Annotated in this window: 53 protein-coding genes, 1 tRNA gene and 1 pseudogene (1 of these 55 cut by a window edge); 45 read left to right on the top strand and 10 right to left on the bottom strand. The window is 70.8% G+C overall.

Features of this window, described 5'->3' with window-relative positions; genetic code table 11:
* Positions 1-208 precede the first annotated feature (208 nt).
* On the bottom strand, positions 209-697 hold the full coding sequence (locus AB0K03_RS17340; RefSeq protein WP_364685452.1) for a hypothetical protein: 489 nt from the start codon (positions 695-697) through the stop codon (positions 209-211).
* Positions 698-840: 143 nt separating this feature from the next.
* On the opposite strand from AB0K03_RS17340, the gene AB0K03_RS17335 reads away from it, so the two are divergent.
* The 28 genes and pseudogenes from AB0K03_RS17335 to AB0K03_RS17200 all read left to right on the top strand — a co-directional run bounded on the left by AB0K03_RS17335 (position 841) and on the right by AB0K03_RS17200 (position 21,952).
* Positions 841-1,104: a helix-turn-helix transcriptional regulator gene (locus AB0K03_RS17335; protein ID WP_364685449.1), complete on the top strand. Its 264-nt coding sequence runs from the start codon at positions 841-843 to the stop codon at positions 1,102-1,104.
* The gene (locus AB0K03_RS17330) at positions 1,104-1,379 is read left to right on the top strand and encodes a hypothetical protein (RefSeq protein WP_364685446.1); all 276 of its coding nucleotides are present in this window, start codon (positions 1,104-1,106) and stop codon (positions 1,377-1,379) included. Before AB0K03_RS17335 ends, AB0K03_RS17330 begins: the two co-directional genes overlap by 1 nt.
* 76 nt (positions 1,380-1,455) lie before the next feature.
* Positions 1,456-2,259 carry a hypothetical protein gene (locus AB0K03_RS17325; RefSeq protein WP_364685443.1) on the top strand — a complete coding sequence of 268 codons (804 nt, stop codon included), beginning with the start codon at positions 1,456-1,458 and terminating at the stop codon, positions 2,257-2,259.
* Complete coding sequence (locus AB0K03_RS17320) at positions 2,256-2,528, top strand: hypothetical protein (RefSeq protein WP_364685440.1); 273 nt, start codon at positions 2,256-2,258, stop codon at positions 2,526-2,528. The genes AB0K03_RS17325 and AB0K03_RS17320 overlap by 4 nt, the downstream gene beginning before the upstream one ends.
* 80 nt (positions 2,529-2,608) lie before the next feature.
* A pseudogene (locus AB0K03_RS17315) lies at positions 2,609-3,163 on the top strand (sigma-70 family RNA polymerase sigma factor); the annotation flags it as partial.
* Positions 3,160-3,540 carry a hypothetical protein gene (locus AB0K03_RS17310; protein ID WP_364685437.1) on the top strand — a complete coding sequence of 127 codons (381 nt, stop codon included), beginning with the start codon at positions 3,160-3,162 and terminating at the stop codon, positions 3,538-3,540. The pseudogene AB0K03_RS17315 and the gene AB0K03_RS17310, both read left to right, overlap by 4 nt.
* The gene (locus tag AB0K03_RS17305) at positions 3,537-4,478 is read left to right on the top strand and encodes a hypothetical protein (protein ID WP_364685434.1); all 942 of its coding nucleotides are present in this window, start codon (positions 3,537-3,539) and stop codon (positions 4,476-4,478) included. Before AB0K03_RS17310 ends, AB0K03_RS17305 begins: the two co-directional genes overlap by 4 nt.
* Entirely contained in the window at positions 4,475-4,720 is a 246-nt protein-coding gene (locus tag AB0K03_RS17300) for a DUF6011 domain-containing protein (RefSeq protein WP_364685431.1), read from the top strand. The genes AB0K03_RS17305 and AB0K03_RS17300 overlap by 4 nt, the downstream gene beginning before the upstream one ends.
* Positions 4,717-4,956, top strand: coding sequence for a hypothetical protein (locus AB0K03_RS17295; protein ID WP_364685428.1), 240 nt, complete (start codon positions 4,717-4,719; stop codon positions 4,954-4,956). The genes AB0K03_RS17300 and AB0K03_RS17295 overlap by 4 nt, the downstream gene beginning before the upstream one ends.
* A complete protein-coding gene (locus AB0K03_RS17290) occupies positions 4,956-5,270 on the top strand; it encodes a hypothetical protein (RefSeq protein ID WP_364685425.1) in 315 nt (104 codons plus the stop codon). The genes AB0K03_RS17295 and AB0K03_RS17290 overlap by 1 nt, the downstream gene beginning before the upstream one ends.
* Positions 5,270-5,587, top strand: coding sequence for a hypothetical protein (locus AB0K03_RS17285; protein ID WP_364685422.1), 318 nt, complete (start codon positions 5,270-5,272; stop codon positions 5,585-5,587). Before AB0K03_RS17290 ends, AB0K03_RS17285 begins: the two co-directional genes overlap by 1 nt.
* Positions 5,584-5,868 (top strand): hypothetical protein, encoded by a 285-nt coding sequence (locus AB0K03_RS17280; protein WP_364685419.1) that lies wholly within the window; start codon positions 5,584-5,586, stop codon positions 5,866-5,868. Before AB0K03_RS17285 ends, AB0K03_RS17280 begins: the two co-directional genes overlap by 4 nt.
* Positions 5,865-6,221 (top strand): hypothetical protein, encoded by a 357-nt coding sequence (locus AB0K03_RS17275; protein WP_364685416.1) that lies wholly within the window; start codon positions 5,865-5,867, stop codon positions 6,219-6,221. The genes AB0K03_RS17280 and AB0K03_RS17275 overlap by 4 nt, the downstream gene beginning before the upstream one ends.
* Positions 6,222-6,224: 3 nt before the next feature.
* Complete coding sequence (locus AB0K03_RS17270; RefSeq protein WP_364685413.1) at positions 6,225-6,848, top strand: DUF7701 domain-containing protein; 624 nt, start codon at positions 6,225-6,227, stop codon at positions 6,846-6,848.
* Positions 6,845-7,543: a hypothetical protein gene (locus AB0K03_RS17265; protein WP_364685410.1), complete on the top strand. Its 699-nt coding sequence runs from the start codon at positions 6,845-6,847 to the stop codon at positions 7,541-7,543. Before AB0K03_RS17270 ends, AB0K03_RS17265 begins: the two co-directional genes overlap by 4 nt.
* Positions 7,540-8,037, top strand: a complete 498-nt coding sequence (locus AB0K03_RS17260; protein ID WP_364685408.1) for an HIT domain-containing protein — start codon at positions 7,540-7,542, stop codon at positions 8,035-8,037. The genes AB0K03_RS17265 and AB0K03_RS17260 overlap by 4 nt, the downstream gene beginning before the upstream one ends.
* The gene (locus AB0K03_RS17255) at positions 8,030-8,449 is read left to right on the top strand and encodes a hypothetical protein (RefSeq protein ID WP_364685405.1); all 420 of its coding nucleotides are present in this window, start codon (positions 8,030-8,032) and stop codon (positions 8,447-8,449) included. Before AB0K03_RS17260 ends, AB0K03_RS17255 begins: the two co-directional genes overlap by 8 nt.
* 210 nt (positions 8,450-8,659) lie before the next feature.
* Entirely contained in the window at positions 8,660-8,896 is a 237-nt protein-coding gene (locus AB0K03_RS17250) for a hypothetical protein (protein ID WP_364685402.1), read from the top strand.
* A gap of 138 nt (positions 8,897-9,034) precedes the next feature.
* Positions 9,035-10,174: a hypothetical protein gene (locus tag AB0K03_RS17245; RefSeq protein WP_364685399.1), complete on the top strand. Its 1,140-nt coding sequence runs from the start codon at positions 9,035-9,037 to the stop codon at positions 10,172-10,174.
* A complete protein-coding gene (locus tag AB0K03_RS17240; protein WP_364685396.1) occupies positions 10,171-11,292 on the top strand; it encodes a hypothetical protein in 1,122 nt (373 codons plus the stop codon). Before AB0K03_RS17245 ends, AB0K03_RS17240 begins: the two co-directional genes overlap by 4 nt.
* 565 nt (positions 11,293-11,857) lie before the next feature.
* Positions 11,858-12,367 (top strand): helix-turn-helix transcriptional regulator, encoded by a 510-nt coding sequence (locus AB0K03_RS17235; protein ID WP_364685394.1) that lies wholly within the window; start codon positions 11,858-11,860, stop codon positions 12,365-12,367.
* Positions 12,345-13,961 carry a terminase large subunit domain-containing protein gene (locus AB0K03_RS17230; RefSeq protein WP_364685391.1) on the top strand — a complete coding sequence of 539 codons (1,617 nt, stop codon included), beginning with the start codon at positions 12,345-12,347 and terminating at the stop codon, positions 13,959-13,961. The genes AB0K03_RS17235 and AB0K03_RS17230 overlap by 23 nt, the downstream gene beginning before the upstream one ends.
* A 17-nt stretch (positions 13,962-13,978) precedes the next feature.
* Positions 13,979-14,194: a hypothetical protein gene (locus AB0K03_RS17225; protein ID WP_364685388.1), complete on the top strand. Its 216-nt coding sequence runs from the start codon at positions 13,979-13,981 to the stop codon at positions 14,192-14,194.
* Positions 14,191-15,351 (top strand): phage portal protein, encoded by a 1,161-nt coding sequence (locus AB0K03_RS17220; protein WP_364685385.1) that lies wholly within the window; start codon positions 14,191-14,193, stop codon positions 15,349-15,351. The genes AB0K03_RS17225 and AB0K03_RS17220 overlap by 4 nt, the downstream gene beginning before the upstream one ends.
* Positions 15,348-16,946: an HK97 family phage prohead protease gene (locus AB0K03_RS17215; RefSeq protein ID WP_364685383.1), complete on the top strand. Its 1,599-nt coding sequence runs from the start codon at positions 15,348-15,350 to the stop codon at positions 16,944-16,946. The genes AB0K03_RS17220 and AB0K03_RS17215 overlap by 4 nt, the downstream gene beginning before the upstream one ends.
* A 152-nt stretch (positions 16,947-17,098) precedes the next feature.
* Entirely contained in the window at positions 17,099-18,493 is a 1,395-nt protein-coding gene (locus AB0K03_RS17210; protein ID WP_364685380.1) for a hypothetical protein, read from the top strand.
* A gap of 80 nt (positions 18,494-18,573) precedes the next feature.
* Positions 18,574-18,984: a hypothetical protein gene (locus tag AB0K03_RS17205; protein WP_364685377.1), complete on the top strand. Its 411-nt coding sequence runs from the start codon at positions 18,574-18,576 to the stop codon at positions 18,982-18,984.
* A 436-nt stretch (positions 18,985-19,420) separates the two neighbouring features.
* The gene (locus AB0K03_RS17200; RefSeq protein WP_364685374.1) at positions 19,421-21,952 is read left to right on the top strand and encodes a hypothetical protein; all 2,532 of its coding nucleotides are present in this window, start codon (positions 19,421-19,423) and stop codon (positions 21,950-21,952) included.
* Here AB0K03_RS17200 and AB0K03_RS17195 read toward each other — a convergent pair.
* Positions 21,942-23,414: a hypothetical protein gene (locus tag AB0K03_RS17195; RefSeq protein ID WP_364685371.1), complete on the bottom strand. Its 1,473-nt coding sequence runs from the start codon at positions 23,412-23,414 to the stop codon at positions 21,942-21,944. The genes AB0K03_RS17200 and AB0K03_RS17195 overlap by 11 nt on opposite strands.
* A gap of 181 nt (positions 23,415-23,595) precedes the next feature.
* Here AB0K03_RS17195 and AB0K03_RS17190 point away from each other — a divergent pair, with 181 nt between their 5' ends.
* From AB0K03_RS17190 to AB0K03_RS17115, 16 genes are all read left to right on the top strand, one after another.
* A complete protein-coding gene (locus AB0K03_RS17190; protein ID WP_364685368.1) occupies positions 23,596-24,213 on the top strand; it encodes a head-tail connector protein in 618 nt (205 codons plus the stop codon).
* 10 nt (positions 24,214-24,223) lie between these two features.
* On the top strand, positions 24,224-24,541 hold the full coding sequence (locus AB0K03_RS17185; protein ID WP_364685365.1) for a hypothetical protein: 318 nt from the start codon (positions 24,224-24,226) through the stop codon (positions 24,539-24,541).
* Positions 24,542-24,548: 7 nt separating this feature from the next.
* Positions 24,549-24,959 (top strand): hypothetical protein, encoded by a 411-nt coding sequence (locus AB0K03_RS17180; RefSeq protein WP_364685362.1) that lies wholly within the window; start codon positions 24,549-24,551, stop codon positions 24,957-24,959.
* A gap of 5 nt (positions 24,960-24,964) precedes the next feature.
* Positions 24,965-25,732 carry a hypothetical protein gene (locus tag AB0K03_RS17175; protein WP_364685360.1) on the top strand — a complete coding sequence of 256 codons (768 nt, stop codon included), beginning with the start codon at positions 24,965-24,967 and terminating at the stop codon, positions 25,730-25,732.
* 19 nt (positions 25,733-25,751) lie between these two features.
* Positions 25,752-26,162: a hypothetical protein gene (locus AB0K03_RS17170; RefSeq protein WP_364685357.1), complete on the top strand. Its 411-nt coding sequence runs from the start codon at positions 25,752-25,754 to the stop codon at positions 26,160-26,162.
* Between the two features lie 326 nt (positions 26,163-26,488).
* On the top strand, positions 26,489-26,860 hold the full coding sequence (locus tag AB0K03_RS17165; RefSeq protein ID WP_364685354.1) for an HNH endonuclease: 372 nt from the start codon (positions 26,489-26,491) through the stop codon (positions 26,858-26,860).
* A gap of 13 nt (positions 26,861-26,873) precedes the next feature.
* Entirely contained in the window at positions 26,874-27,353 is a 480-nt protein-coding gene (locus tag AB0K03_RS17160) for a hypothetical protein (RefSeq protein WP_364685351.1), read from the top strand.
* Between the two features lie 3 nt (positions 27,354-27,356).
* The gene (locus tag AB0K03_RS17155; protein WP_364685348.1) at positions 27,357-28,037 is read left to right on the top strand and encodes a hypothetical protein; all 681 of its coding nucleotides are present in this window, start codon (positions 27,357-27,359) and stop codon (positions 28,035-28,037) included.
* Positions 28,038-28,190: 153 nt separating this feature from the next.
* Positions 28,191-30,875, top strand: coding sequence for a hypothetical protein (locus AB0K03_RS17150; RefSeq protein WP_364685345.1), 2,685 nt, complete (start codon positions 28,191-28,193; stop codon positions 30,873-30,875).
* A gap of 291 nt (positions 30,876-31,166) precedes the next feature.
* On the top strand, positions 31,167-33,587 hold the full coding sequence (locus tag AB0K03_RS17145; RefSeq protein WP_364685342.1) for a hypothetical protein: 2,421 nt from the start codon (positions 31,167-31,169) through the stop codon (positions 33,585-33,587).
* Positions 33,588-33,597: 10 nt separating this feature from the next.
* On the top strand, positions 33,598-34,125 hold the full coding sequence (locus AB0K03_RS17140) for a hypothetical protein (protein WP_364685340.1): 528 nt from the start codon (positions 33,598-33,600) through the stop codon (positions 34,123-34,125).
* Between the two features lie 24 nt (positions 34,126-34,149).
* A complete protein-coding gene (locus tag AB0K03_RS17135; protein WP_364685337.1) occupies positions 34,150-35,157 on the top strand; it encodes a peptidoglycan recognition family protein in 1,008 nt (335 codons plus the stop codon).
* Positions 35,154-35,423, top strand: a complete 270-nt coding sequence (locus AB0K03_RS17130; RefSeq protein WP_364685334.1) for a hypothetical protein — start codon at positions 35,154-35,156, stop codon at positions 35,421-35,423. The genes AB0K03_RS17135 and AB0K03_RS17130 overlap by 4 nt, the downstream gene beginning before the upstream one ends.
* Positions 35,424-35,434: 11 nt before the next feature.
* Positions 35,435-35,692, top strand: coding sequence for a hypothetical protein (locus tag AB0K03_RS17125; protein ID WP_364685331.1), 258 nt, complete (start codon positions 35,435-35,437; stop codon positions 35,690-35,692).
* 10 nt (positions 35,693-35,702) lie between these two features.
* Entirely contained in the window at positions 35,703-36,035 is a 333-nt protein-coding gene (locus AB0K03_RS17120) for a hypothetical protein (protein ID WP_364685328.1), read from the top strand.
* Positions 36,036-36,051: 16 nt separating this feature from the next.
* Positions 36,052-36,603, top strand: coding sequence for a hypothetical protein (locus AB0K03_RS17115; protein WP_364685325.1), 552 nt, complete (start codon positions 36,052-36,054; stop codon positions 36,601-36,603).
* A 61-nt stretch (positions 36,604-36,664) separates the two neighbouring features.
* On the opposite strand, the gene AB0K03_RS17110 is transcribed toward AB0K03_RS17115, so the two are convergent.
* Together AB0K03_RS17110 and AB0K03_RS17105 are read right to left on the bottom strand one after the other, a co-directional pair.
* Positions 36,665-37,057 carry an MmpS family transport accessory protein gene (locus AB0K03_RS17110; RefSeq protein ID WP_364685322.1) on the bottom strand — a complete coding sequence of 131 codons (393 nt, stop codon included), beginning with the start codon at positions 37,055-37,057 and terminating at the stop codon, positions 36,665-36,667.
* Between the two features lie 119 nt (positions 37,058-37,176).
* Positions 37,177-37,422: a hypothetical protein gene (locus AB0K03_RS17105; protein WP_364685319.1), complete on the bottom strand. Its 246-nt coding sequence runs from the start codon at positions 37,420-37,422 to the stop codon at positions 37,177-37,179.
* A 214-nt stretch (positions 37,423-37,636) separates the two neighbouring features.
* On the opposite strand from AB0K03_RS17105, the gene AB0K03_RS17100 reads away from it, so the two are divergent.
* The gene (locus tag AB0K03_RS17100) at positions 37,637-37,873 is read left to right on the top strand and encodes a winged helix-turn-helix domain-containing protein (RefSeq protein ID WP_364685482.1); all 237 of its coding nucleotides are present in this window, start codon (positions 37,637-37,639) and stop codon (positions 37,871-37,873) included.
* On the opposite strand, the gene AB0K03_RS17095 is transcribed toward AB0K03_RS17100, so the two are convergent.
* From AB0K03_RS17095 to AB0K03_RS17070, 6 genes are all read right to left on the bottom strand, one after another.
* The gene (locus AB0K03_RS17095; protein WP_364685316.1) at positions 37,837-38,109 is read right to left on the bottom strand and encodes a hypothetical protein; all 273 of its coding nucleotides are present in this window, start codon (positions 38,107-38,109) and stop codon (positions 37,837-37,839) included. The two genes, AB0K03_RS17100 and AB0K03_RS17095, sit on opposite strands and share 37 nt — an antisense overlap.
* Before the next feature lie 300 nt (positions 38,110-38,409).
* Positions 38,410-39,354 (bottom strand): tyrosine-type recombinase/integrase, encoded by a 945-nt coding sequence (locus AB0K03_RS17090; protein WP_364685313.1) that lies wholly within the window; start codon positions 39,352-39,354, stop codon positions 38,410-38,412.
* 169 nt (positions 39,355-39,523) lie between these two features.
* A tRNA-Val gene (locus AB0K03_RS17085) sits at positions 39,524-39,598 on the bottom strand.
* A 23-nt stretch (positions 39,599-39,621) separates the two neighbouring features.
* The gene (locus AB0K03_RS17080; RefSeq protein WP_364685311.1) at positions 39,622-40,098 is read right to left on the bottom strand and encodes a peroxiredoxin; all 477 of its coding nucleotides are present in this window, start codon (positions 40,096-40,098) and stop codon (positions 39,622-39,624) included.
* 204 nt (positions 40,099-40,302) lie between these two features.
* Positions 40,303-40,734, bottom strand: coding sequence for a DUF3052 domain-containing protein (locus tag AB0K03_RS17075; protein WP_364685309.1), 432 nt, complete (start codon positions 40,732-40,734; stop codon positions 40,303-40,305).
* A 171-nt stretch (positions 40,735-40,905) separates the two neighbouring features.
* Positions 40,906-41,691: the 3' end of a thiamine pyrophosphate-dependent enzyme gene (locus AB0K03_RS17070; RefSeq protein ID WP_364685306.1), read on the bottom strand. Its footprint extends 1,575 nt past the window's final position; the window shows 786 of its 2,361 coding nt (coding positions 1,576-2,361); the start codon falls outside the window, past its right edge; it ends in the stop codon at positions 40,906-40,908.

Here is a 41,691-nt window from a genome sequence, read left to right as displayed (position 1 = left end):
CCACCGGCCGCCCACCCGGACCAGCACCCACCAAGCAAAAAACCCGAACCTACAAAACGTAGGCTCGGGCTATTCCGATGTCCTGAGACATCACAGTGGTGGGCGCGGCAGGTTTCGAACCTGCGACCCCTCGCTTGTAAGCAGAAGACGCCCTAGCGTCGTGCTCTCAATACTGCTGACCTGCGCACCGCTGACCTGCGCTTCTGCATCAAACGCCTAAGCGAGGAGTCGCCGGATCGTCCTCCCGGGCGGCTCCTCGCTGCTGCTCCTCATAGAGGTCAATCAGCGCGTTCGCGATCCGGATCTTGTCGGCCGGCGCCAGCGGCAACCGCTTGATCCGCTCGATTTCCTCGGCGAGACCCGCAGGCGCAGGTTGACCCGCCGGCCGCGGCTCGCGCGGCTCGCGTACCTCCTGAACCATGGCCGCGACGGCCGCGTCGGACGCCTCGAGACCCGCAGCCGCGAGCGCCTCGGCCGGGTCGACTTCGACCGCGAGCGCCATCGCGACGACGGTCCTCGCCGTGCTCCGTACGGGCGTCGGCTCGCCGTCGCGCCACGCGATGCCGGTCACGACCTGCTTCCACCGAGTGCCGCTGATGCCGGCCCGCATCGCGGCCTGGCGGGCGCTGATGTGCAGCACCTTCTCCCGCGCGTGCTCGAGCAGTTCCCCGAGCGGGGTCAACACCTGGTCAGGCATGCCGCCAGCCTAATGCACGGTTCACACCGGTTCACATGAATGAATCGTGAGGATCAATGTATGGCACGGCAGGTTGACACGATGTGATGCTGGTTTACGGAAGTTCTTGTAAACCGGTATCAACCATGGTTATGGTTCACGCCATGACCGAACACGCCAACGGTCGGCCCCCACGCCGTCGCCAGCCGAATCCGCTGGATCCGGCCAAGATCAGGCGGCGCCGCATCGCGAAGGGCCTGTCCCTCTCGGCAGCCGCTGCCGCTGCCGGCATCACCAAGGGCGCGCTCAGCCTGATCGAGAACGGCCACCGCGGCGGCACCATGCGGACCGTCGTCGCGATCGCCTCGGCGCTCGAGTGCGAGATCACCGACCTCATGCCGGACGCCCCGCGATCGGCGGCGCGCTGATGCCGACGACGAACCTGCCTGCCTCGCAGCGGTCGCTGATTGCGTCCGTCGCTGCGAACACGCGCTGGTCCCGGGTCAACTCCCCGGAGGCGCGCCGCGCTGCGACTGCGGCCGCTTCGGCGGCTCGCCGCTCGAAGTGGGAGAAGCAGGCGGACCCGGACGGTGTCCTGCCGCCCGAGGAGCTCGAGGCGGCGGTGAGCCGGCTCAAGTCGGCGCACTTCAGCCGCATGGCGCTGCGCTCTGCGCAGGCACGGGCGGGCCGTAAGGCCTCCTGAAAGACCGCGGCCCACGACCGTCTGCACCGGTCGTGGGCCCGGAACCCGCATCCAACCCCAAGAAAGGCCAGGTCCCGTGTCTACCGTACCGAACCGCCCCGACCCCGGGGACCCGAGCAACACCGCGATGACCTTCTCGGAAGCCCGCGCTGCCGGGCTCTTCGGCCCGGCCACCGGCGGAACGCCGCCGCGTCCGACCGTGGACGTCAGCCGATTGGACTCGGAGAGTCAGGAGCTGCTGGTCGAGATTATGCGCGAGCGGCTGGCCAAGACGGACGCCCAGCTCGACCGCCTGCAGGCCGACCGGGCCCACCTCGTCGACTGGCTCGCCGAGCATGACCCGGCGTCCGCTCCGGCCGCACCGCCGCGCATGGCCGCTCAGCCCTCGTGGATTGCCGCTGGCCTGCAGCGCATGGCGGCCGGCCTGAACGAGGCGCTGCTGTTCGCTGCCCCGGCGCGCGCCGAGGAGCCGATGACGCGCGCGGCGCTGTTCATGCTGATTGCTCGGGCGATCGCGGCTGGCGCGCCGGCGCCGAAGAGCGTCGAGTTCGAGATGCGCAGTCACGGCCCGGAGCTCGAGCTCACGTGCGGGGACAACGACCGTACGGGCGTGAGCCTGTTCGGCGCGCTGTTCAAGCTGCCGCTGCCTCGCGAGTCGGGATGGATCCGCCGCCGCGGTGCACAGCAGGTCCGCTCCTTCGGCGCTTCCTCGGTGCGGGTCAACCCGGCCGACGAGCGCGACCCGGGCGAGCCGACCGGTCCGCGGCTGTTCCACGGCTGGGTCGTGGCTGTGCACTGCCTCGTCGACGCCGAGCCGCAGCCCGACACCGCCGTCGGTGTGGCTCAGGTCGCGCCGGCCCCCAGCGAGGTGAAGTGGTGACCACGCCGAGCCCGATGTCCCAGCTGCTGGGTCTGCTGTTCTTCGTCGTCATGGTCGCCGCGGCGATCGTCACCCACCGCATCGTCCGCCGGGCCCGGTACCGCAACCGCCGGGCGGCCGCGCACGAGTGGGCATCGGACCGGCGCTGGCTGCGTACGCTGCGCCACCCGGTGCCGGAGGCGGGTGATCCGTGGCTGACCGGCCCGATCCCGATACCGCCGGCCACCGCCCGGCCGATGCCCGCGCCGGCGTCTGGAGACGCGGCATGACCGCGGCGACGGCCGCCCGGGCGGTGCCGGCGCAGGCGGGCGCCCCGTCGGCCGAGGACCTGTCCGGCGCGCTCGCCTCGTACGCGCTGGTGCAGCGCGCCCAGGCCGGCGACAACGACGCCATGGCGGACATCTACCGGCGCTACCAGCCGATCGTGTTCCGGTTCGTGCGCCGCAAGGTCAGCTCGCACCAGCTGGCCGAGGACCTCACACACGACACGTTCGTGCGGGCGCTGCGCCGGCTGAACAACTTCGCCTGGCGCGGCACGGATGTCGGCGCGTGGCTGGTCACGATCGCCCGCAACCTCGTCGCGGACCACTTCAAGTCCGGGCAGAACCAGCGCGAGACGCTCACCTGCGACGTGTACGGCTCGGACGCCGAGGACCGCTCCCCGGAAGGCGCTCCGGACAAGGCCGTCATCGACTACCTGACCAGCCAGGCGCTGATGACGGCCCTGCTGGACCTCAACGAGGAGCAGCGCGAGGTTCTGGTGCTGCGCTTCCTCAAGGGCCTGCCCATCGCGGAGACCGCCCGGGTGATGGGCAAGAACGACAGCGCGATCAAGGCGCTGCAGTACCGCGCGGTCCGCTCCCTGGCCCGGGTCCTGCCGGGCGGCTGGGACGGTGCCTGGTGAAGGCCGTCCTGGACTACGTGGCGTGGCTGGTGTGCCACCTGGTCGCCGCACTGTTCTTCACGATCGCCGGCCTCGCGGCCGGCCTGGTCGTGACCCTGTGGCTGCTCGACCTCGAAGGGCTGCTGTATGAGGTCGGCCCGATCTGCGGGGTCGTCATCACCGCGGCGGTCGCGCTGGGTGTCCTGCTGATGCCGCGGGAGCTGGCCGAGATCCGCGCCGCCCCGCCGGATCCGGACGACCTGCTCCGCCCGTTCGACCCGCACGACCCGCTCGAGCGGCTGTGGCGGGCGCAGTCCTACCTGCCGCCGCACGAGCACTACGTCCGTCCCGCGGTCCCGCCCGCGCCCCACCAGAACCCGGAGGGCCACATCTCATGACCGAGCCGAACCTCAAAATCACGCTCGACTTCACCGGCGTCGATCAGCCGGCGCTCCGTGCGGCGTTCCGTAAGGCGATCCGCGACCACGCGGTCACCGTTCTGTCGCCAGCGGACCCGTCGCCAATCGCCGTGCCGGGCGTGCCCCGGATCGGTCTGTCGGCGAAGGCCTCGGAGTACAAGACCTGGCACGACGACAAGCTGCCCGGCGCCGACTTCGGCCGCGTCTTCAGCGCGCCCGGTGAGGGCTTGCCGTCCTGGTCGTCGCTGGCGGTGAAGGGCCTGACCGCGCGCGGCATCAACGTGTGGGCGTCCGCGAAGGACCGCGCCTCCGCCGTCTCCTACACCCGCATGTTCGACGGCATCCCCGCCGGCGTCGACCTGACGTTCACCCACCACCACGAGCCGATCGCCGACGGCGTCGACCCGGACGACTACCTCGCCGAGTACAAGCTCATCCGCGAGGTCGCCGACGACCACCCGAACCGCGATCGGATCCACATCTTCCCCGTCCTCGAGGCGCACGCCATGCGCTTCAAGGACCTCGACTGGCGCTCGTACACCGCGGTGGACAACCGCACCGGCGCCCAGTACGCCGACGGGATCGCGTTCGACTCGTACTGGCGCGAGGACCTCGACTACGAGGCCCCCGAGTCCCTGATCGGCATGCCAGTGCTCGCCGCCAGCGAGTTCGGGTACGGCCGCTGGCGCCTGGCCGAGCTCGGCGCCACCACCACCCGCAAGGGCCGCGCGCTGTGGTTCCGCGAGGTCGTCGACGCCGCCGGCGCCGCGGGCTGCGAAGCGATCGGCCTGTGGTGCTCCCGCAAGACCATCAAGGTCAAGGGCAAGCCCGTCGAGCTGGACTACCGGCCCGTCGACGAGCAGACCCTCGCCGCCTGGCGCGCCCTGCTCGACCTCAACCAGCAGCGGCCGGCATGACCGCCCAGCCCGTCGACGAGCCGGTGCACTGCACGGTGTGCGGGGCCAAGCTCCGCACACCGGAGTCCCGCCGCCGCGGCCGCGGCCGGGTCTGCGACGAGAAGGTCAACCCGCTCGCGGGCCGGGATCACTCGCCGTTGCGCCTCAACGTCGGCACCCCGCTGCGCCAGCCGGCCGCCACCGCGGCGTCGGCCGGCCACGACGGCCCGAACCTGCTCGACGAGCTGGACGGCGACCGGTGACCGCGCCACGCCGGGCGAGCCGCGTGCACCCGCACCAGTTCGTCGTCGACGCCGAGACCCCGGCCGACCACCGCGGCCGCCACCGGTGCAGCACGTGCGGCCTGATGGGCGAACCCGGCGACTCGCATCACCCGGCCGCACCGCCGCTGCCCCGGGCCCGGCCGCTGTCCGCCGACGTCGCCGCGGCCGCCGCGGCCCGCGAGGCCGCGATCCTCGGAGAAAGGACCGACGACTGATGCCGATCAGCCTCGAACCGGCCCAGATCCAGCTGCTCAAGGCCGTCGACGAGGGCCGCGTCGCCCGGCACCGCTGGTCGCTGCCCAAGGGCCCGGAGAACGGCCGGGACCTGATGCAGCAGCCCGGCGACCCGCTGCACCCGAACCGCCGCGTGCAGAACCAGATCGCCGCGCTGCGCCGGCTGCAGCTCGTCGAGCTCGTCCGCGGTGACAAGACCGACCAGACCTGGCCGTGGCGGCTCACCGACGCTGGCCGGGCCGTCCTCGAGGACCTGCGCGAGCAGGCCGAGACCGCACGAGAGGAAACCGCCTGATGGCCGTCACCGAGGCCGACCCGGACCAGCCCGGACCGTTCGGCAAGGGCCGCACGTTCGAGGCCGTCGTCGAGAGCCCGTCCAAGGGGACGGTCAAGGTCGACGGCCACGACCTCGCCGCCGTCATCCGCGGCTTCGACTTCAGCACCCACGTCGGCGAGTTCCCGCGCGTCGTGCTCGACCTGGCCGTGCACGACGGAACCCGCATCGCGGCCCAGAACGTCGAGGTCGTCATGACTGCCCGTACGCACGAACTGCTCGTCGCCGCGGGCTGGACCCCGCCGACCCTGGCCGGGCCCGCGAGCGAGCAGCAGTGAAGGGCGCGGCGGCGTTCCTCGGCTCCGGCGTGATGGTCGTCTTCCCGATCCCGGGCGACGACATCGACCGCGACGCCCTGATCGCCGCCGCGCTGCCCGGCCTGGAGGACATCGCCGCCCGCGCCGGCGGCACCTGCCTCGGCCCGTCCACGTGGCGGGTCATCAACGACGCCGCCGAGCTCGACGGATGGGACCACTGGCCCGGCGCCCTGCTGGTCGCCACCGCGCCCGCGAGCACCGTCCTGCCCGGCCTCCGACACCGCGAAAGAAGAACCGCATGAGCCACAGCACGAAGATGAAGGCCACGCTGCCCAAGGACCGCGACTTCAACGGCATGCACCAGGTCCGCGAGCGGCTGCTCAAGGACCCGATGGCCGAGCACGTCGCGATCGTCGTCCTGGACTGCGTCCGGATCACCGACGACATCGACGACCTGGTCCGCACCCCGACCGTACGGATCAAGCGGATCGAGCCGATCGTCGACGCCGACCGCGCGGCCGAGCTGCTCGCCGAGGCCGTCCAGCTGGCCGAGGCGCGAATCGCGAAGCCCCAGCCGCTGCTCGACTCGCAGGAGGCCTCCGGCCTGCGCAACGGCACCGGCCTGCGCCTGGCGTCGAGCAGCGAAAGAGGCTGACCCGTGCGAATCCAAGATCAGAACTATGTTCAGCCCGTCATTCGGCACCTGAACGAGCTGCTGCCCGGCTGCGACAGCAACCTGCTCAACCTCTACGCGCTACTCGCTATGACTCGCGGGGTGAACACCAGCCTGGAAGACGTCCACGACGCCTGGTCCATCTGGCGCAACCCCGACGCCCCGCGGCACCGCTCCCTGATCCCCTTCGAGGAGCTGACCGTCGAGGTTCAGGAGCTGGACCGCAAGTACATGGACGCCATCCGCACCGCGGCGGTGGCCGAGCACGAGCGCCGGCAATCGCGGTCGGCCACCTCCCGGCCAGCCGCGACTGCCGCCCCGCTCATCCTGGAGCGCGTCCGCACCGACGACGGCGCGTACCGCGTCTTCGAGCCCAAGGGCGTCGGCACCGGGTCGGTCACCTACGACCCGGTGATCGGCGAGCATGGCTACCTCGAGGTCAGTGCCCCGCTCTCCCAGGACTTCAACGAGGACGCCGAGGAGCGTCTCCTCCGCACCGTCCTGCAGCTGCGCGGCGACGACGGGGTGTTCGAGCGCCTGGAGTACGTGTACCAGCGCCAGGCCGAGAGGGCTTTCCGTCCGAGCCTCTCGAAGGACGGTGCCGAGTGATCATCGACGTGGACATCAGCCCGAAGGCGCTGCGCGAGACGCTGTGCATCGCGCAGGCGCGCATCGGCAACTCCGGCCTGGACGAGCACCGGCAGGCGAGCGACATCGCCCACCTCCAGGCGCTCATCGACGAGTGCGACCGACACCGGCCGCTCGGCCCGAACGGCAAGCACGCCGACCTTCACACGCCCACCTGCGGCTGCGAAGACGTCCCGGCATGCCGCCGGTGCGGGTCGCCGCGGTGGGTTCCCGTGTCACTGGACCAGGGCTTCACCCGGCGGCGGCAGTGCGTGCCCTGTGGGCTGATCTGGCCGGGCGTGATCAAGGACGAGACGACTAGCGCGCCAAATCCCCCGGAGGCGCACCGTGGATTAACTGATCACCTCTCCCAGCTCAAGGCCATGTCTCCGGACCAGCTGCGGGCTGACATCCGCCGCTGGCAGGACGAGATCAAGACCTGGCGGACCCGGGCCGGGCTGACCGACGACCACCCCAACATCAGCCGTCGCCTCGCCCGCATCCGGATCGCGCAGCGGTTGCTCGACGACGGCGGCGCCTGCCCGCCCGAGGGGTGCCCTACGGGCTTCTGCGTCGGCGCGGACGACTGCCAGCGGGAGTACGACAGCGACGGCGACCCGATCTATCCGGATCAGGACGACGCGGATTCTGGTTCGAATTCGGAGTCAGGCCGATGACCGACTGCGTGTTCTGCAAGATCGTCACCGGCGACGCGCCGGCCGAGTTCGTCGGCCAATGGGCGGACACCGTCGCCATCCGGCCGCTCAACCCGGTCACGCCGGGGCACACGCTGGTGCTCCCGACGACGCACGTCCGCGACGCTGGCGAGGACCCCGACGTCACCGCCACTGTCATGCGTCGCGTGGCCCGTCTCAGCCGAGCCATCCTGCCGGCCGACTTCAACATCATCACCTCGGCCGGGTCGTCGGCTACGCAGACGGTGTTTCACCTGCACGTCCACCTGGTGCCACGTGTGCCGGGCGATGGACTGGCCCTGCCGTGGACGGCCCAGCAGGCGGCAGAGGTCGCCACGAAGCCCGCGATGACCTGCGCGTGGTGCCCTGTCCCGAGCGCTCCGGACCCACGCTCGCACCCCGGAGGGAAGCGCAGCCACCTGCCCATCACGGCTTCCAGCCCGAAGGTAAGCGAGGTCGGTGGTCCCGATGCGTAGCTGGATCCCGGCCACCCTCCTGGTCTACGCCGCGGCGTGCACCGGCTGGTTCTGGCATATCGCCCAGGACCACGGCACCCCGTCTTGGGCTCGCGTGCCGGTCGGGATGCTCGTCCTGATCGGACTCATCGCCCTGCTCTACCGACGCCTCGAAGACGGCATCTGGCCGGCGCCGGACCTGAGCGGAATCCGGATCGTGCCACCACCTCGGGTGGCGCGCTGGTGCATCGTCGCCGTGTCGACCTACCCGGCCGGCGGGGAGCAGGTCATCGGCCGGTACCGCTCGCACCGGGTCGCTGCGTGGATCGCCGGGTGGCTGCCCAAGCGGACTGGCGTACGCCTCGAAGTCCGGGCTTCTGACGAATCATCGAGGACTACCGAGACGTCAGCGTCGGAGGTGTCTCGTGGCTAGCGGAGTGCCGCCGCTGGACGTGTCGGTGCGGGATCACCGGTGGGACTGCCGGTCCTGCGCGTATCGGCATCTGCCGGGTACGGCGTGCCCGTCGCCGGGCCGGTGGTTGGCGTCGGGCGCCGCGGTGGTTGCGCCGCGGCCGGCGAAGGAGGAGTCGTGACGTCGCCGCGGCACCGTACGGAGTACCGGACTCGCTCTGATCGTCGTCTGGTGCGCCGGCCGGACCGCGGTGTGCCGCAGCGCGACAACGTGGACCGGATCGCGAACGGTGTGCGCGTCGAGGGCGCCGGGGTGCACGCGCGGCGGGATGACGACGGTCGGGCGGCGTGCGGCTCGCTGGACGACGTTCCGCGTCACCTGCTGATCCGGACCACGCGCGACGTGACGTGTCTGCAGCCGGCGTGCCTGCTGGAGGCGCGCTGGCGTGCGGGCCCGGACGGCCCCTAGACCTCGCTGACCTGAAGACCGTACGAAGCCACGCCTGAGAACGGCCCGGCCACCCGAGAGATGGGTGTGCCGGGCCGCGTTCGCATATGGAGCCACATCAGTGTTGATCAATAAAGACGATCATGGGGGTGTCGTCTGATGCCGTACTTCCTCGAGACCGACACGTTCCACGACGAGCCGGTGTGGGAGGTCCTGGCCGGCGGCGTCGCCGATCTGGTCGACCAGCTCCAAGCCGCGTACGTCCGCCTCAAGTCGAAGGCGTCGCACCTGCTGTCCGACGGCTACCTCACCGAGGGCGCCGCCCTGGCGATGTGCCGCGGCCGCCGGAAGACCCTCGAGAAGCTCTGCACGCCGGTGCTCGAGCAGAAGCCGCTGCTGCACCGCCAGGGCGACGAGTGCGAGTGCCTCGGCGACACCTGGGTCGCCGGGTACGCCTACAAGATCCACAACTTCCTCAAGCGCAACCCCTCCAAGCGCGAGTACAACCGCAACCGCGCCCAGAAAGCCGACCTGCGCGACGCCCGCCTCAAGGCCATGGTCTACCGCCGCGACGGCGGCTGCTGCCGCTACTGCGGCTCCGGACCCCTCTCAGCGAAGGCCGTCCGGTCGAAGGACCGCCGCAAGGTCCTGCACTTCGACCACGTCGACCCGGACAAGCCGGCCACCCCCGACGGCGGCAACTTCGTCACCTGCTGCGCCCGCTGCAACGAGACCAAGGGCAAGCGCACCCCGTACGAGGCCGACATGGTCCTGCTCGACCCACCCACCGCCGAGCAGGCCACGGCCATGCTCGCCCAGGCCATGCAGCTGCACGACACCCCGCCCGCCGGCCGCACCGCGGGCGCTCCGGATCAGCCACCGACCACCGCCCGATCGGCGACGAACCACGAAAACACCGCCCAGATCACCGATCGCGATCAAAAACCGATCACTGATCCCGTCGCTGATCCGATCACCGATCGACATCACGATCCGATCGCCGATCCGACACCACCGGTCCACCCGACGCCGACCACACCAGCCACCGATCACCGGCCCGCACAGCCCGCCGAACCATCCGGGCTGGGTCGGGGCGGGACACCCGATCTGATCCCGCCGGCAGCCCGCTACCAGCCCCAGCCGGACCGCCTCCCGGAAGAGCCCGACGTCTACACCCGCCGCTCCCGCCTCGCCACACCCACCGCTGCCGCTGAGCTGAGCTGGCCACCACGCTGGCCCGCCGGATCCGTACCCGCCACCCCACACCACGCCGAGCACCACACCGGGGGAACACCATGACCGCCCACCAGCAGCCCGACCGCACACCAGCCGTCGTCTTCACCATCGAGCAGATCCACCTCACCCTCGACCGGCTCCGCGAATCCTGGGAGTGGCTGCTCGAGCTCGCCGAACCCGGCCGGGCCGCGCCGGCCGCCTCGCCCGCACTGACCGACGACCAGGCCGAGCGCCTCGAAGCCGTCGGCCACTCCGACCGCGCGTACCGGGCCTACAACCTGCGCCACGGCATGTCCGCCCTCCCGCCCTCGCCCGCGGCCGCCCGGATCGCCATCATCGACGCCCAAGCCCACGCGGGCGCCGCGATTATGGACGCCGTGCACCTCGTCGCCGCGGCGGCCGACTCCGTCTACGTCGGCGGCCGCCCCGACCAGGCCGCCACCGTCCGTACCGCGCTCGCCTGGCTCGACGGTCCCGCCCTGGACGACGTCCGCGACGACCGGGTCGCGGCCGCCGTCGACCAGCTGCTGCAGCGCGCCGACCGCACGGCCCGCCAGGCCGCCGCGTGCACCGACGACGAGGTCGAGCCGCTCGTCGACCCGCGCACCCGCCGGGCACCGCGCTGCCCGGCATGCGGCCGGCGGTCCCTGCAGCGCGAGCGCTCGACCGGCCGGACCGCGATCCGCTGCGTCTCGCAGCAGTGCCGCTGCACCGGCGACGGCGCTCCCGGCATCCCGGAGTGCGGCTGCCGCCGTGAGGAGAAGCGTCCGGGCAAGCCGCACGTCTGGCCGCCCGTCGACGAGCCCGAGCTGTGGGCCGCCATCAACGCGACGCCCGAGCCGGAGCGGCCCGCGGTGGGCCGGGGCGCGGCCGGGCACGGCGGGTGGCAGAGCCGGGACATGGCCGGCCAGCACCGCCGCCGCTGGTGGACGACCGAGCAGGCCGCCGACCAGCTGGACGTCGACCCGGCCCGGATCCGCGACTGGGTACGCCGGGCGAAGACCGCCGGCCACGTCACCGGCGCCGCCCCGCAGGCCTGCCCGGCCTGCCTGCAGAGGAAGGCCTTCCCGCACGTCGACGCCCCGAAGCGGGTCGGCGCCCGGGCCGCCTACCTCGCCGATCAGCTGCTCGAGGCCGAGGCGTACACGGCGACATCCCGCCGCGGAAAGGCGCGTGCTTGACACCGGGCGTCAAGTCACGCACGCTTGTGTCAGCGCCAGAGGTGCATCCGCAGGGAGGCCACCATGGTTCGCTGATCGGCTACCTTGCCTGTCGCCCGGGATCGGCTCCGGGGCTCAGCCTCAGTACTTCGGTGCTGGGGCTGAGTGCGTGTAGGGGTCGGCCATGAGCCAGTACACCGAAGACGGCAGGGCGTACCGCCTGGTGCGTAAGGAGTTCCTCGAGGACAACCCGAAGTGCTGGATCTGCCACCACGCTGGGGCTAACCAGATTGACCACAAGATCCCACGCTCGAAGCGCTATGGGCGCATGGAGACGTGGAACTGGAGGCCTGCCCACGGCCCGCCTGGCTGTCCTACCTGTGGCCAGTGCTGCAACCAGGTGCGTGGCACCAAGGACGTCGACACGAGGGCATGGGTGTCCTCGCCGGACTGGTGAACGTGGATGCAAACAGGCCCATGACCTGCGGTTTTTAGTGCTGGAGGTCCGGACGGCCCCGCGCCCAGCCGATCTTTTTTTCTCCCCGGGAGGCCCCCGGAAGCCGCGTTTGAGCAGGTGGAGCAGCCGGTGAGCGACACGATCACTCCGGCGATCAGCGCCGAGATCGCCGCTGCTCGCCAGCGTCACGGCGGCACCCGCGACGACGTCGCGGCCGCGGCCCGCACCGCCGGGGCCCCGCCGACGTTCACCGCGCCGGCGCTGCGCAACCTGGAGTCCGGGCGCCGCTCCCCGACCGTCGACGAGCTGCTGTGGCTGGCCACCGCGCTGGACGTGCCGGTGCGCCAGCTGCTCGGCGAGCACGCGCACCTGTTCGGCCACGACGTCTACCTGCCGCCGGAGTGCGGGAACGTCGAGAACGCGACGAGGACGGCCGTCGACGAGCTCGGCGACATGCTGACCGGGCGGCAGCGCGCGCTCGCGGAGGTGGCGTACGCCCTGGCGGCCGAGCTGGACGGCGAGGGCGAGAAGCGGCAGCCGGCCCAGCTGGCCAAGACGATCACCGAGACGCTCGCGGCGATCTGGGAGCTGCAGCCGCCGCTCGATGAGGACGACGATGACGACCTCGGCGCCGAGTAGGCCGGTCGAGATCCAGCCGGTCACCCTGCGGCCCGGGATGTCGCCGGAGGAGATCTATGCCGCGTACGGGCTGACGTGCCCGCCCCGGGTTGGCACGCTGCGCAACCCGGCGCGCAAGACGTACGGTCCGGCGGCCGCGCGGATCGCCGCTCGGCTGGGTCAGCCGTTCATGCCGTGGCAGCGGTACTCCGTTGACGTCGCCCTCGAGGTCGATGACGACAGCGGCAGCCTGGTCTACCGCGACGTGACGCTGCTGGTGCCGCGCCAGTCCGGCAAGACCACGCTGTGCCTCGGTGTGAAGGCGCACCGGGCGCTCGCCATGGGCAAGGAGGCGCAGCGTCACAAGCCGGCCCAGGGGCGCCGTCAGCGGATCCTGTACGCCGCGCAGACCCGGATCGCCGCGCGGGAGAAGTTCGTCGACGACCACCTGCCGATCCTGCAGGCGTCGCCGCTGGCGGCCCGGTTCCGGCCGCGGCTGACCAACGGCTCCGAGGCGCTGATCTGGGACACCGGCGCGTTCGACGGCATCACCAGCAACACGGAGACGGCCGGGCACGGCAAGACCCTCGACCTCGGCTTCGAGGACGAGTTCTTCGCCGCGGAGGACCACCGGCTGGAGCAGGCGTTCTCGCCAGCCATGGTGACCCGCTGGTCACCGCAGCACTGGCGGATCTCGACCGAGGGCACCGAGCGGTCGCTGTACTTGGCCACGAAGGTGGAGCTCGGGCGCAGCATCGTCGCCGCCGGCGGGCCGACGCAGATCTGCTACCTCGAGTGGTCCGACCTCGAGGGCGACCGCGAGGACCCGCAGACGTGGCTGCGGTGCATGCCGGCGCTGTGCCCGACCGAGGGCGACTGCCGGTGCTCTCCGTACTGGCGGCACACGGTCAATCTGGCCACGATCCGCGGTGAGCTGGAGAAGTTCCAGAACCAGCCGGACGAGTTCGACCGGGCGTACCTCAACCGGCGCAAGGGCAGCGTGCTGCCGCCGGACCCGAACCTGCCGTCGCCGGCGACGTTCAACGCGCAGGTCAAGGAGCGGGCCGCGCCGGGCAAGGTCGTGGCGTTCGGTGTGGAGACCACCCGGGGCCGGGATGCCGGCGCGATCGTCGCGGCGTGGCCGGGCGAGGACAAGGTCCGGCACCTGCGGGTGATCGAGTACCGGCCGGGCATCGACTGGATGGTCGCCCGCGCTCTGCAGTTGCAGGAGCGCTGGGAGCCGGTCGGCTGGGGCATGGACCTAGTCGGCCCGCTGCGTGCACTGCTGACCGACTTCACCGAGGCCGGGCTGAAGCTGCCCGAGGGCGAGCCGAAGCGCGGCCAGCTGGCGGTGCCGAACGTCCGCGACTTCGCCGCGGCGTGCGGCATGGTCGCGACCGGCATCCGTGACGGCTGGCTGTGGCACGAGGACCAGCAGTCGCTGAAGGACGCGTACAAGATCGCCCGTACGCGGCCGCTGGGCGACTCGTGGGCGTTCGACCGCAAGTCCGGCGACATCTCCACCCTGACCGGCGGTGCGGTCGGCCTGTGGACGCTGGAGACCCGCAAGCACCTCATCGACGAGGACTACGACGTGGCCGATTCCTTCGGCTGACCGGGAGAGGAAGGGCCGTGTCCGAGTACCTGACCAGCATCCTCGACACCGTCGGACTGCTCTTCGTGGCTCTCGGTCTGGGCTTCGTCGCCGGCACGCTCGTCGACGCCGACCTGGACGCGTACGGCGGCGGCGTGTTCTTCCTCGTCGCGGGCGTGGTCATCCTGGCGGGGTCGATGCTGGCGGCGTATCAGCGGCGGCCGCGCCGGCGTCCGGACGGTGAGGGCCTGTGAGTCTGTTTGCTCGCCGCGCGGCGACCCTGACCGATGTGGCGGCCCTGGGCGGTCACACGCGGGCCCGGAGTAAGCCGGGCAAGTTCTTCGTGGACGACGCGTCGGCGATGCGGCACAGCGCCGTCTGGGCGTGTCTGCGGCTGCGCGCGGACCTGATCTCGACGATGCCGGTGGACACGTACCGCAAGGTAAAGGGCGTCCGGGTGGAGGTGCCCAAGCCGCCGGTGCTGGTGACGCCGGATGGCGGGCCGGGCGGCATCCAGGAGTGGCTGTACGCCTCGCAGGTGGACTTGGATCGGGCGGGGAACTGCTTCGGGCTGGTCACCGCCCGGGACGGGAACCGTTTGCCGGCGCGGATCGAGCTGCAGCGGCTGGCCGACGTATCGGTGCGGGCGAACGGGTCGACGATCACCGAGGTGCGTGTCTCCGGGCAAAAGGTGGCCCTGGAGGACGTGTGGCACGAGAAGCAGTACCCGGTGGCCGGTATGCCGCTGGGCCTGTCGCCCGTGGCACACGCGGCGTGGTCGATCGAGGAATCCATGTCGGCGCAGCAGTTCGCGCTCGACTGGTTCGGCGGATCGGCCATCCCGATGGCGGAGCTGAAGAACACCGCCAAGACGATCAACAAGCGTGAGGCGCAGGTCGCGAAGGATGCGTTCCGGGCGGCTGTGGCCGACGGGGACCTGTTCGTGCACGGCAACGACTGGGAGTACAAGCCGATCCAGACCGTCGCGGCCTCGGCGGCGTTCCTGGACGCACGCTCGGCGTCCGTGAGCGACGTGGCCAGGTTCTTCGGCTGCCCGGGCGACATGATCGACGCCGCGGTGCAGTCGGGCAACATCACGTACGCGAACATCGGCCAGCGCAACCAGCAGCTGCTGACCATGCACGTCGGCCCGGCCGTGTCCCGGCGGGAGACGGCGCTGTCGCGGCTCACCCTCGGCGACCGGTTCGTCAAGCTGAACCGGTCCGCGTTGCTGGCCATGGACCCCGAGACCCGGGCCCGGGTCCTCGATCTGCAGGTGAAGGGTCGGCTGCGCACGAACACCGAGGCCCGGGCCGTCGACGACCTGCCGCCGCTGACCGCGGAGGACATCGAGGAGTTCGCCACGATCTACGGCGGCGCCCGCACGCAGCCCACCGAGGCGCAGGCATGACCGGGGTGCTGATCCCGGCGGCTGCCCGGGTACGCATGGCCCGCCGGCGTCTCGGGGCGCGGTTCGACCCGCACCAGCCGCGGGATTCGCACGGGCGGTGGACCGATGGCATGCCGGAGGTCATCTCCGCGCTGGACATCAGCCTGGGCGGCCGGCCGGGCATTCTGGAGTCGCGCGCCGGTGATCGGCTGAACCTGCAGGTGGGTGGCGCCGAGGTCGACATGGACCGCGAGTACGGCGGCGCCGGGCTGCTCAGCGTGCTGCGGCACCGTGTGGGCACGCAGGACGTGCTGGACACCGACTACCAGTCGCAGCTGCGGTTCCGGTTCGACGATGAGGGATCCGGCGCCGAGCTCGACTTCGTCGGGCAGGACGTGACGATGCGCCTGACCGAGGCGGACCTCGACGGCATGCAGCGCGCCTTCGAGCGGGCGACGACCGCCAAGCGCATCGAGGTGGTCAGCGGGCCCGTCGACGTGTTCCTCGCTGACCGGGCGTTCGGCATCCGCGCCAAGGTCGAGGGCGGCGACGAGCCGGTCACGATGGAGTTCGACGCTCCCTCGTGGAAGAAGCTCGGCGACGCCCGCAACGTCATCGACGAGGGCTTCGACGAGTTCGGCCAGTTCGGGCCCAAGGGCGCCGACGTCACCGACGTCACCGTGCACACGAACATGGGTGACATGCTCGTGTCCCGTACGGCCGAGGGTGACGGCGCGGACCTGTGGGTGAGCGTCGCGGCGCTGGAGCGCGACGACTGGTACGTCACCTACACCGGCGCCGACCAGGACCCGTTCCGCGAAGCCGTGTACGACCTCGAGCAGGTCGCGTCCGTAGAGGGCTTCTACCACTACAGCGCCAAGCCGGGCAGCCACCGCAGCCGTTCCGGCAAGGTCATCGAGGGGACTCCCATGCTGCTCACCAGCCGAGCTGACGCCGCGACCGCGCGGGCGCAGGCCTTCCGCGACGGGCAGCTGCAGCGCGCCGACCGGCCGCGGCAGCGCCGCTCGGACGAGCACGGCGGCCGCGGCCGTGTCCGCGCCCCGCTGACCGACCCGCAGGTCCGCGAGCCGGGCACGGACGGGCTGATCGAGTTCGTCGGGCACGCCTCGGTCACCGAGCGCGCGTACGACATGTGGGACTGGTACGGCGAGTACTCCGAGGTCATCTCCGCGTCCGCGTTCGACACGACCCTCGCTCGCGGTGACCTGGACGTGCCGCTCGTGCTGGGCCATGACCAGCTGCGCCGCATCGCCCGCACGCTGAATGGCACCCTGGACTTGTCCATGGACGATGACGGGCTGCTCGTGGCGGCCCGGCTCGACCCGGCCGACGCCGACGTCGCGTACATCGTGCCGAAGCTGCGCGCCCGCCTGGTCGACGAGATGTCGTTTGCGTTCCGGATCGTCCGCGGCACCTGGTCGCCGGACTACACGGAGTACCGCATCGACGAGGTCGACCTGCACCGCGGTGACACCGCGATCGTCGGGTACGGCGCGAACCCGAACACCGACGCGGGTGTCCGCGCCGCGCCGGCCCGTCCCGGCTCCGGTGCGCGGGCCCGGGCGCTGCTCGAGCTCGCCATCGCCCGCGGCTGACCGCCGCCCCATCGACTACCAGCGCGTCGAGCGCTGGTGCACTGCCCTGCTCTGCCTCGCACGAGACCTCCCGGCGCGCAACGCCTCGGGTGGCCGTCTGACCTGGATCCGGGCGATCTCCCATCACCGAACCCAGAACAGGAGGACCAGCCATGACGCTGGCCCAGATGATCGCTGCCGCCCGGCAGCGGCTCAGCGAGGCGATCACCGCCCGCGCCGCGGCGCAGGACGCCCTGATGGCGTTGCGCGCCGACGAGGCGAACCTGACCGAGGAGGCCGTGCGTGACCGCGCCGCCGCGCGTGACGCGGCGGACGCCACGGTCACCCAGCGGCAGCGCGAGCTCGACGAGCTGGAGGCCGAGCAGCGCCGTGAGAACGAGATCGCGGAGCTGGCCCAGCGGGTCGAGCCGACCGGCACCCGCACGCCGGCGTACGACCAGGTCGCCCGGGTCGGCGCGGAGGCGCGCACGTACCGGCCGGACACCGACCGCCGCGGTGTCGGATTCGCCACCGACGTCGTGTCCAGGTTCCTCGGCGACTTCGAGGCCGGCGCCCGCCTCGAGCGGCACATGCAGGAGGAGCGCGTCGAGCGCGGCGGCCACCAGGAGCGGGCGGTCGGCACCGGGGCGTTCTCCGGCCTGATCGTGCCGCAGTACCTGACCGACATGTTCGCGCCGATGGCGACCGCGGGCCGTCCGTTCGCCGACGCGATGCGCCACCACGACCTGCCGGCGACCGGCATGAACGTCTACATCGGCCGGGCCACGACCGGCACGAGCGTGGACAACCAGTCCGCGGAGAACGCCGCGGTGTCCGAGACCGACTTCGACGACACCCTGCTGACGATCCCGATCCAGACCGCCGGCGGCTCGCAGACCGTGTCGCGGCAGGGCGCCGACCGTGGCGTCAACGTCGTCGACACGATCCTGGACGACCTGTTCCGCCGCTACGGCGTGAACCTCGACTCCAAGGTCATCAACCAGGCCACGACCGGCCTGACGAACGTGGCGACGACGGTGGCCTACACCGACGCCTCGCCGACCACGGCGGAGCTGTACCCGAAGGTCATCGAGGGCCTGTCCGGCGTCGAGGCGGCCATGCTGGACCAGGCGTCCGGCGACAACCTCGCCGTGATGCACTCGCGGCGCTGGTACTGGATGCAGAACTCCATGGGCACCAGCTACCCGATGATCACCCAGCCGGGCATCGTGGCGCAGACCCTCGGCGCGAACTACGCCGAGCGCTACGGCGGCGGCGTGCGCGGCATCCTGCCCAACGGCACCCCGGTGATCGTGGACAACAACATCGCCACGAACCTCGGCGCCGGCACGAACGAGGACGAGATCTACGAGGTCGACCGGCAGGAATGCCACCTGTGGGAAGACCCGAACGCCCCGTTCTACATCCGGGCGGAGCAGCCGAAGGCGAAGAACCTCGGCATCGACCTGGTCGTGTACGGCTACTTCGCCTACACCCACCAGCGGTACGCGCACGCCCGCAAGATCGCGGGCACCGGCCTGGTCACGCCGGCGTTCACCGGCGCCTGATCCACCCCGTAGACGTCGAGCACCCCACCTCCTTCCGAGTGGGGTGCTCGGCACCCAATCCCGAAGGGAACGGTGCGCCGATGGGCACCCAGGACGACAAGCCGAACGTCACGCACGCGAACGCGCAGGACATGCTCCGGGCGCTGAAGACGGAGCGGGCCGGCTACGAGCAGCGCGGCCTGACCGACCGGGTCAAGGCCGTCGACGAGCAGATCGCGCACTGGACGAAGGTCGCCAAGGACGCTCCGGTCAACCCGGACGACGCCGGCGAGGTCCGGGCCTCGGACGAGGCGATCAACGCGGAGAAGATGCTGACCGCCCTGCGCGAGGAGAAAGCCGGCCTCGAGGGACGCGAGGGCAAGGAGAAGCGCGTCTCCGCGATCGACGAGCAGATCAAGCACTGGACCGGCGTGCTGCGCAAGGCGAAGCAGGCCGCCGGCCCGAACGGCGCGACGCCGGCGGCCGCGGCCGGCCAGCAGCAGCGCGCCTGACCCCCTGCGTGCGGGTGCCCGGCGGGCGTGGCCGGGCACCCGCGCCACAAGCAGTCATCGAATTTTGGCAAGTAGCTCTCGCTCCTGGAGGTGGGCCGTGGCGTACCGCTACACCGACACCGCGACTCGCCTGGTCTACACGCCGACCAAGGGCACCGTGAACCAGGCCGGGAAGACCGCGAAGTTCTGGAAGGACGCCGCCGGCACGCAGCCGGTGGACATCGGCCTCTACAGCGAGAACACCCCGGACACTCCCGGCGCGTCGACGGGCAGCAACCAGCTCCAGGTCCAGGCCGACAGCATGTGGCCGGCGATGTGGGACCGCGAGGGCGCCCAGGACCACGTGTGGATTCAGGTCGGTACGCCGGCGAGCCCCGGCCAGCTGTACAAGATCTACTGCGATGCGGACCAGCGCGCTGACGCCCTCGACACCCGGGTGCGGGCGCTGGAGCCGGGCGGCAGCGGCGAGGCCGCGACGAAGACCGCCCTGGACTCCGAGGCGACCGCACGCGCGAACGCCGACGCCCAGCTCACCCCGAAGACCCGCGCCATCACCGCGGGCCCGGGCCTGACCGGCGGCGGCGACCTGTCGGCCGACCGCAGCTTCACCGTGGCGTACGGGACGACGGCTGGCACGGCGGCGCAGGGCAACGACCCGCGGCTCTCCGACGCCCGCCCGCCGACCGCGCACGCCACCTCCCACGGCAGCGGCGGCTCCGACCCGATTACGCTCGCGCAGTCCCAGGTGACCGGCCTCGCCGCGACCCTGGGCAACAAGGCCGACCTCGTCGGCGGAGTCATCCCAACCGCCCAGATCCCTGCGCTGGCCATCAACGAGACGTTCACCGTCGTCTCGCAGGCCGCCATGCTGGCGCTGACCGCGCAGCGCGGCGACGTCGCGATCCGGACCGACCTCACCCCGAACCGGGCCTTCCTGCTCGCCTCCGACTCGCCGACCACGCTGGCGGACTGGAAGGAGATCACCGCCGCCGGGTCGGTCACCACGGTCAACGGCCAGTCTGGTGTCGTCGTACTCTCGAAGGCCGACGTCGGCGTTGTCGACGCCACCACAGGGGTAAAGGGGCTCGTCCAGCTTGCGGGCGATCTGGCCGGATCTGCCGCCTCGCCGAGGTTGGCCGCTGGCGTCGCCGCTGGCGGGATTCCTGGCGCCGCTGAAGACGGCGTCACCGACGACACCGCCGCGATCCAGGCATGGGCCAACACGTCCCCGCTGGGCATCGTGCAGCTGAAGAAGAGCTACCGGATCACCGGCACGATCGCTGTGCCGGACGGCGTGACCATCGCCGGATGGGCTGGCACAACGACGATCACTGTAGATGCCGGGTTCAACTTCGCGGCCTTCAGAATCAATGGAACGCGGGGCTCGGTCCGCGACCTGAAGATCGTCAAGGCGGCGGGCGCCGACGCAGGACCGAGCGGCATCGGCGTCTATGTGATCGGCAATTCGGTAGGCTCCCGCGTCAGCAACGTCATCGTGGACGGAATGTCCAACGGCTTCTACGTCGCCGGCCAAAACGGAACTGTTCCGGGAACCGTCAAACGGATCGTCTTCGACAGATGCCAGGCTTTCAACAGTGTCGTGTTCGGGTTCGAAATCGACGAGTGCGACGGGCTGGAGTTGGCCCACTGCTCATCTGAGGTCTCCGGACTGGACGGCGTGAAGCTGCGCCGCAAGACCAAGAACGTGGTCCTGACCGGCGGTTACTACAAGGGCGCGGTCGGCGGCGACGGCATGGACTGCTACGCCGGCGGCAACACCTTCACCATCCAGGGGACGGTCTTCGCCGACAACACCCTCAACGGCCTGGTCGTCAAGAACGACGACCTGAATCGAACCGATCCAGCCACGTACGGATACGTCCGGTCGCTCAACATCACCGGCGTCCTCGCTACCGGAAATGGCGGCTCCGGCATCGCCTGCCACCGGTCCTCTGGCAACCCCGACGACCCCACCGAGCCCCTCGTCTCTGGGGTCAACATCGTGGCGTGCCAGCTCAACGGAAACGCCAATTACGGGCTCTACCTGAACGCTCGCCGCGTCCTCGTGTCCGGCGTCTCGGCGGCCCGCAACGGTCTCGACGGGGTGTACCTGGAGCCGACCTGCCGCGACATCGACCTGGTCGGCGTCCACGCCGCCGGCAACAGCCTCGGCAACGGATTCACCGCCGCGAACACCCGCGACGGCATCCACATCGACGGCTCCCGGATCCGCATCTTCGGTGGATCGTCCATCGGCTCGGACCCCGACGGTGCCCGCGACGACGCCGACATCGACGCGGCGGCGGCTTCGCAACGGTACGGCTTGCGCGTGGAGTCGACCGCCTCGGAAGTCGAGGTCTGGGGCCTGAAGATGCGTAACAACCTGATCGCGCCTGTCTCGGACCTGTCGGTGGGCGGAATCCGGACCCCTGAGCCGTCAGCCAGCGTCAGCTACCTCGACTCGGGCGGCAAGTACGTGGCGCCGGCCGGGACCAGGTCGACGCTGCCGATGGCCGCGAACGTGGAGTACGCGGTCCCGATCTGGCTGGGCAACGGCGCCACCGTCGTCCGGCTCGGCTGCGAGGTGACGGTCGCCGGCACGGCAGGGACGGTGATCCGGCTGGGCCTCCGATCGGCGAGCAACCACAGCCCCGGTGCTGTTCTAGGCGAAGCGACCGTGGCCGCCGATGCCGTGGCTTCCGTCGAGGCTACGGTTTCGATCGTGGTTCCCTCTGCGGGCCTGTACTGGCCGACGGCGACGGCACAGAACACGGGCGCGCAGTTGCCAACCATCCGGGCGACGACGGGCAACCTGCCGCCGTGCTGGTCCGGGTCGTTGGCCAACGCACTGTCCGCGTCGGCAGTGGCCGGCTACCAGACTGCCGCGACGGTCACCGGCGCGCTGCCTGGCACGTACACGGTCAGCAATCGGGTGGCGGCTGCTCCGCTGGTCGTGATCAGGTCCTGACGGCCGCCGGGCTGAGCTGAGCAGAGCCGGACTTGCGGGCGGCGAACACGACGGCGGCGATGGGCAGAGTGGTCTTGACCAGGAACCACAGCAGGTTGTCGAGGTCGCTTCCCAGCGCAAGGATGGCGCACACGCACACCACCGCGGAGAACACCATCGTCCCGAGATGCTGGTCCGGGGCGGCGAGGTAGCGTCGCCTCGCCGCCCGGATGAACACCGCCAGCGCGATGAAGGACAGCAGCGCGCCGACCGGGCCGAAGTTGAGGATCGCCTCGCCTGCTAGGCCGTAGATGCGTGACGATCGGCCGCCGGCGTCAGCCGTGCCGACTCCGTACAGCATGTCGGTGCCCACTTCGACCTTGGAGGCCATCCAGTCGGGCCGCATCGAGTCCGGGACCATGAAACCCAGAGCGCCCAGATACGTGGCTCCGTACGACACAGGCGCCACATCGTGCTGCTGACGGTCGAGAATGACGGCCTGGATGTCGGCTCGACCGAGGTCGCCGAGCAACATGGCGGGCAGTGTGCGCCCGGTGTCGGTCGACAGCTCGGAGATGGAACCGGATCCGTCTACAGCCTGCAAGGTGGCGCTGCCGGCGCTCTTGTAGACCCCGTAGCCGTACATGAAGGCGACGAAGACGGCGGCCAGCACGAGCAGCCGGCGGCGCCGGATCGGCCGGATGAGCAAGTGCACCACGATGAGGCCGATCAGGACCGGCCAGATGGTGTTGCTTCGGGAGCCGCGGAGACCGCCGACGACGAACTGGGTCAGGCCGAACAGCGCGATGGCGGCCGTGAGGAGCCGAGGCCGGTTGATCAGCTTCTCCTTGCGGGCGATCACGTAGACGATGAAGCCGACCAGCGGAAACGACTCGGCGACGAGGAGTAGCCATCCGGTCCCTGCGAGGGCACCGCGGTCGTCGCTGGCTGAGGCGAGATACCCGGCAGGACCGCCGAACTTGGCGACGACGGCGGCGAAGCCGAGCATGCCCACGACGACGGCGAGCTTGCCGGCCCTGACAAATCTTCGAGGGTCAACGGGGGCTGACGGCTTGTGGCTAACCGGCCGGAGCCGCAGGCCGATGACGAATCGGTAGAGGATCAGGCCCGCGGCGTTGATGGTCGCCATGACACCGAGACCGGCGCGCCAGTCGGTCAGCGGGTTGATGAACGCGGGCCAGAAGCCGAGCAGCACGTGCAGGACGGGCGCCAGGAAGAAGAAGTGGAACCCGAACAGGCCGAGTAGCGCCTGCGGATCGAAAGTGTCCAGGCGCTTACGCGCCCACTCGACCACGTCGACGCCGGCGAGGACGCCGCAAGCGGTGACGGGAATCAGGTACCAGTGCCAGAGCCGCTCGTCGATCAGGGCCGCCACGGTGCTGGCGGAGATGACGGCGAATGCCGAGATGGCCCAGGCCGTGGCTTTCGCCCAGCGTTCTTCGATGTCGGGCGCAGACGCCACGGCGGTACCTCGATCCACCGGACCGAGTACCGGACTGAGGGCGGCCGGGTCAGTCCGGTGAGCCCGACCGCCGGATGCCCAACGCCGTCGATCTCCACCTGTGACGCGGCTCGGCCAGACGGGCGACCCGAAGAGAGCTACCTGTGCTTGAGCGTGACTGCCTGATCAAGGAGGGCTGACGATGCCGGTTCCCGCGGGCGGATCTGACCCCTCGGACCTCTACACCGACCTCTCCACGGTGAAGGCGTCGCTGACGAAGATCACGGCGAACGACAAGGACGACCTGATCGAGGCGTCGATCCGGGCGGCGTGCCGGATGATCGACCGCCGTACGGGCCGCCGGTTCTACACCGACGCCACCGCGTCGGCGCGGACGTTCCCGGTGGTCGGGCAGTCGCTGTACCGCGGCGACGACCAGGTGCTGCTCGTCGACGACATCGCCTCGGCGGATGGCCTCGCGGTGGCGTCCGGCCGTACCGGATCGTGGTCGGCGGTCACCGGGTGGGAGACCGGCCCGGATAACGCGCTGGCGTACGGGTCGGCGATCACCGAGCTCGTCGGCGCCGCGGGCTGGCTGCCGGCGTCCGGCCGCATCCAGGTGACCGCGGTGTGGGGGTGGCCGGCCGTGCCGGACGAGATCGCGGAGGCGGCCCGGCTGCTCGCCTCGCGGCTCTACAAGCGCAAGGACTCCCCGGAGGGCGTCCTCGGCAGCTCGGAGTGGGGTGTCTCCCGGGTGTCGCGTACGGACCCGGACGTCGAGGCGCTGATCGCTCCGTTCGTCATTCCTGCGATCGCCTGAGGAGGCGTCCATGCGTACGACCGACGACATCATCCAGGACCTGATCAAGCGCCGGGACTCCCAGCTCGCCGACGGGGTGCCCGTCGACGTCCGCGCGGTCGAGCAGGAGATCATCGCGCACAAGCAGCTCGCGCGGCTGCGGGAGCAGCGCGCCGACGCGGTGAAGGCCAAGGACTTCCTGCGCGTGAACGACGTCGACGCGCAGATCCAGCACTGGGTGCGGTTCGTGTCGGAGGACGTCGACGAGAAGGTCGCGGCGGACCCGAAGAAGGACGCGACGAAGCTGGTCGAGCCGGAGCCGCCGGCCGACGCTGCGGTCAAGGGCTGACCGGCCGGTGGACATCGTCGCCGTCCGCGCCGCCCTGGCGGCCGCGGCCGCCGCGGTGCCGGATCTGAACGCGACGCCGTACGCGCCGGACAGCATGGAGCTCCCGGCGTTCTACCCGGGCGAGTCGGAGATCGACTTCGACATGACGTTCGGTGCAGGCGTCGACGAGGGCATCATCACCTGCTACGTGATGACCTCGGCCGCCGAGGACGAGTCCGGGCAGAAGCTGCTGGACGAGTTCCTCGGCCGCGGCGCCCGGTCGATCAAGGCGGCGCTCGAGGCGGACCCCACGCTCGGCGGGGCGGTCGCGGATCTGCGTGTGCGCCGCTTCCAGGCGTACCGCAAGTACGCCTCGGAGACCCGCAGCCTCTACGGCGCCCAGATTCCCGTCTACGTCATTGGTCAAGCCGAGGAGTAGCCGCGATGGCTCCGCACGTCCTGAGAAATGTCCGGCTGTTCACCGGTGGGGTCGACCTGACGACCCGCGGCAACAAGATCAGCTTGGAGCCGGAGTACGAGGAGAAGGACGTCACGACGTGGGGGTCCGTCGACGCGAACGGCGACCTGTGGAAGGACGTCATCGCGGGCCTCGGCTCCGGCAAGCTCACCGCCGGTGGCTTCTGGGAGGCCGGTGACCCATCGAAGGTCGACGACGACGCCTGGGCCGGTCTGGGCGGGCTGGACGCGTGGACGGTGTGCCCGGTCAACGGCTCGGTCGGCGCGGTGGCGTACCTGGCGTCGAACCTGTCCGGCAACTACCAGCAGGGCGGCAGCCCGGGCGACGTCGCGCCGTGGTCGGCGAGCATGACGTTCTCCGGGCCGCTGGCGCGCGGCCCGGTGCTGCACCCGCCCGGCCTGGCGCGTACGGCGACCGGCACCGGCACGGTGGTGGACCTGTCGGCCACCGGGACGACGTTCCCGGCCGGCAAGGGCCTGTACGCGACCGCGCACGTGCTGTCGGTGGCCGGCACCGGCACACCGTCGCTCACCGTCGCCGTGCAGACCGCGCCGACGTCCGGGTTCGCCTCGCCGACGACCCGGATCACGTTCCCGGCCTTCACCGCGATCGGCGGGTCCCGGATGGTCGCGGCCGGGCCCATCACGGACGGCTTCGCGCGCGTCTCGTACACGATCTCCGGCACCTCGCCGAGCTTCCTGTTCGTGGTCGCCGTCGGCACCGCTAACGCCTGATTCTGAAGGGATCCCCGCTATGCCGCTCATGGTGCTCACCACGTCGGTGCTCACGATCAACGCCAACAACCTGGCCCAGTGGACCTCGAAGAACGAGATCACCGCCGAGGTCGAGGAGAAGGACGTCACGGTCTTCACGTCGCTGGGCTGGAAGGAGGTCCTCGGCGGGATCAAGTCCGGCAACGTCGCGCTGACGGTGAAGAACGACTTCGCCGCGTCCGCCCTGGACTCCATCATGTGGCCGCTCTTCGGCACAGTCGTGCCCTGGACGGCCAAGGCCTCCTCGGCCGCGGTCAGCGCCACGAACCCGCTGTACTCCGGGTCTCTCTTGGTGAAGCAATGGACACCGATCACCGGGTCCCCCGGTGACGTCAACGAGGCCTCGTACACTTATCCGACATCCGGGACAATCTCGCGGGCGGTCGTCTAGTCGTTACGTCGGGCATGGCGTTCAACTGCTCCGTGCCCGACTGCATGAGTGCTCTGCCCGGTGGGCGAGGCTGGTGCAGCACGCACTACCAGCGCTTCCGGAAGTACGGCGACCCGCTGACCACTCGAGGGCCGAGCCCGAAGACCAGCCGCGGCCCGAAGCCGTGTCGGGTCGAGGGATGCGAAACGCATGCTCGAGCTCGCGGATTCTGCGTCAAGCACTACGCCCGGGCGAGCAAGCACGGCGATCCAGCGACCGTCCTCAGCACTCGCGGCGACGGCTCGACCGCCGATGTCCTCCGGACCTGCTCGGTATCGGGCTGCGCTGTGAGGGTGCATGCCCTGGACCTGTGCCAGCGGCACTATGCCCGGTCGAAACGACATGGCGATCCCACCATTCAGCTGCAGGCTGGACCCGGCGACGGAAAGGGCCACTCGGACGGCTGCCACGGCTACCGGCGCCGGTACGTGCCGGGGCGAGGCACCGTCAAGGAACACCGGTACGTGATGGAGCTCGTGCTCGGCCGCGACCTGCTACCGCACGAAAACGTCCACCACAAGAACGGTGACCGCGCCGACAACCGGCCGGAGAACCTCGAGCTGTGGACGCGCAGCCAGCCACAGGGGCAGCGCGTCGAGGACAAGGTGGCCTGGGCGATCGAGCTGCTGCGGCTGTACCGGCCGGAGGCGCTCGCGTAGCACGGAGGCGCTCATGGACGCGGTCGAGGTGGTCCCGGACCGGGCCTCCTTCGACAGGGTCGCGCATGCCCTGTCGCAGGAGGCCTCCGGCCGGGAGTGGCGCCGCGATATGTCCCGCGGCATGGAGGCCGCGCTCGCCCCCGGGGTGGCCGCGGCCCGCTCGGCGCTGCTGGGCGCCGGCAGCGGCGGCGGCCACGAGGGTTCCCCGCTGCTGCCGGCGGTGGCCGCGCAGGTGACGGTGGCGCCGCTGAACTCCGGCGCGGTGATCGTGGCCGGCAAGAACGGCATCCCTCGCGGCTTCCACAACGCCGCGAAGCGGTTCAACCAGCGCGGCGGGTTCCGCCGCCGCGTGTACGGCTCCAGCACGTGGGTGGTCCAGGTCGGTGCGCCTGGATGGTTCGACGACACCCTGCATCGGATGCACCCCAGGTTGCGCGCCGCTGCCATCGAGGTCCTCGCGGGCCGGGCGCGCCGGATCTCACGGAAGGCATGACCAGTGTTTCTGATCTACACGCCCGAGGGTCAGGAAGAGCAGCGGTGGCTGTACCAGCCGGGCCGGCTCAAGACGAACGAGATGATCGCGATCGAGCGGCGGACCGGCCTGAAGTACGGCGGCCAGTTCAAGCAGGACCTGATGCAGGGCGGCACGCTGGCCCGTAAGGCGCTGCTCTGGACGTTCCTGCGCCGCACGCACCACACGATCAGCTTCGACGACGTCGACTTCTACGACGACGAGCTGCAGCTGGTGATGGACCGCGACGAGCTCACCGCGGAGATCGAGGCCCTGGAGAGCTTCGACGGGATCACCGAGGACGAGCGCCGCGCCGGCCTGGCGCTGCTGCGCCAGCAGCTCGCTGAGGCGCCGTACGCGCCGGGAAAAGACCCTGGGACGCCGCCGACGCCGCCGACGCCGGCGGGCCCGGAGGTGGCCGCCGCGCCGGCGCCGCAGGGGCTGGGCAACTACGGGCCCGGCCAGCCGCGGCCGTGGAACGCCGAGCCGGCGATGCCGCACCCGGACGGAGCCGACCAGCGGCTGCGGCCGGTCATGGCGGAGCTGGAGCCGCCTGCGGATGCGGATGGTCCGTCGACGACGAGCGCGACGAGCGAGCCGCCGCTGACCTGGCCTACGCCGCAGACCTCGGAGCGCGGCCCCGGGCCGGAACTCTCGAGGCACTGAGGGACGAGTACTGGCTGGCGATCTGCCAGCTGCTGCGGATCCCGCCGGCCGGGCTGGACGAGCTGACGGTCGACCAGCTGCTGCAGGCCGTGAAGCACGTCGACCGTACGAACGAAGAGAACTCCAAGACGAGCTGACTGAGGGGGCTGGGCTATGGCCTCCGATGTCAGCCTTGCGTTCAACGCGGTCGGCCGCGACCGGGGCGTCAACGCGCTGCTGACCCGCACCGCGTCCAACGTGCGGGCGTCGAACCTGGCGTCTGCGGCGTCGACGGTGGCGATGGGCGCGGCGATGGCCTCGGCCGGGTCGTACGCCGTCGCGCTGGCGAGCTCGATGATGACCGCGGCCGGTGCGGCGGCCGCGGTCCCGGCCGCGCTGGCCGCGGGCGCGGCGACGATCGGCGCGCTGCGGGCGGTGACGTTCGGCCTGGGCGACGCGTGGAAGGCGACCGGGCAGGCCGCGACCGGTGGCGGCGGTTCGGTCGGCCGGGCGGCCGACCAGTCGGTGCAGGCGGCCCGGGCGGTCCGTAACGCCACCGAGGCGCTCGCGGACGCCAAGCGTGACGAGCAGGCCGCCATCCAGGCGGTGAACCGGGCCCGCGCCGAGGAGAAGGAGCGGCTCGAGGACCTGTCCCGGTCGCTGTCCGGGGCGCGCCTCGACGAGGAGGCCGCGACCCGGGCGGTGGAGAAGGCGGCGCAGGACCTGGCCGTCGCCCGCGCCGGCGGCTCCAACTACGACATCGAGGAAGCTGATCTCGCCTACCGGCAGGCTCAGCAGACCCTCGAAGAGACCAAGGACCGGGTCGGGGACCTGTCCAAGGAGCAGGCTGACGGCGCCAAGAAGGGCGTCGAGGGCTCCGACGCGGTGCAGGACGCCCTGGAGCGTCAGCGCGACGCTCACCGGCAGGTTCAGCGGGCCGCGGAGCAGCTCGCCGACGCGCAGCGCGAGGTCGGCACCGCGTCGGCCGGCGCGGTCGGCGGCGGCATCGACCCGGCCGCGCAGGCTCTGGCGAAGCTGTCGCCGAACGGCCGGGCGACGATCCTCATGCTGCGCCAGCTCGCCCCTGCGTGGCGGGCGGCGTTCAACGCCGGGCAGCAGGCCACGTTCGCCGGCGTCCCGGGCATTCTGCAGCGCCTGTCCGGCACGTACCTGCCGGTCGCGACGGCGTGGCTGACCCGCATGGGCGGCGCGTTCAACACCGCGATCCGGCAGTCGGCCGGGCTGGCCACCTCGCAGGGATTCGTCCGCGACACCGGCATCTTCCTCGACAACACAGCGCTGTCGGCCGAGCGCCTCGCCCGCGGCGTACGGCCGATCATCAACGGCTTCATGCAGTGGATCGCGGTCGGCTCCGGCTTCCTGCCCGGGCTGGCCAGCAACGCGACGACGCTGGCGCAGCGCTTCGAGCAGTGGTCGATCAAGATGCGCGAGTCCGGCCGGGCCGCGTCGTGGATCCGTAACGGCATCGGCACACTGCGCCAGTTCGGCGCGATCGCCCGCGACGTGTTCATGACCGTGGTGGGGGTGCTGCGCGCCGGCGGCGACGGCGGCTCCACGGTCACCGCCCTGACTCGGGGCGCGGCGGCGATGCGCCGCTGGGTGGAGTCCGCCCAGGGCCAGGCGAAGATCCGGCAGATCTTCCAGGCGCTGCGTGGCGTGCTCGGCGCGGTCGGTCCGCTGATTGCCTCGGTGGCCGGGCACGGCGACGAGCTCGGCGAGTCGATGACCGTGCTGGGCCAGTCGGCGTCGTTCGCGGTAAACCACCTGGGCCCGCTGGTGAAGTACCTGCCGACGCTGGCGGCCGGGTACCTGCTGCTCAAGCACACGGGCATCTCGGCCGGTGTCGGCCTGGGCGTGAAGGCCTTCCAGATCGCCAGCCAGTTCGCGATGTCGCGGGCGATCAAGGCGCACACCGCGGCGTTGCGCGAGAACACCATCGCGTCGCGCACCTCGGCGGCGTCGACGGCCACGGACACCGCGGCGCAGAACGGCGGCGTGCTGGCCCGCGGCCGCGCGGTGGTGGCCACGATCGCGCAGCGCACCGCGACGATCGCGGCGACCGTGGCGACCCGGGCCGCGGCGGCCGGGCAGTGGCTGCTGAACGCCGCCATGTCCGCCAACCCTCTCGGGTTGATCATCATCGCGATCGTCGCGGTCGCCGCTGGCCTGTACCTGCTGTGGACCCGCTCGGCCACCTTCCGGCGGATCGTCACCGGCGCCTGGTCGGCGGTGTGGGGCGCAATCAAGGCCGTCTGGAACTGGATCAAGGACAACTGGCCCAAGATCGTCGGCTTCCTGACGCTGCCGTACCGGACCGCCTGGACGGCGATCAAGAAGGCGTACGGATGGGTGAAGGACGGCGCGAAAGCGGCAAAGACGTACGTGACGGACCGCTTCGGTGACCTGGTCACGTGGTTCCGCAATTTGCCGTCCAGGATAGGCCGCGCGCTCGGTAGCGTCGCCCGATTCCTGACTGCGCCGTTCCGCCTCGCTTTTAATGGCGTGGCATCGTTGTGGAATCGCACGGTAGGCGGTTTCTCATTCACCATTCCTTCGTGGATTCCCGGGATCGGCGGTAACTCGTTCGCGCTGCCGAAAATCCCCAGGCTGGCGCAGGGCGGCATCGTTCCCGCCACTGCGGGCGGCCGGTTGGTCACCGTCGCGGAGGCCGGCGAGGACGAGGTCGTGGCGCCGCTGTCGAAGCTCGGTCAGGTCGCCGCGGCCGCCGGCGGCGGCGTGGCCCGCGTGGTGATCGACCTGCGTGGCGCCGACGGCGAGTTCAAGCGCTTCTTCCGCAAGCTCATGCGGGCCGACAACGTGCTGCAGATGGAGGGCTGAGCGGTGGCGTTCCCGCAGAGCGTGCTCCCGGTGCGCGTGAAGATCGCCCCTGGCGCGGAGCCGGCCGGTGATCAGGCGGACTGGGTGTGGGAGGACGTCACCTCCGACGTGCGAACCGACCCGGGAATCGTCGTCGAAGCTGGGCGTCAGGACGAGGCCAACCGTGTCGACCCGAGCAAGTGCAGTCTGACGTTCGACAACCGGTCTGGGAATTACTCGACCCGTAATGTGCTCGGAAAATGGTACGGGAAAATTGGCCTGAATACGCCGCTGCGGGTTTCTACCGTGGCGGTGCAGGACACGTTTTCCCGCGTCGTTTCCGGCGGCCTGGGGACGACGAATACCGGCCAGGCGTGGGCGATGGGGTCGCCGTCGGATTGGTCGGTCGACGGCAGCGCCGGCAAGGTCAGCTACGCGGCCGCCAACGTGGTCCGGGCGGCCTACACCGTGGGGCACCGAATCCCGGACCCCGACATGCAGGTCACCTTTTCGGTGCCGGCGGTCCTGACCGGCGCCTCGTTCGTCGCCGCGCTGATCGCCCGGTTCATCGACAGCAGCACGTTCTACTCGCTGTCGTGCGAGTTCAACCCCGGCGCGACGATCACCGCGAAGATCCGCCGGCACACCACGTCCGGTACCGCCACGCTCGCCTCAGCGATCGACATCCCCGGCCTGACCTACACAGCCGGGCAGAAGATCCGGCTGCGGGCGCAGGCCGACGGCCCGGCGCTGCGGGTGAAGATCTGGCCCGACGGCACGCCGGAGCCGGCCGCCTGGGCGTGCACGACCACCGACACCGACCCCCTCGCCATCACCGACGCCGGCGACACGGGCATCTACACGTGGCTCGTCGTCGGCAACACCAACACCAAGCCGTTCGTCGCCTCGTTCGACGACCTCGAGGTCGAGGCGATCGAGTACGGCGGGCTGGTGCCCGAGTGGACGCCGCGGTGGGACAAGTCCGGCAAGGACGCCACCACCCCGGTCGCCGCGGCGGGGATCCTGCGCCGGCTGCAGCAGGGCAAGAGCCCGCTGAAGTCGCCGATGACCCGCGCGTTCATGCGCTACCAGCCGGTCGGCTACTGGCCGGGCGAGGACGACAGCGGCGCCACCGCGATCGGCTCGGCGGTGGCCCGGGGCCGTGCCGCGTCGGCGCGTAACGCGCAGTTCGGTGAGGACGCCACCACGCTGGCCGGTGCGAAGTCGGTCATCGGGATCACCGCGTCGACGGTGCTGTCCGGCCGGATCCCGACGCACTCGTCGACAGGCACCTGGGGCGTGGTGTTCTGCGCCTACCTGCTCGCCCCGCCGGCGGCCTCGACCCGGATCCTCACGGTCACCTCGAACGGCACCGTACGGACCTGGACGATCGACCTCGACGCCAGCGGGCCGACGCTGAGCGGCTACGACGTCGACGGCGTCCAGATCGCCACGGTCCCGATGGGCTATCCCGGGCTGACGGCCCCGCCCGGGTGGAACGCGTACAGCTTCAACGTCATGAAAATCGGCAGCAACATTCAGGTGACGTTCCTGCAGTACGCCGTCGGCGACCCCGGCGCCGCCACGTTCTGGTACGCGCAGCAGACCATCGCCGGTGTGCCCGGCGCCCCGGCGACGTGGCGGGTGGAGGGCAGCCTCGGCTTCAACGAGGGCCGCTTCGGCCAGCTGTCGGTGTTCAACTACGAGCCGCCGTTCGTCACCTACGAGTTCATCGACGCCGTCCACGGCTACCTCGGCGAGTCGGCCACCGACCGGATCAAGCGGCTGTGCGCCGAGGAGAACGTCCCGGTCATCGTCGAGGACGGCGAGTCCGAGCCGCAGGGCCCGCAGCGCGTCGACACGTTCCTCAACCTGCTGTACGCGGTCGAGGACGCCGACCTGGGCATCCTGTACGAGCGCAGCTTCGGCCTGGCGTACCGGCCCCGCGGCGCCCGCTACAACCGGCCCGTCGAGATGGCGCTGGACTTCGACGCCGGCCACATCGCCGAACCGCCGGAGCCGTCCGACGACGACCAGCAGGTCAAGAACCAGTGGACGGTGACCCGCGACGGCGGCTCCTCGGCGGTGGCCGAGGACCCGGAGTCGATCGCCAAGGTCGGGCTCCTCGACGACAGCAAGACGATCAACGTCGCCAGCGACGACGTCCTCGACGACCACGCCTGGTGGCGGCTGCGCCTGTCCAAGGCCGACGCGTACCGGTGGCCGCGCATCGAGCTGAACTTCGCCCGCAACCCGTCCCAGATCGCGCTGTGGCGCGCGCTGCGGGAGTTCTTCCGCCTGACCATCGCCAATGAGCCGTCGCAGGTGACCGGCAACGCGATCGACCTGATCGCCGAGGGCTACACGATGACGTTCGGCCCGTACGGCTGGGACGTCGCCCTGAACTGCTCCCCGGCCACGCCGTGGCTGGTGCCGGTCGTCGACGACCCGAACACACGGATCGACACCGACGGCTCCCGGCTGGCAGCCGGCTACTCGGCGGCGGCGACGTCGCTGTCCGTGGAGGTGTTCGACGGGCCGCTGTGGACCACCGACCCGGCGGACTTCCCCCTCGATGTGAACATCGCCGGGATCCGGATCACCGTCACGGCGATCGCCGGGCCCAGCTCGCCGCAGACCTTCACCGTCCTGCGTTCGGTCGACGGCTTCGACAAGCCGCTGCCCGACGACTCGGACGTGCGTCTGTGGTCCCCGTCGTACCTGAGCCTGTAGGAGGCCGCCGGTGGCGCAATCGCAGTACCCCGACATCGCGGCGGGCCGCCGGATCACCGGCAACCTCCTGCGCCAGATGATCTGGACGCGCAAGGAAAAGGAGACCTCCGACCCGCCACGCGTCAACGCCACGCTGGCGCCGGACCCGGAGCTGTCCGCGATCACGCTCGGCATCGGTAAGTACGAGGTCGAGTCGATCATCTTTGCGCTGCACGAGTCGTCCGGGACCACCACGACCAACATCGCGCTCAAGTGGGGGTTCACCGGATCAGCGTCATGCGTGCGCAGAGCGATCGGCATCGCGGCCAGCTCGGCGAACACCACCGCAGCGTCGATGCGCAACATCGGCTCCGCGATCGGCACGACGCAGACCTACGGCGTGACCGGCACCTTCTTCCACCCGATCCGCGAGGAATTCACCCTGACCGTCACATCGGCTGGTGACCTCTCCGTCGACTGGGCCCAGGGCACGACCAACGCCGCCAACGCGATCCGCGTCGGCGTCGGATCGTTCGTCCGCTGGCGCCAGATCGCCTGACCACCTCGAACAGGACGGTGCCTGATGGCTCAATCCGCTGAGTACCCGGACCTGCGGTGGATGCCGCCGCGCGCGTACGGCCGCGGCCGCGACGGCAAGGCCGTGCGCTACATCGTGATCCACTACACCGCCGGCGCCGAGCGCAGCACCTCCGCCGAGGACGGCGCGGTCTACGACCAGCACCGCACCAACGGTGTGAGCACGCACTACTTCGTCGATAGTGACAGCGTCGTGCAGTGCGTGCGCACCACCGACCGGGCGAACGCCGCCCGGAACCGCGGCAACCGCCTCGGGATCCAGTACGAGCTGTGCGGCACCGTCCAGACCCGCGCCCAGTGGCTCGACGCGGCGAGCCGGGCGACGCTGCGCAACGCGGCCCGGCAGGTGGCCCGCGACTGCCGCAAGTACGACATCCCCGTCCGCCGGCTCACCGTCGCGGAGACCCGCCGCGCCTGGACGGACTTCCCGAACGGCCCGCGCGGGATCGTCGGGCACGTCGACTGCACCAACGCGTACCCCGAAGACGGGGGCGACCACACCGACCCGGGAACCGGCTTCCCGTGGGACGTATTCCTGGACATGGTCCGGGCCGAGCTCGAGGGAGACGACGTGTCCGCTGCTGACGTGTGGAACACCGACGGTCTGATCAAGAACCCGTCCTGGCGCCCGGACGGCTCCACGAACCCGTACATCGCCGGGAAGACCGCCCTGGCGATCCTCATGAGCGAGGCCCACGCCGCGAACGTGCGCGCCACCCAGGCCGTCACCGCGCAGGCCCAGCTGGCCGCGCAGAACGCCGCGATCCTCAAGACCGTCACCGGCGGGCAGGTCACCGCCGACGTCATCCGCGCCGAGCTCGCCACCTTCCAGGACCAGATCACCGCGGCGATCGTGGCCCAGGCGGTGCCGCTGCTCGCCGAGCAGCTCGCCGGCCAGCTCGACGACATCACCCAGGACCAGCTCGCCCAGGCCGTGGAGACCGTGCAGCGCAAGCTCGCGGCCGAGCTGGCCGCCGGGGGGACCGGTGCGTGACGCCCGAGAAGCTGCTGATGTACGCCCGCGACGCGGGGTGCATCATCGTCGGGCTGGGCGGGATCGTGCATCAGACGCTGTTCGTGCCCGCCGGGCAGGCCAACGCCGGCCTGCTGACGGCGTTCGTCGCGATCCTCGGCATTCCGACCACCGTGGGGCTGCTGTCACTGCGCAGTGGCGGGCAGAGTACGACCGCCGGGTCGTCCTCCTCTCCGCCGGAGCCCTCACCGCAGCCGGAGCCCTCATCGCCGTCGTCTCCGCCGTGAGGGGCTGACCTGTGCGCCGCCGCCACGTGTGGATGATCGCCGCCTCGCTGATCGTCAGCTTGGCCTCCGGCCCCCTGGCGATCGCGTACGCCAACCGCGTCTCGTACCGCTCGGACCTGAAGTGGTGCGCCGTGGTCACCACGATCACCGAGGCGTACCGCGTCGAGCCGCCCTCGACCCCGACGGGCAAGGAACTCGAGCAGAACCTCGGCACGCTGCGCCAGGACCTGCGCTGCCCTCCCGCACCTCCGCCCACGCTCCCGAAGTAGGAGAACACCCGTGCAGATCAAGATCTTCGGCCGCGAGCCGGCCCTCATCGTCGGTGCTGTCGGCTCGCTGCTCACCGTGTTCGCCGCCCTGAACGTGCCGGGGCTGAGCACGGGCGCGGCCGCGGCGATCACCGCGTTCCTGTCCGCCGTGCTGATCGCGTTCACCACGCGCCCGGTCGCGCCGGCGCTCTACACCGGCGTCGTGTCCGCCGGCGTCGCGGTGCTCGCCGAGTACGGCTTCCACGCCCCGGAACAGCTGGTGGCCACCCTGCCGGCGGCGATCCTGGCCGCGTTCGCGCTCTTCGGGGTACGCCCGCAGGCCAGCCCGGTCACCACCACGTAACTGACGAAAGGCGATCATGCGCGTCTTCTACGACTGCGAGTTCCTCGAGGACGGCAAGACGATCGAGCTGATCTCGATCGGCATGGTCGCCGAGGACGGCCGCGAGCTGTACCTCGTCAACCGGGATGCCCCATGGCGGCGGATCAAGAAGCACGAGTGGCTGATGGCGAACGTCGTGCCGAAGCTGCCGCAGCCGCACGGTGACTGGCGCAACCACATGCCGAAGCGCTGGCCGATCGACTTCAACCACCCAGCCGTACGCCGGCGCGAGGCGATCGCCGACGCGGTCGCCATCTTCCTGCTCGGCAATGCCCTGGAGGCGCCGCCCGAGGGCATCGAGCTGTGGGCCGATTACGGCGCCTACGACCACGTCGTGCTGTGCCAGCTGTTCGGCCGGATGATCGACCTGCCCGACGGCGTGCCGATGTTCACCAACGACCTGCAGCAGGAACTCCGGCGCCGCGGCAACCCGCCGCTGCCGGAGCAGGCCGCCGGCGTGCACAACGCGCTGGAGGACGCCCGCCACTTGAAGGCGTGCTTCGAGGCGATCACGGCTTCGACACCATAGCGACGAAGAACGGCCCCGCTGCCCCGATGGGCGGCGGGGCCGTTCTTCGTTGTGCGTACGGTCAGAGGGCGTCGGTGGTGCAGGTGACGATGCTGTACTGGCCCTCGGACTTGTTGGTCTTGACGACCTTGCCGTTGACGGTGATCTCGCACTCGATGTCGCCGCTGCCGGAGTTCTGGGCGCTGACGGTCGCGATAGTCATCGCTTCGGTGGAGGTCATCTTCTTCGTCCAGGGAAGCTTCGCGCCGTTGGCCTGGGACTGGTCGGCGTTGAGGCCGTACGTGACGTCGGCCTTCTTCGGGCCGGTGACCTTCAGGACGATGGTCTTGGCGTCGCCGCCGGCTTTCGCGTCGGCGGCGGCCGCGCCGGGTCCGGCGACGTCGCCTCCGCCGGAGCTGCAGGCGATCGCGATGCCGGCGCTGGCGGTGAGCAGGGCGATGGTGGTCTTGCGCACGTGGGTACTCCTAGGTCGGCCTGGCGGGACTGGTTCGTGGCGGCCGGGCACCAGTCCGAACCCGGCCGCGGGACGACTGTGCGGGGCCGCGACGCCGATGGGAAAGAGGCGCGGCGGCGTCACGGATGATCAGCGTCGAGTCCGGACTGATCGGTTTCCACCGGCCGGGGGACGTCCGGCCAGCCGGTGTTGCGGGCGAGGTAGAGCTCGCGGTGGCTGCTGTCGCCGGCGTAGCGGTGCAGGAGCCGCTGCTGGGCTTGAGCGTATTCGCGGCGCTGCTCGAGCTGGGCGGCTCGCATGGCGCGCAGGGCGGCCTGGTAACGGCGTCGGCGGGGTAGGACGAGGTTGAGGATCGCGGCGAGCACGGTGGCCCTCTCCGGTCGCGGGGGTACGGCCGGCGGGCGCGGTTGGGGCAGCCATCCGCGCCCGCCGGGGGACGTCCCAGTGCCACCCAGGGGTCCCGTTCGCAACGTAGCGCACTATGTGCGCTAACAACAGGGTTGAATTGTCGTAGCGCACCATGTGCTTGAAGCGGGAGGAGCGGCCGTGATCGAATCGACGTGCCACCTAGGGAGTGCCATGCCGATCACGCCGTCGTACCAGCGCATCGTGGACGACATCAAGAGCAAGATCGCCTCGGGCGAGTTGTCGCCGGGCGATCAGCTGCCGTCCGCTCGTGGGCTGCAGGAGCAGTACGGGGTCGGGTCGACCGCGGTCCGTAACGCCATGCTGGTGTTGCGCGCGGAGGGCCTGGTCGAGGGTCACCAGGGCAAGGGCGTCTACGTGGCGGCCCGGCCGGCCGTGTCGGAGGGGTAGACGGCCAGGGCGTCGAGGTAGCCGTCGGCATACGCTGCGCCGCAGTCCGCCTCGCGCTGGCGTTCCAGCTCGCTGAGGCGGGCGCTGGTGCGCTGGTGGGAGCACCAGGCCAGGTAGGACGGCCACGCGGTCAGCGTGATGATGACCAGCAGCCAGATCGGCTCGGATGCCTTGACGTCCTCGTCGAGCTGGGCCATGGTCCACAGCGCGAGGGACGCGCCGGTGGCGAGCATCATCAGCGTGCGGGTGGCCGTGCATCGGCCTCGGACTGGTTGTCCGCCGCGGCTGTGGACATCGTGGCGAGCATGGGGTGCGGGTTGGTGGGGCGGGCGCTCCGCCATGGTGCTTACCTCCGGGTCGGTTCCTCCATCCGCCGTAGACGTCTGCCCCCGTCGATCGGCGCGTTAACCAGACCGTAACTTTCTGCAAAGATCGATAAACCCGTCCGAAGTGTCTGGCCTTTTGCCCGCTTGGCCGATGATCGCGCCGTACGCCTGATCTCGAACGGGTGATCGAAATCCCTGGCCATCGGCCGTTCAGATGTCGCCCATGACGTTGATGTTGTCGTAGGACCGGCGTGCGCGGGCGGACCGTGCGGAGCGGCCGTAGTGGCGCAGCATCTGCGGGGAGTCCCAGCCGTTCAGTTCCATGAGGTCGCCCTCGCTGCCGCCGGCGTCGAGCCAGCGGTGGCTGAAGGTGTGCCGGAACATGTGCGGGTACACCTTGATCCCGATCTTCTCGCCGCGGCGCACGATCAGCTGGTAGATGCCCTTCTCGGTCATCGGCACGAACCGCCGGTGCCCGATCCACAGTGCGCTGACCGCCTCGGCGGCCATCCGGCCGGTCTGGTCCTGTAGCCGCTTGGCGCGCAGCCGCAGATACCGGTCGAGCGCGAGCGCGGCCTTGGCGTCGAACCGGACCCGCCGCTGCTTGCGGCCCTTGCCCGTGACGACGGCCTCGCGTCGCGGCAGGTCGACGTCGGCCACCTGCAGGCCGGTGATCTCGGCCAGGCGCATGCCGGTGCAGGCGAGCAGCCGCAGCACCGCGGCGTCGCGCCGCGAGGCGTAGTCCCGGCTCGCCTCGGCGTCGCGGATCAGCTGGGATAGCCATTCGTCGTCGACGACCGGGACGAGCTGCTCGCCGGGCTTGGGCGCCGCCGGGATCTTGAATCCGGCCATCGGGTTGGGCAACTGCTCCTCGACGGCGTACCAGGCGTAGAACTGCTGTAGGCCGCGGCCGACGTTGTTGACGTACGACCGGCCGTAGCCCTCGCACCGCTCGATGACGGCGCCGCCGGGGTCGAGCTGGTGGGGGCAGGGCGCGCCGCCGGCCTGCAGCCAGACGAAGAACCCGCGCAGCTGCGGCACGCCGACGTCTTCCCAGTCGTCGACGTCGCCGCGGTGGCGCAGCCAGCCGGCGAAGAGCACACCGACGTCGACATACATCTCGCGGGTCCGCTCGCCCAGGCCTTCGGCTGTCATGCTCAGCTCCCACGAGCTCAGCCAGGTCCGCAGAGCTCCGGGATCGGCGCGCAGCACGCGCGGGTGCCGGCTCACCGCGCGGCCGCCGAATCGACAAGCGAGGACTGTCCGTGCATCGTGCTTTCCCTCCCCAGGGTCGCCTGGTGGCGTTTCTGCTGGTGAGGGGTGGTGGTGGGCGCGGCAGGTTTCGAACCTGCGACCCCTCGCTTGTAAGGCGAGTGCTCTCCCACTGAGCTACGCGCCCGGATTGAAACCGGAGCCGTCATCCTACCCTGGCCGCCGCCCGAGGATCTCCGCGAGGCTGTCGCGCCAGCTTGCCTGGTCGCGTCGCTGTCCGGGTGGGTTCTCCTGGGCGAAGCGTACGACCCCGGCCTTGTCGATGAGGAATGTGCCGCGGTTGGCGTAGCCGCGGTCCTCGTTGAAGACGCCGTACGCCTGGGCCACCGCCCCGTGCGGCCAGAAGTCGGCGAGGAGGGGGAAGGTGTAGCCCTCGCGGTCCGCCCAGATCTTGTGGCTGTAGACCGAGTCGACGCTGATGGTCAGGACCTGCACCTCGTCGTTGGCGTACGCGGGCAGGTTGGTTTGGATCTCGGCGAGTTCTCCCTGGCAGGTGCCGGTGAAGGCGAGCGGGTAGAAGACCAGGAGGACCGCTTTGCGGCCGTGGAAGTCCGCGAGGGTGATCTCCTGGTTGTTCTGGTCCTTGAGCGTGAAGCCCGGCGCTTCGGTCCCCGCGTCGATCGGCATCCGGCCACGATAACCGCCTCCCCGCCGCCGCCCCGGACGGGCGGGAGCCCGTCACGGCGGGCGGGGGAGCAGCCCGCGCGGCGGCGGGAGCAACCCGCGCGCCGGAAGGGAGAGGCGGCGGGACGAGAGGCGGTGGGCGGCAAGAAATCCGGGCAGCAAGAAAAGCCGGGCAGCGAACGGCCCGGCTGAAGGACGACGGAAGGGTTACTTCTTCTTGGCTCCGCGGGGCGAGACCAGCCGGGCCGCGGTCCAGTCCTTGCCGGCGTTGACCGTGGAGGTCTGCTGGAGGCCGGCCGTCGGCGCGCTCTCGCTGACCTCGCTCGGCTCGACGTGGCCGTCGCGGCCGGCCTTGGGGGTCAGGAGCCACACCACGCCGCTGTCCGCGAGCGGGCCCAGGGCATCCGTGAGGAGTTCGAAGAGGTCACCGTCGCCGTCGCGGTACCAGAGGAGCACCGCGTCGACCACCTCGTCGGTGTCCTCGTCGACCAATTCACCCACGCGTTCGGTCAGGGCGTCACGGAGATCCTCGTCGACGTCGTCGTCGTAGCCCATCTCCATGACCACCATGGTCGGCTCGAAGCCGAACCGGTCCGCCAGGCTGCGTACGCCGTCGGCCTGACCAGCGGTCGCGCTCACTGTCGAATTCCTCCTTGCTGTTGACGACGCCGCCTTCGGCGACGCCGCTGGTGGCATCGCCGTCGGCGGTGCCGCTACGTCCGCGTCGCTGTAGGCGACGCTGCCGTTCTGTGGGGGTAGTCCACACACTCGGGCGGCTGCGCGCAAGTGGCGCACCGGGTGTGTGGCAATTTACCGCGCCAGCAGGGCGTGGGCACCCTGTGTGATGGCATCTTCCCCGATCAGGACCTGCTGCGCTGCCGGACCGAGCGGAACCAGCGAGTCGGCGGACGCGATGCGCCGGGCGGCGCCCACGAAACCGCCGTCCACCAGGGCCGCGAGGATGCCTTCGCCGACGCCGCCGGAGCGGCGGGTCTCGTCGACGATGAGGACGCGGCCGGTCGCGGAGGCCTCGCGGATCAGGTCGGCCACCGGGAGGGGGCTCAGCCAGCGCAGATCCACCACGCGGGAGCCGTACCCGTCGGCCGCGAGCCGGGCCGCGACGCGCAGGGACATGCGTACGCCGTTGCCGAAGGTGAGGATCGTCAGGTCTTCGGCGGAGCCGAAGGGGTAGGTGCGGGCGCGGCCCACCGGGATGTGCGCGCCGGCCCATTCGCCGGGCGGCGCGTAGGGGGCGAGCCATTCGTTGTCGCCCTGCTCGTACAGGTCGCGGGTGTGGTAGAGCGCGATCGGCTCGAGGAAGACGCCGACCGTGCCGTCGACGGCCGCCGCGGCCAGGCAGGAGCGCAGCATGGGTGCCGCGTCGGACGGCCGTGCGGGCACGGCCAGGACCAGCCCGGGTACGTCGCGCAGCACGGCGACCGAATTGTCGTTGTGGAAGTGGCCGCCGAAGGTCTGCTGGTAGGCGAGCCCGGCGACGCGGACGACCATGGGGTTGCGGAAGGCGCCCTGCGAGAAGAAGGAGAGCGTGGCCGCCTCGCCGCGGAGCTGGTCCTCGGCGTTGTGCAGGTACGCCAG

The sequence above is a fragment of the Actinoplanes sp. NPDC049316 genome, assembly GCF_040677315.1.
GTDB lineage: Bacteria > Actinomycetota > Actinomycetes > Mycobacteriales > Micromonosporaceae > Actinoplanes.
The sequence above is the reverse complement of the archived record's forward strand: the minus strand, read 5'-3'. Positions and strand labels throughout refer to the sequence as shown.

Excerpts from the sequence above, each read along its gene's own strand:
- AB0K03_RS17135 (WP_364685337.1), top strand. The coding sequence starts at position 34,150 with ATGGCTCAATCCGCTGAGTACCCGGACCTGCGGTGGATGCCGCCGCGC.
- AB0K03_RS17160 (WP_364685351.1), top strand. The coding sequence starts at position 26,874 with ATGGACGCGGTCGAGGTGGTCCCGGACCGGGCCTCCTTCGACAGGGTC.
- AB0K03_RS17090 (WP_364685313.1), bottom strand. The coding sequence starts at position 39,354 with ATGACAGCCGAAGGCCTGGGCGAGCGGACCCGCGAGATGTATGTCGAC.
- AB0K03_RS17080 (WP_364685311.1), bottom strand. The coding sequence starts at position 40,098 with ATGCCGATCGACGCGGGGACCGAAGCGCCGGGCTTCACGCTCAAGGAC.
- AB0K03_RS17230 (WP_364685391.1), top strand. The coding sequence starts at position 12,345 with ATGACGACCTCGGCGCCGAGTAGGCCGGTCGAGATCCAGCCGGTCACC.
- AB0K03_RS17290 (WP_364685425.1), top strand. The coding sequence starts at position 4,956 with ATGCCGATCAGCCTCGAACCGGCCCAGATCCAGCTGCTCAAGGCCGTC.
- AB0K03_RS17175 (WP_364685360.1), top strand. The coding sequence starts at position 24,965 with ATGGCTCCGCACGTCCTGAGAAATGTCCGGCTGTTCACCGGTGGGGTC.
- AB0K03_RS17190 (WP_364685368.1), top strand. The coding sequence starts at position 23,596 with ATGCCGGTTCCCGCGGGCGGATCTGACCCCTCGGACCTCTACACCGAC.
- AB0K03_RS17100 (WP_364685482.1), top strand. The coding sequence starts at position 37,637 with ATGCCGATCACGCCGTCGTACCAGCGCATCGTGGACGACATCAAGAGC.
- AB0K03_RS17255 (WP_364685405.1), top strand. The coding sequence starts at position 8,030 with ATGCGTAGCTGGATCCCGGCCACCCTCCTGGTCTACGCCGCGGCGTGC.
- AB0K03_RS17285 (WP_364685422.1), top strand. The coding sequence starts at position 5,270 with ATGGCCGTCACCGAGGCCGACCCGGACCAGCCCGGACCGTTCGGCAAG.
- AB0K03_RS17245 (WP_364685399.1), top strand. The coding sequence starts at position 9,035 with ATGCCGTACTTCCTCGAGACCGACACGTTCCACGACGAGCCGGTGTGG.
- AB0K03_RS17335 (WP_364685449.1), top strand. The coding sequence starts at position 841 with ATGACCGAACACGCCAACGGTCGGCCCCCACGCCGTCGCCAGCCGAAT.
- AB0K03_RS17305 (WP_364685434.1), top strand. The coding sequence starts at position 3,537 with ATGACCGAGCCGAACCTCAAAATCACGCTCGACTTCACCGGCGTCGAT.
- AB0K03_RS17095 (WP_364685316.1), bottom strand. The coding sequence starts at position 38,109 with ATGATGCTCGCCACCGGCGCGTCCCTCGCGCTGTGGACCATGGCCCAG.
- AB0K03_RS17205 (WP_364685377.1), top strand. The coding sequence starts at position 18,574 with ATGGGCACCCAGGACGACAAGCCGAACGTCACGCACGCGAACGCGCAG.
- AB0K03_RS17340 (WP_364685452.1), bottom strand. The coding sequence starts at position 697 with ATGCCTGACCAGGTGTTGACCCCGCTCGGGGAACTGCTCGAGCACGCG.
- AB0K03_RS17115 (WP_364685325.1), top strand. The coding sequence starts at position 36,052 with ATGCGCGTCTTCTACGACTGCGAGTTCCTCGAGGACGGCAAGACGATC.
- AB0K03_RS17185 (WP_364685365.1), top strand. The coding sequence starts at position 24,224 with ATGCGTACGACCGACGACATCATCCAGGACCTGATCAAGCGCCGGGAC.
- AB0K03_RS17240 (WP_364685396.1), top strand. The coding sequence starts at position 10,171 with ATGACCGCCCACCAGCAGCCCGACCGCACACCAGCCGTCGTCTTCACC.
- AB0K03_RS17215 (WP_364685383.1), top strand. The coding sequence starts at position 15,348 with ATGACCGGGGTGCTGATCCCGGCGGCTGCCCGGGTACGCATGGCCCGC.
- AB0K03_RS17330 (WP_364685446.1), top strand. The coding sequence starts at position 1,104 with ATGCCGACGACGAACCTGCCTGCCTCGCAGCGGTCGCTGATTGCGTCC.
- AB0K03_RS17210 (WP_364685380.1), top strand. The coding sequence starts at position 17,099 with ATGACGCTGGCCCAGATGATCGCTGCCGCCCGGCAGCGGCTCAGCGAG.
- AB0K03_RS17150 (WP_364685345.1), top strand. The coding sequence starts at position 28,191 with ATGGCCTCCGATGTCAGCCTTGCGTTCAACGCGGTCGGCCGCGACCGG.
- AB0K03_RS17260 (WP_364685408.1), top strand. The coding sequence starts at position 7,540 with ATGACCGACTGCGTGTTCTGCAAGATCGTCACCGGCGACGCGCCGGCC.
- AB0K03_RS17170 (WP_364685357.1), top strand. The coding sequence starts at position 25,752 with ATGCCGCTCATGGTGCTCACCACGTCGGTGCTCACGATCAACGCCAAC.
- AB0K03_RS17275 (WP_364685416.1), top strand. The coding sequence starts at position 5,865 with ATGAGCCACAGCACGAAGATGAAGGCCACGCTGCCCAAGGACCGCGAC.
- AB0K03_RS17300 (WP_364685431.1), top strand. The coding sequence starts at position 4,475 with ATGACCGCCCAGCCCGTCGACGAGCCGGTGCACTGCACGGTGTGCGGG.